At 34.9% G+C, this 47037-nt stretch carries 45 protein-coding genes; 24 read left to right on the forward strand and 21 right to left on the reverse strand.

What is annotated here, in order from left to right:
• Both GXZ72_06280 and GXZ72_06285 read left to right on the forward strand, forming a co-directional pair.
• Positions 1 to 638 (forward strand): hypothetical protein (locus GXZ72_06280; GenBank protein HHT19149.1); only part of this gene is annotated, 638 nt, incomplete at its 5' end.
• A gap of 159 nt (positions 639 to 797) precedes the next feature.
• On the forward strand, positions 798 to 1037 hold the full coding sequence (locus tag GXZ72_06285; protein ID HHT19150.1) for a pseudomurein-binding protein: 240 nt from the start codon (positions 798 to 800) through the stop codon (positions 1035 to 1037).
• A gap of 195 nt (positions 1038 to 1232) precedes the next feature.
• Here GXZ72_06285 and GXZ72_06290 read toward each other — a convergent pair whose 3' ends face one another.
• From GXZ72_06290 to GXZ72_06310, 5 genes are all read right to left on the reverse strand, one after another.
• Positions 1233 to 1856 carry a molybdenum cofactor guanylyltransferase gene (locus tag GXZ72_06290; GenBank protein ID HHT19151.1) on the reverse strand — a complete coding sequence of 208 codons (624 nt, stop codon included), beginning with the start codon at positions 1854 to 1856 and terminating at the stop codon, positions 1233 to 1235.
• Positions 1857 to 1884: 28 nt separating this feature from the next.
• Positions 1885 to 3372, reverse strand: a complete 1488-nt coding sequence (gene guaB, locus GXZ72_06295) for an IMP dehydrogenase (GenBank protein HHT19152.1) — start codon at positions 3370 to 3372, stop codon at positions 1885 to 1887.
• Between the two features lie 73 nt (positions 3373 to 3445).
• Positions 3446 to 4159 (reverse strand): (5-formylfuran-3-yl)methyl phosphate synthase, encoded by a 714-nt coding sequence (locus GXZ72_06300; protein HHT19153.1) that lies wholly within the window; start codon positions 4157 to 4159, stop codon positions 3446 to 3448.
• A 96-nt stretch (positions 4160 to 4255) separates the two neighbouring features.
• A complete protein-coding gene (locus GXZ72_06305) occupies positions 4256 to 5479 on the reverse strand; it encodes a lactate utilization protein (GenBank protein ID HHT19154.1) in 1224 nt (407 codons plus the stop codon).
• Positions 5472 to 6200 (reverse strand): (Fe-S)-binding protein, encoded by a 729-nt coding sequence (locus GXZ72_06310; protein ID HHT19155.1) that lies wholly within the window; start codon positions 6198 to 6200, stop codon positions 5472 to 5474. The genes GXZ72_06305 and GXZ72_06310 overlap by 8 nt, the downstream gene beginning before the upstream one ends.
• A gap of 266 nt (positions 6201 to 6466) precedes the next feature.
• Here GXZ72_06310 and GXZ72_06315 point away from each other — a divergent pair, with 266 nt between their 5' ends.
• Positions 6467 to 7465, forward strand: a complete 999-nt coding sequence (locus GXZ72_06315) for a glycosyltransferase (GenBank protein ID HHT19156.1) — start codon at positions 6467 to 6469, stop codon at positions 7463 to 7465.
• A 105-nt stretch (positions 7466 to 7570) separates the two neighbouring features.
• On the opposite strand, the gene GXZ72_06320 is transcribed toward GXZ72_06315, so the two are convergent.
• Positions 7571 to 8371, reverse strand: coding sequence for an FkbM family methyltransferase (locus GXZ72_06320; GenBank protein HHT19157.1), 801 nt, complete (start codon positions 8369 to 8371; stop codon positions 7571 to 7573).
• Between the two features lie 178 nt (positions 8372 to 8549).
• Between GXZ72_06320 and GXZ72_06325 the strand changes: the two genes are divergently transcribed.
• On the forward strand, positions 8550 to 9770 hold the full coding sequence (locus GXZ72_06325; GenBank protein ID HHT19158.1) for a glycosyltransferase: 1221 nt from the start codon (positions 8550 to 8552) through the stop codon (positions 9768 to 9770).
• A gap of 2 nt (positions 9771 to 9772) precedes the next feature.
• On the opposite strand, the gene pseI is transcribed toward GXZ72_06325, so the two are convergent.
• The 8 genes from pseI to pseB are packed head-to-tail and all read right to left on the reverse strand — an operon-like array spanning position 9773 to position 18186.
• Positions 9773 to 10825, reverse strand: coding sequence for a pseudaminic acid synthase (gene pseI / locus GXZ72_06330; GenBank protein HHT19159.1), 1053 nt, complete (start codon positions 10823 to 10825; stop codon positions 9773 to 9775).
• Complete coding sequence (pseG, locus tag GXZ72_06335; protein HHT19160.1) at positions 10821 to 12308, reverse strand: UDP-2,4-diacetamido-2,4,6-trideoxy-beta-L-altropyranose hydrolase; 1488 nt, start codon at positions 12306 to 12308, stop codon at positions 10821 to 10823. Before pseG ends, pseI begins: the two co-directional genes overlap by 5 nt.
• The gene (locus tag GXZ72_06340; protein ID HHT19161.1) at positions 12286 to 12825 is read right to left on the reverse strand and encodes a GNAT family N-acetyltransferase; all 540 of its coding nucleotides are present in this window, start codon (positions 12823 to 12825) and stop codon (positions 12286 to 12288) included. The genes pseG and GXZ72_06340 overlap by 23 nt, the downstream gene beginning before the upstream one ends.
• Positions 12826 to 12835: 10 nt before the next feature.
• Positions 12836 to 13822 (reverse strand): Gfo/Idh/MocA family oxidoreductase, encoded by a 987-nt coding sequence (locus GXZ72_06345; protein HHT19162.1) that lies wholly within the window; start codon positions 13820 to 13822, stop codon positions 12836 to 12838.
• Positions 13823 to 13832: 10 nt separating this feature from the next.
• Positions 13833 to 15143, reverse strand: a complete 1311-nt coding sequence (locus GXZ72_06350) for an aminotransferase class III-fold pyridoxal phosphate-dependent enzyme (GenBank protein HHT19163.1) — start codon at positions 15141 to 15143, stop codon at positions 13833 to 13835.
• Between the two features lie 26 nt (positions 15144 to 15169).
• Positions 15170 to 16003 (reverse strand): acylneuraminate cytidylyltransferase, encoded by an 834-nt coding sequence (locus GXZ72_06355; protein ID HHT19164.1) that lies wholly within the window; start codon positions 16001 to 16003, stop codon positions 15170 to 15172.
• A gap of 11 nt (positions 16004 to 16014) precedes the next feature.
• Positions 16015 to 17169 carry a UDP-4-amino-4,6-dideoxy-N-acetyl-beta-L-altrosamine transaminase gene (gene pseC, locus GXZ72_06360; protein ID HHT19165.1) on the reverse strand — a complete coding sequence of 385 codons (1155 nt, stop codon included), beginning with the start codon at positions 17167 to 17169 and terminating at the stop codon, positions 16015 to 16017.
• A 21-nt stretch (positions 17170 to 17190) separates the two neighbouring features.
• The gene (gene pseB / locus GXZ72_06365; protein HHT19166.1) at positions 17191 to 18186 is read right to left on the reverse strand and encodes a UDP-N-acetylglucosamine 4,6-dehydratase (inverting); all 996 of its coding nucleotides are present in this window, start codon (positions 18184 to 18186) and stop codon (positions 17191 to 17193) included.
• Positions 18187 to 18441: 255 nt separating this feature from the next.
• Between pseB and GXZ72_06370 the strand changes: the two genes are divergently transcribed.
• The 3 genes from GXZ72_06370 to GXZ72_06380 all read left to right on the forward strand — a co-directional run bounded on the left by GXZ72_06370 (position 18442) and on the right by GXZ72_06380 (position 22627).
• Positions 18442 to 19662 carry a hypothetical protein gene (locus GXZ72_06370; protein ID HHT19167.1) on the forward strand — a complete coding sequence of 407 codons (1221 nt, stop codon included), beginning with the start codon at positions 18442 to 18444 and terminating at the stop codon, positions 19660 to 19662.
• 157 nt (positions 19663 to 19819) lie between these two features.
• Complete coding sequence (locus tag GXZ72_06375; GenBank protein HHT19168.1) at positions 19820 to 21262, forward strand: oligosaccharide flippase family protein; 1443 nt, start codon at positions 19820 to 19822, stop codon at positions 21260 to 21262.
• A 141-nt stretch (positions 21263 to 21403) separates the two neighbouring features.
• A complete protein-coding gene (locus GXZ72_06380) occupies positions 21404 to 22627 on the forward strand; it encodes a hypothetical protein (protein HHT19169.1) in 1224 nt (407 codons plus the stop codon).
• A 30-nt stretch (positions 22628 to 22657) separates the two neighbouring features.
• Here GXZ72_06380 and GXZ72_06385 read toward each other — a convergent pair whose 3' ends face one another.
• From GXZ72_06385 to GXZ72_06395, 3 genes are all read right to left on the reverse strand, one after another.
• A complete protein-coding gene (locus GXZ72_06385; protein ID HHT19170.1) occupies positions 22658 to 23014 on the reverse strand; it encodes a DUF2304 family protein in 357 nt (118 codons plus the stop codon).
• Between the two features lie 20 nt (positions 23015 to 23034).
• Positions 23035 to 23694: a glycosyltransferase family 2 protein gene (locus GXZ72_06390; GenBank protein HHT19171.1), complete on the reverse strand. Its 660-nt coding sequence runs from the start codon at positions 23692 to 23694 to the stop codon at positions 23035 to 23037.
• A 153-nt stretch (positions 23695 to 23847) separates the two neighbouring features.
• A complete protein-coding gene (locus tag GXZ72_06395) occupies positions 23848 to 24423 on the reverse strand; it encodes a flavodoxin family protein (GenBank protein HHT19172.1) in 576 nt (191 codons plus the stop codon).
• A gap of 303 nt (positions 24424 to 24726) precedes the next feature.
• Here GXZ72_06395 and GXZ72_06400 point away from each other — a divergent pair, with 303 nt between their 5' ends.
• From GXZ72_06400 to rfbD, 9 genes are all read left to right on the forward strand, one after another.
• Positions 24727 to 25980 carry a hypothetical protein gene (locus tag GXZ72_06400; protein ID HHT19173.1) on the forward strand — a complete coding sequence of 418 codons (1254 nt, stop codon included), beginning with the start codon at positions 24727 to 24729 and terminating at the stop codon, positions 25978 to 25980.
• A 112-nt stretch (positions 25981 to 26092) separates the two neighbouring features.
• Positions 26093 to 28081: a tRNA guanosine(15) transglycosylase TgtA gene (gene tgtA / locus GXZ72_06405; protein HHT19174.1), complete on the forward strand. Its 1989-nt coding sequence runs from the start codon at positions 26093 to 26095 to the stop codon at positions 28079 to 28081.
• The gene (locus GXZ72_06410; GenBank protein HHT19175.1) at positions 28081 to 28434 is read left to right on the forward strand and encodes a nascent polypeptide-associated complex protein; all 354 of its coding nucleotides are present in this window, start codon (positions 28081 to 28083) and stop codon (positions 28432 to 28434) included. Before tgtA ends, GXZ72_06410 begins: the two co-directional genes overlap by 1 nt.
• A complete protein-coding gene (locus tag GXZ72_06415) occupies positions 28435 to 29178 on the forward strand; it encodes a metallophosphoesterase (GenBank protein HHT19176.1) in 744 nt (247 codons plus the stop codon).
• Between the two features lie 4 nt (positions 29179 to 29182).
• Positions 29183 to 30205, forward strand: a complete 1023-nt coding sequence (locus GXZ72_06420; protein ID HHT19177.1) for a Zc3h12a-like ribonuclease — start codon at positions 29183 to 29185, stop codon at positions 30203 to 30205.
• Positions 30206 to 31414 (forward strand): hypothetical protein, encoded by a 1209-nt coding sequence (locus tag GXZ72_06425; protein ID HHT19178.1) that lies wholly within the window; start codon positions 30206 to 30208, stop codon positions 31412 to 31414.
• A gap of 82 nt (positions 31415 to 31496) precedes the next feature.
• Positions 31497 to 31811, forward strand: a complete 315-nt coding sequence (locus GXZ72_06430) for a hypothetical protein (GenBank protein HHT19179.1) — start codon at positions 31497 to 31499, stop codon at positions 31809 to 31811.
• 166 nt (positions 31812 to 31977) lie between these two features.
• Positions 31978 to 33171, forward strand: a complete 1194-nt coding sequence (gene argJ, locus GXZ72_06435; GenBank protein ID HHT19180.1) for a bifunctional ornithine acetyltransferase/N-acetylglutamate synthase — start codon at positions 31978 to 31980, stop codon at positions 33169 to 33171.
• 132 nt (positions 33172 to 33303) lie between these two features.
• Complete coding sequence (gene rfbD / locus GXZ72_06440) at positions 33304 to 34143, forward strand: dTDP-4-dehydrorhamnose reductase (protein HHT19181.1); 840 nt, start codon at positions 33304 to 33306, stop codon at positions 34141 to 34143.
• A gap of 82 nt (positions 34144 to 34225) precedes the next feature.
• On the opposite strand, the gene GXZ72_06445 is transcribed toward rfbD, so the two are convergent.
• The gene (locus GXZ72_06445; protein ID HHT19182.1) at positions 34226 to 35461 is read right to left on the reverse strand and encodes an LL-diaminopimelate aminotransferase; all 1236 of its coding nucleotides are present in this window, start codon (positions 35459 to 35461) and stop codon (positions 34226 to 34228) included.
• 392 nt (positions 35462 to 35853) lie between these two features.
• On the opposite strand from GXZ72_06445, the gene GXZ72_06450 reads away from it, so the two are divergent.
• The 3 genes from GXZ72_06450 (at position 35854) to GXZ72_06460 (ending at position 39955) form a co-directional block, all read left to right on the forward strand.
• Positions 35854 to 36276: a response regulator gene (locus GXZ72_06450; protein HHT19183.1), complete on the forward strand. Its 423-nt coding sequence runs from the start codon at positions 35854 to 35856 to the stop codon at positions 36274 to 36276.
• Positions 36277 to 36580: 304 nt separating this feature from the next.
• Positions 36581 to 37987 (forward strand): UDP-N-acetylmuramoyl-L-alanine--D-glutamate ligase, encoded by a 1407-nt coding sequence (locus GXZ72_06455; GenBank protein ID HHT19184.1) that lies wholly within the window; start codon positions 36581 to 36583, stop codon positions 37985 to 37987.
• A 255-nt stretch (positions 37988 to 38242) separates the two neighbouring features.
• Positions 38243 to 39955 carry a hypothetical protein gene (locus GXZ72_06460; GenBank protein ID HHT19185.1) on the forward strand — a complete coding sequence of 571 codons (1713 nt, stop codon included), beginning with the start codon at positions 38243 to 38245 and terminating at the stop codon, positions 39953 to 39955.
• A gap of 58 nt (positions 39956 to 40013) precedes the next feature.
• Here GXZ72_06460 and GXZ72_06465 read toward each other — a convergent pair whose 3' ends face one another.
• Entirely contained in the window at positions 40014 to 41537 is a 1524-nt protein-coding gene (locus tag GXZ72_06465) for an MBL fold metallo-hydrolase (protein HHT19186.1), read from the reverse strand.
• A gap of 350 nt (positions 41538 to 41887) precedes the next feature.
• Here GXZ72_06465 and GXZ72_06470 point away from each other — a divergent pair, with 350 nt between their 5' ends.
• Together GXZ72_06470 and GXZ72_06475 are read left to right on the forward strand one after the other, a co-directional pair.
• On the forward strand, positions 41888 to 42847 hold the full coding sequence (locus tag GXZ72_06470; protein HHT19187.1) for an HD domain-containing protein: 960 nt from the start codon (positions 41888 to 41890) through the stop codon (positions 42845 to 42847).
• A 42-nt stretch (positions 42848 to 42889) separates the two neighbouring features.
• Positions 42890 to 43051, forward strand: coding sequence for a hypothetical protein (locus GXZ72_06475; GenBank protein HHT19188.1), 162 nt, complete (start codon positions 42890 to 42892; stop codon positions 43049 to 43051).
• Between the two features lie 67 nt (positions 43052 to 43118).
• Here GXZ72_06475 and GXZ72_06480 read toward each other — a convergent pair whose 3' ends face one another.
• Entirely contained in the window at positions 43119 to 43361 is a 243-nt protein-coding gene (locus GXZ72_06480) for a TIGR04165 family Cys-rich peptide (protein HHT19189.1), read from the reverse strand.
• Positions 43362 to 43444: 83 nt separating this feature from the next.
• Entirely contained in the window at positions 43445 to 43669 is a 225-nt protein-coding gene (locus tag GXZ72_06485; GenBank protein HHT19190.1) for a TIGR04165 family Cys-rich peptide, read from the reverse strand.
• An 830-nt stretch (positions 43670 to 44499) separates the two neighbouring features.
• Here GXZ72_06485 and GXZ72_06490 point away from each other — a divergent pair.
• The 3 genes from GXZ72_06490 (at position 44500) to GXZ72_06500 (ending at position 46394) form a co-directional block, all read left to right on the forward strand.
• The gene (locus GXZ72_06490; GenBank protein HHT19191.1) at positions 44500 to 45174 is read left to right on the forward strand and encodes a peptidoglycan-binding protein; all 675 of its coding nucleotides are present in this window, start codon (positions 44500 to 44502) and stop codon (positions 45172 to 45174) included.
• Positions 45175 to 45380: 206 nt separating this feature from the next.
• Positions 45381 to 45884 (forward strand): NUDIX domain-containing protein, encoded by a 504-nt coding sequence (locus GXZ72_06495; GenBank protein HHT19192.1) that lies wholly within the window; start codon positions 45381 to 45383, stop codon positions 45882 to 45884.
• Positions 45885 to 46115: 231 nt separating this feature from the next.
• Positions 46116 to 46394: a hypothetical protein gene (locus tag GXZ72_06500; protein HHT19193.1), complete on the forward strand. Its 279-nt coding sequence runs from the start codon at positions 46116 to 46118 to the stop codon at positions 46392 to 46394.
• Positions 46395 to 47037 lie beyond the last annotated feature (643 nt).

Consider the following 47037-nt stretch of genomic DNA (forward strand, 5'->3'; position numbering starts at 1 on the left):
CTGATATTGCTTTTTTACCCATCGAAGTGCTATTTGTGGTGTTGTTAGTTGAAAATGCCATCAGCAACAGAGAAAAAAAGTTGATGATGGAAAAACTAAACATGGTAATTGGGGTATTCTTCAGTGAAGTGGGAACAGAATTAATGGGTGCTATTGTGGAATTCGACCCCGATACTGTGGAAATACGCCATGAATTAATGGTCAAAACTTCATGGTCGCGTAAAAACTTCCAAAATGCAAAAGAAAAGGTTAAAACATTTGATTATACTTTACATATTAACAGTGAAAACCCAGAATCCATAAAATTTTTAGAACATACCAAAAAATTCTTAGTTAGTAGAAGAAAATTCTTATTGGCATTATTGGAGAACCCCAATTTACTGGAACACGAAACATTCACCGACTTGCTCTGGGCGGTTTTTCATCTGATGGAAGAACTTGAAAAGAGGGAAACAATTACAAACCTACCTATAACTGACTATCAACATTTAAATGGAGACACAGTACGGGTTTACAGTTTGCTCATTCAAGAATGGTTGCAGTATATGGAACATCTTGAAGAACATTACCCTTATCTATTCTCCTTAGCTGTAAGAACTAATCCATTTGATCCAGATTCACAAGTCATGATTAAATAATCAATGCAGATAGCTTTTGCTGATAAACTCTAATTATTTTTTTTTTTTAAATAAAATTTTTATCCTAAAATTGTTTTTTTTTAAAATTAAACTGCAATAATCCGTAACCTATTTATGCATGGCCACCAACATACTTATAAAATTAATGTGGTCGATGCAATGGAGAGTTTGACTCTCGAGCAGTATAGAAGAATGGTTGATAAGGTATTAGAATTTAAAAGATTGAATGGAGACCTACCAAAATATGCGATAATCGACGGGTGCCGCATAGAAAAAAGGGAATATATTGATATGATTGAACGGGTGAACAAATTCTTCCTGGAAATGGGAAGAAACCCAGGAACTGTGGATATCGCACCCATAGATGATATCTCAACAGTGGAAAAAATATCAATATAAAAAAGAATTACTCCCTATACGTCCTAGAACTCCTGGCAATCTCTTTAAACACAATTAAACTGTATAATCTCTCATTATCACATATCTTGGATTATCTAAGTTTTCTTTCTTAAAAATTAGTAGCAATTTGAATAATTTATAATAAATTTCAGAATCAATCCTTATTTTAGGATAACTAATAATTATTTTAGGGAATTAATAATATTTTAGATCTTCTGGACGGTTAAGATTTCGAAAACTGTTTTTTTCAGGATCAAGGATTTCAACACTAACATAATCAACATCAATATATTTGAGGAGTGATTTGACATCTCTCAATCCTTGATTTAATACATCTTCAATGTAAGGTAAGCATTCTTTAAGATAATATGAATGTAAAGGTTCTACCGAACCATCAGACCATTTAGGGACCAGTGCCATAACCTTTTTTTGAGGGTTATCTTCAACTATCTGGAATGTTTTTTTAATAAAATTATCAGATACAAATGGGGAGTCACAAGGCAAAACCAGACAACCTTCAGCTTTAATATGTGATAGGCCAGTTAATAATCCTAAAAGAGGGCCTTGATCCGTTTCAAGATCTATTACCAGTTTCAGAGGAGGGTAACCATCTTCCCTATCCACTATAAACTTTTCAATGAGATTTTGATAGAGTTGGACTTGTTTTTTATCCCTTAAAACCAGGATGATTTCGTCAACAAGTTGATCCATAGTTTCCAGCAAATGAATTAAGACTGGTTTTTCTTCCAAAATCATTAATCCCTTATCCTGACCCATACGCCGGCTTCTGCCACCACATAGTATAACACATGATCTCATAAAATTAAGAAATCCAAAATAGTCTTAATTACATCAAACGACTAGTAGGATAATTAGGGCTTTCATTGGTTATAAGCAAGTCGTGCGGGTGACTTTCTGTCATTCCACTAGGGGTGATACGGACAAAACGGGCCTTTTCCCACATTTCTCCAATATTAATAGCACCACAGTAACCCATGGAGGCTTTAAGACCACCCATAAGCTGGAATATGATTTCAGTAACTGGTCCTTTATAGGGTACAACACCTTCAACTCCTTCAGGCACCAGTTTGGCATGTTTCATTGGTCCTTTAACTTCTTGGAAGTAGCGGTCAGTGCCTGCTCCAGAACCACCAGTCATGGCTCCTAATGATCCCATTCCCCGGTATTGTTTAAATTTCCGGCCGTTCATTATAACCACGTCACCAGGAGATTCAGAAGTTCCAGCAAGTAAACTACCTACCATAACTGAGTCTGCCCCTACTGCGATGGCTTTAGCAATGTCTCCAGAGTACCGAAGCCCACCATCGCCTATCACTGGAATACCATGATCTCTTGCCACATCTGCAACATCAGATATGGCTGTTAACTGCGGTACTCCTACACCAGCGATTATCCTAGTTGTGCATATAGATCCTGGTCCAATTCCAACTTTAAGGCCATCCACATCCCCAGATATTAAGTCTTCAGCTGCTTGGCTGGTTGCGATGTTGCCCACAATTAAATCTGCATCTATGTTGTCCTTCATTTTCTTAGCAGATTTGATAATACTAGGTTTATGGGCGTGAGCCACATCCACTGCAATGATATCAACACCGGATTTATCCAGGGCTATGGCACGTTCATGATCAAAAGGTCCAGTAGCTGCTGCTACAATGAATCGTCCATCAGAATCACGAACTGCGTAGGGATGTTTTTTACGTTCTAATATATCTCTTATGGTAACTATGCCCACTATACGATTGTTTCGAACAATAGGTAATCTTTCCACCTTATTGTCATAGGCTATGTCTAATGCTTCTTCAGGAGTGGTTGATTCACTGATGGTAACCACCTCTTCAGTCATGAATTCACGAACCTTTTTTTGAGCATCAGAGTTAATAATTGGTTGAATATCACGCCGACTGATGATGCCGATCATTACTCCGTTTTCCACCACTGGCAGCCCACTAACGTCTTCCATATCCATAATGATATTAGCCTCATGTATGGAGCTTTCAGGAGAAGTAGTTATAACGTCTCTTATAGTGAGATCTTCGGAACGTTTGACTTTTTCAACTTCAGCTACTTGCTCTTTAATGGTCATGTTACGGTGAATAACTCCTAAACCACCTTCTTGAGCTAGTGCAATGGCCATCTCCGATTCAGTAACTGTGTCCATGGCAGAACTTATAATTGGTATGTTGAGACTGTAATTTCTGGAAACCCTGCTTTTAGTGCTCACATCTTTAGGTTCAATGTTTGACTGGGAAGGTAGCAGTAAAAAATCATCAAAAGTGAATCCTTCAGGGGCTTTGTTTAATTTATCTGAAAACATAACATTTTTCCTCCGTTCCACCATTTTTGGATAAATGAATTAAATTATAATTGGGAATTTTTTTAAGGCTTGATTAAAAGCTTTCCACCATCTGCTTTAGTCGGGCCACAGCCTCATGATGGATGCTTCCTGAATTACGATCTCCACCTATACATGCTGCTCCCCTGATTCCAGCAACATCACATCCTAACTCTGCCAGGAGAGGTAGTTGTTCTTGGGTTACAGATCCAGCTAGTGCTGATTTAAGACCATAGTCATGGGCTTGTCCTGTAAACTGGGAAATGGCGTCTTGATCCATGTAGTCAAATAATGTTTTACCATCCTTAACAGCGGTGTCTACCATTGCCAGATCCGAACCACTGTCTGCTGCTACTTTTGGAATTTCCATGGGATCAATGGCTCCCACTCGATGTGCATCAGCATAACCAGATGCTACTACTATAGCATCTGAATTATACAAATTAGCAGTTTTAACTACATTTTCCATAACTTCCAACGCCTCAGAATAGTTTTTAGTGCCGTATAATCCTACTTTGATGTAATCGGCACCGGAAACTACTGCACCGGCAGCTGCCAGGGATACTGTTCCAGGTTTATACGGTACATCCCCTAAAGTTGCACTGACTTGCATATTTTTGGGAGTTATTTCCCGGATATTTTTAATTACCCAGGGGAAATTAGCCCCTAGAGATCCTTCTTTAGGATTTTTAACGTCAATTATATCTGCACCGCCATTGATGGCTTCTCGTGCTTCTTGGGTGTTTATGGGACTGATCAAAAGAAGCAAATATGATTCCTCCTATTTATTATTAATCAAGTCTTCTAACTAATATTTAAAACCTATGATTCAAGCATAATAACTATTCATTAGGGGTTGATTTGGTTATTTTTTTATTTTAGGTTCTTTTTCAAATGGAGATCTAGTTTTTTTAATATTGTTTTTTATTTTTAAATGTTTCTGAGGATATAATCCTTTTTTAACAGATTTTCCTCGTAAATTTTCTAAGATTTTGTTGGTGGGAATTTCCACTGGACATTCATTGGTGCACTGGCCACATAAAGTGCATTTATACAAGCCCGAGTCAAAGCATACTTTGTCATTATCAATGTAATGACTTAAAACAATACCTCTACCACCTAAGTGACGTAGATATCCGAATTCAGGTCCAAGTGTGGTGTATACTGGGCAGTTTACAATACAGGCTCCGCATCCAATGCACCATAAGCACTCCTTACTTTCTTGAAGAGTTTTAGTTCTTCCGTTATCTAGGAGTATCAGTATCACCCGTTTAGCGCCATACATATCCTTCAATAATATCTGTTCAATATCAGCGGTCTTTGATGGGGAGGATACAACATTCATGTATGCGGGGACTGTTTTTCCTGTGGCGTAGATGGTTTCCAGCTTAACCACTGACACTGCATCTTCCAGTGTTGGAACTATTTTATCTATGCCTGCTAATATGATATGGGTGTCCATCATGGTGATAAGGCTGATGTTTCCTTCATTATGAACCATTAGAAGAGATCCATCTTCTGCAGCCACTGCATTGGCACCAGTGATGCCTACTTTTATGTTGGAGATTTTTTCTATTATATCCTTTTTAACAGAATCTAGAATAGCCCTAGGTTCTGCTTCAACATCTTTCTGGAGATTATTGGAGACTATTTCAGCTATCTTTTCCATGTTCAGATGGCAAGCAGGACCAATTGGATGGGTGGGGTGGCTTTCATCAAACTGAACAATTCGATCACCAAGATCTGTTTCCAGAACTTTCACATCCTTTGATTCCAAGTATTCGGTGAGTTTGATTTCTCCAGCAGTGTTAGACTTTGATTTTGCTATGGTATCCTCATCTTTTACCAACTGGTAAATTGCTTGTCTAGCTTCATTGGCATCTTTGGCCATGATAACTTCAATCCCATTATTTTGAAGGTTATCCTGAGCCTTTTCCAGTAAGGCAGATAGGTGATCCACTGCATTTGATCTGATCTTTTTAACCCTTTCTTTTAAATTGATGGTGCGTTCATCTTGAAGGAGGGCAGCTCTTCTTTTGTCTAAAATATTGAAGGATTTATTCATTATTTTGAGGGATGAGTCATTCATGGTTCGGCCTCTTTACTAAATCCAAAAGCAAAAATTGGGATAAATCTAGGATGTCAATATCATCATAATGCAGATCATCCATTATCCCAAAACTTTCCTGGGCAGTTTTTAGATTATGAATACAGAATGGACAGCAAGTCACCAGTTGTCTGGAACCGGTCTTCACTGCATCATCCAACCTCATCCTGGCAATTTCACCAGACAAATCAGGAAATGCAGATCTAACACCACCCCCAGCCCCACAACACCTGGAATTTTCCCGATTACTTTCCATTTCCAATATTTTTGCATAAGATTGGATAACTTGACGCGGAGTTTCATACTCTCCCATATGACGCCCCAAATGGCAGGGATCATGATAAGTCACTGGAGTAGTTTTCCAAGAAGCTTTGATCTTCCCTTCTTTTAATAAATCCAAGAACAAATGTGAAGTATGGATAACATCAACCTTTTTACCTAAAAGTTCAGGGTAATCTTCTTTAAATGTCAAGTAACATCCAGCACATGAAACTAGGATTTTTTCTCCTTTAACATCTTGATAAGTTTCTTGCATAACTTCTAGGGCATCCTCCACAAAACCAGTGCGAAGAAGCACAGAACCACAGCATCCTTCTTTTTCCAAGACTTCGTAATTAATATTGGCAATTTCTAACAATTTCTGGGTGGCTTGGGGGATTTCTTTTAACTTTTCCCGTGAAAGACAACCTCTAAAGTAAATCATAAATATTCTCCGTATTTTAATAGTCCAATGGAAACCTAACTAAAAAGTAACTTCATCTTTTTTAATAAATAAATTATAATCAGATATAATGATTGGATAATTAGACTATTGTTTAAACCCAGATTAATAGTGTTCTATTATTAAGAGGATTAAAATCTAGTTATAGAATGATAATAAAATATCATTATAAACAAATAACAGAAATTACAATCTTTTCATATCCATAAAAAATTATATTTTGTGTGCTATTAAAAATATGGTGATTTATGAGTCTTATAGATATTATTGTAGGGGTAAAAAACGAAGAAAAACACATTAAAAGATGTATTAATAGTTTACAAAATCAATCCATCTTTGACATTAATATCATAGTTGTTGACGGGGGTTCCGATGACCGAACACCAGGAATTGTAAGAAAAATCCAAAAAAAAGATAACCGAGTCCAACTCCTCCAAAACCCCGCTGAAATAATAAGTTCTGGGCGGAACATTGGTTTAAATGTTTCTAAAGCAGAATATGTGGCCTACCTGGATGGGCATTGCTATGTTGATGAAGATTGGCTGAAAATCTTATATAAAACATTCTTATACTGTCAAGAAAAGTATAATCTTGCTGGTGTTGGTTCAACCTACTCCTCACCACCTGATGATTCATCCTTTGGAAAATCTGTTGCTTACACTTTACAAACCTTCTTCGGAGGCTTTGGCACCGCTTTTACTGCTAGTGAAAATATTGTTAAAGTAGACACAGTTGCCTTTGCACTGTACAAAAAATCCATCCTGGAAGAAGAACACATCATCTATGATGAAAACATGACCCAGTGTGAAGACACTGATTTCAACCACCAACTCATAAAAAAGGACTACATTCTCTTGAAACATCCTCAAGCCATAGTATATCAGTACCGGAGAAAAAATCTCCTAGAATTTTCCAAACAAATGATTGATTATGGAAAAGGACGTTCCAAGCTTGCAAAAAAGTATAAAGAAACATTAAGCCCACATCATTTAATCCCAGTGGCACTATTTTTTTATTTACTCTTAATGGCAGTAACTTTAATCTTATTCTCATTTAACAAGATTAACTATGACACGATAATTTTAATATCCATACCCTTTTTCATTTATGTAATTCTTGATTTATTCTATGCATTTACTATCATTATTAGGCAGCAAAGTTTGAAACACATCTACACTATTTTCATATTCCCTGCAATTCATATTGGATATGGTGTTGGATTTTTAAAAGGTTTAATAATGGATTAAATTTATAATCAATCCCCAAGTAATCCTATTCCAATAAAAAAAAAGCAAGATTACAAGATTCAATGCAAAAAATAAATAAATGGCTGATATAACTTCGGCATATTACTATTTTTTAGCAGCATAGGTTGTTAGATGGTCCTTAAATTCAGTTGTAGCACTATAACCCATTTTTTTGAGAATTTCTTCCAAAGCTTTAGAAGTATTTTCACCATTTATTTGGTGATAAGAGGCAATGGCTAAATTAACATGGTTATTGAGTAATGTTTTTTCTGACCCTTTGATTAATTCAATTTCAGAACCTTCAACATCTGCTTTGATGAAATTGACTTTCTGCACTCCTAAATTATTCAATTCTTCATCTAAACTAACCACTGGAACTGTAATAAGAGATTCTCCTAAATCAGGAGTAGGGTTAACAATGAATGTTGAACCTTTACTGTCTTTTTTAAAATAAAGTTCGGTTGTACTGTTCCACAACCCTTTATTTAAGGTTATGGCATTTGAAACATTATTTATTTTTAAATTGTGCAACAATTTTTTGTAATTTTCAGGATCAGGTTCAAATGCAATGATTTTTCCATTCTTTCCAACTAGTTTTGATGCTAAAACTGTGAATGACCCTTGGTAAGCACCACAATCAATTACAGTATCACCTTTTTTAATTGATGCTTTTCTTAGGTATCCTTCTATAATTTCATAAAAATCACTAGATGGGTAATCACAGAATTTATAAACATTTCCATGGTAATTTAAATAAAAAACATTATTTTTGTAGGTTGTAGTGAAATCAAGATTCCTAAATAAGTATTTATTGGCAATAAAACATTTTATCCTATTTTTGAACTGGCCTTCAGGGAAATATGAGAAAAAAATATCGCCAAGAACAGTATTTAAACGTTTTTTCATTGTACACCGATATTTAAATTTATATACTTTGCATTTTTTTTTATCATCCAATTAAACGCGATATAATACATCTAATTAAGGTTAATTATAATTAAAAATTACTAATAAGCAAATCTTAACCATAATGCTATATAGTGATTTGTGTTAACCATTATTCATAACTTAATAGGTACTTTCAATGAAAATTTTAATTTTAGTAGAATCACTAAAAGTCGGGGGTGGATCAGAAAGATTCGCTGCAACCCTAGGATCCCGACTTCATGACCACGGTTACCATGTGTCCTATTTAACTTTGATGGATGAAAACCCAAAATATGACTGCAAAGGCCAGTATTACACTCTCAATATGGGTGATATATATGCAAATTATCAAAAACCCGGGTTTTATTTAAAACGTGGATTCAATCTTCTAAAATATTCACCTCAGGTCAAAAAATTCTGTGAAGACTTAAACATCGACACCATCATCTCAGTATCTGAGATCGCCAATTTTTATGCAGTTTTAAGTCGCTGGCTTTTTAAAAATAAGGTTCGCATAATCGCATCCCAACATATCAATCCCGAGATCTTTCTAGATAGCCCCATACACTACTGGTTGATGAAATTCTTTTATCATCGTGCTGATGAAGTGGTGTGCGTTTCTCGTGAAGTTGAAAGAATTCTCAACAAAGATTATGATCTTGAAAACACACAAACCATCTATAATATGATGGATACTGAAGAAAACATCAAATTATCAGAAGAAAATCTGCCAAGTAAATTTAGAAACTTATTCACAGAAAACAACTACTTTAATTTCATAAACATCGGCCGGTTAAATCGGCAGAAGGGGCAGTGGTTTTTGATTCGGAGTTTTCGGCGTGTGGTGGATGAATATGAAAATGCCAGACTATTCATCTTAGGTGACGGTCCTTTAAAAACAAAATTGGATGATTTAATCCATGATCTTGACTTAGCTAGAAATGTGTTCCTTTTAGGTGAGCAGGAAAATGTGTTTCCTTTTCTTAAAAAGAGTAATTGTTTTGTTTTCAGTTCACTATGGGAAGGATTGCCTCTGACTTTAATTGAAGCTCTTTCTATGAATCTGCCCATTATCTCCACAGATTGTAAAACTGGCCCTCGTGAGGTTTTATGTCCTGAACTTGATTTGGATGGAAATATAGACTATCCTTACTTGGGCAAATATGCTATTTTAACCAGAACATTCCCTAACAACCTACTATTTAAGAGTCTTGATGAAGTTCCATTGGATGATGATGAACAAATTCTCTCAGATATGATGATCAAGATGATTAAAGACACTGATATGAAAGAGAAATATTCTCATGGACGGCAGAGGTCAGAAACATTTTCTTATAAAAAAATAATCAACAAATGGGATGAAATTATTGGTAAATAGCTTCACATGACATGATCCCAACTTAAAGGGGTGCCTTTTTTCAGATTTTTTGTGAATTTCTTACCTGAAATATCTTTTAAATACTTGGGATGAAGTCCAAATCCGGGTCTTATGGGCCTGACGTTATCTTGACTGATATGTTCTCCTTTTTTAACATCCTTTACCACGAATAATGAACGAGAAAAATCGCAACTAGCCCTGGTTGCATCATCCAGTTCATAACTCACTTTGCCCATAGCTGTTTCTAGTGTCCTAACAGAATTAACCATTGAACTGAATTCCTCTGGTTCTAAAGAGAATTTAGAATCTGGGCCTCCCATTTTTCGGTCTAGAATAAAATGTTTTTCTATGATTTTAGCACCCAAAGCCACAGCACCGATGGGAATGACTGGTTCTAAACTATGATCTGATAAACCAACCACTGTTTTAAAATTTTCAGCCATGTGGGGGATTGTTTTCAAGTTAATGGAATCAATTGGGGCTGGATATGATGAAGTGCACTTTAAAAGAGCAATTTGGTCGTTTCCCTGTTTTTTGCAAGTTTCTATTGCCAGTTTGATATCATTAAATTCTGCAATTCCCGTTGAAATAATCACTGGCTTTCCACAAGAAGCCACAGTTTCAATGAGGGGGATATCGGTGATTTCGAATGATGCAATTTTGTAGGCTGGCACATCCATCTTTTCAAGGAAATCAACACTAGTTTTATCAAATGGTGAAGAAAATGCAATGAGCCCTAATTTTTCTGCTATCTTTTTTAGTTCTGGCTGCCATTCCCAGGGCATGTGTGCATCATCGTAAAGGTCATAGAAAGTGGAACCATCCCACACTGTATCCTGTCTAATTTTGAAATAATCATTATCACAATCTAGTGTCATGGTATCAGGAGTATATGTTTGCATTTTAACTGCATCAGCCCCTGATTCCTTCATAGCCTTGATAGTTTCAACTGCCAAGTTGAAATCTCCCAAATGGTTGGCTGATAACTCGGCAATTATAAAAACAGGATTATTTTCACCAACCTCTTTATGGCCAATTTTTAAATACATTTTAATCCCTTATTTTGTATATGTATTCGAAGGCATTGTTATTCTTGACAATAACATTTTTTTTAAAGTCAAAGCCCATTTTTTCAAATAATTTTAAAGATTTTTTATTATTTTCCTTTATGTATGCTTGAATTAATCTAATATTAGGGAAATTATTTTTTAGATATTTTATCGACTCTTCTAAGAATGAAATTCCTAAACCAAGTCCTCTGAACGATTTTTTTATACTTATACTGATGGTTGCAGAATCACCTTCAAAGTCAAACCGTACTTGTCCTGCAAAATCTCCCTGGATGGAAATCACAAGAAATAAGTTATCAGAATTTGTATAGATCTTGTTAAACCATTTTTCATGGTCTTCGAAGCTTATTTGCTCGGGTTGGAATGAATTTTTTCTAACTTCTTTTTCATTGGATAAATCGAAAATATTCATAATATCAGAAGGTTGTAATGGTCTTAAACTGATTTTTTCTCTATAATACTTGTTTATAGAATGTTTCGCTATTCTATTAGCTCCTGCACCATTGACTGATTTTCTTCCATTTTGGCACATTTCAGTTCTCATCTTCCTATTTTCTATAAGTTGGATTTTCTCTAGGATGTTGTGATTCAAATTTTCATCATCCCAAAAACCGGCCACCTCGACAAACCCAGCCTCACCCCAGTTTTCCAAGTTATGGGTCTGGTTATGAGCAACACCAATAGCTATTGTGGGCAAACCCACCCTGGCAAGTTCGTAAAGAGTTTGTCCGGCTGCAGATATGGCAAAGTCAGATTCAAACATCACTTCCATCATTTTTTCGGCATTAGGATAGTACACAAGTTCGGTTAGGTCATCTATCAATTGTTCGATTTTGGATATATTTCCGAATCCTTTGCCAATTATAACAGTTTTCTTTAGATGTGGAAAATGGGTGGTTAATATTTTTAAAGTGTCAGGTGTTAAATTTCTTAAATCATCCCCTCCAAAAGTTACCATAACTCTTTTAATGGTGGGATTGATCTTTTTTTTTCCAACTTCCCAAAAAGGGCTTCTTAAAGGTATGTATTGGCTTCCTAGCAAGTGTTCTATTTCATCTTTTTGGGGGTAATTTAGTTTCTCAGCATTAATGGAGCCATTAACCACGATCCCTTTCGGATAATTTATGCGTTGATTATCATCGATATAAACAGCTAAAGAAACAAATTCAGATATCTTGAGGTATAATTCTTCAGTAGCAAGATAAGAATCTATGATTACGATATCAGTCCCTTGCAGTGATTGGAAAAGTTTAAGATGATCTGTTAACCAGTTGAAAATTTCATGTTCTGTCTGTTCAAGAAGGGATTTGATTGTAAGATCACCATTCACAATGAATTTAACAGAACAGCCTTTTTCTTCGAAGGCCTGATAAAGTGACAGACACCGAGTAAGATGTCCAAAACCTATCTTTCCACTGCCTTCAGTGATTATACTAACTCTTATCTTATTTTTCGGCTTCTTTTTCATTGTTTAACTTCTCAACAATTATCTGATCAACAAATGTGCCCTGGTATTGGTGGTGTTTTTTTAGTCTTCCTACTTCGTTAAATCCTGCTTTTAAAAAAGCCTTATATGACCCAATATTATTGCTGTATATTCCGGCAAATAACTTATGCAGTTTGAGCTGATTAAAGGCATAATTAGTTGCTAATTTGATGGATTCAGTTCCATATCCTTTATTCCAATGGTCTTTTCCAATTAAAAACCCTAAATCTCCATATCCATGAAAATGGTTGATATTTCCTATTTTGATATTTCCGATATGGGTGTTGTTTTCTTTTAGAAATATGCCAAAGAGGAAATTATCAGAACTATCATTTGTTTTTTTAACATACTCTTTTAATTTTTTAACAGAATATTCATCCCATCTGCTCTCTAAAAATTTAGTCACTTCCTTATCTTGCATCCATGTCAAATATTTTTCCCCAACATCATCAGGACTCAATATTTTCAAGAATATTTTGTTCCCAATTACTTTTTTCATTTTAACCCCTTTACTTATTGCATATATTGATTATTGTCGGATCTAAAAGTATTTCCAGAACGTTTTTGCCGATTGTTATGCCGAGATCATGGTTTTGACTATTTGTTTCAACCATTTTAAAAAAATACATTAGTTCCTTAAGGTACCGATAATTATCATCAAATTCATACTCTATAATCAAATTATCATTTTTTTTACAAATCTCAATATAGTGCTTGTTGAAGTCAGCTTTAATATGACCTTTTTCGCCGGTTATTATCATAGAATGTTGGGGGCATTGTTGGAGAAAATCAAAGCTAGTGTTGATGATTATATTTCTATTTGTTTTTAATAATAAAAAAACAGAATCCTCTACATCTATTTCAAGATCGCTTAGAGTGTCTTTCCACCCATTTATAGTAGTGATATCACCGAAAAGCCATTGGACAATATCAATTGTATGACTCATTGTAGTAAGCAGAACTCCGCCACCTAAATTTTTTTTAGCTGAATATTCAGTTCGATAGTCCCTAGTGGGATGCCAATCAGGTAAATATTGGCCTCCATAATAGTTGACATGGAAAATTTTTCCAATAACATTATCGTTCAAAATCTCTTTCAATTTAAGGAAACCTTCGTGAAACCGGTAACTTTGCCCGATCATTGCTGTTAATTTTTTAGTTTTGACTGTTTCCACCAACTCTTCAACACCTTTCAAGTCAGTTGCCAGAGGTTTTTCTATGAAAAGATTGATACCTTTGTTTGCAAGGTATGTGGAATTTTCTAGATGTAAAGAAGAAGGTGTGCATATCATTGCAGCGTCAATATCCGAATTTTCACTGAAAATATCTTCAAATGAATTGTAAAACCGATCAGTGTTAATTTCATTGGCAAACTGCTCAACACGTTTAAGATCAATATCAAATAATAAGATATTTTCAACACCCAACTTTTTCGCGTTTCGTGCGTGTCTTTGCCCTATTGATCCGCATCCTATGATTAATAGCTTTTTTAACAAATTTGAACCCCTAATTAAGTCGTTTAAATCCTTTAGAAATAACTGGACCATGTAACAAGTCATTATATTTATCTTGTTCTTGAGCACAAGCTACTATTTTAAATACATCTGCAACCGCTTCAAGATATTCGTCAATCACCTGATCTGTATGATGCGAACAAGTGTAGACATGATTACTAGCTAAATAACCTCTATACAACATTTCTTGGTTAAACAGGGTTTGCATTTTCAAAGAGTTATCATCATCAAATTGAAATGTTGTTAAAGGAGGAATGCCCATGGTTTGCAGAGAAAGATCATGTTCATCTGCGATGGATTCCCATCCCCTTGTAATTTGTTTCCCTGCGCTAATGAGATGTTTTGGATTGTCTGTGATTTCCATTTTATTTATAGTGGCAAGTCCAGCTGCAAATCCCACTCTTTCTGTCCAAAAGGTGCTACTGATGAATGTTTCTTGGGCGGTTTCCATTATCTCTTCTTTTCCTAATATAGCACCAATTGGATGGCCATTACCCATTGCTTTACCAAATATAATTATATCTGGATCAACTCCGTAAATTGAGTGGGCACCACCAACTCGCAGTCTCCAACCGGATGTGATTTCATCAAAGATTAGAACAGCCCCTATTTCATCGGCTATTTTTCTAACCTTTTTCAGGAAAGACGAATCAGGATCAAAGTTTCTAACAGGTTCCATAATAATTGCGCCAATATCATCTTCCTTAGTGATAATCTCTTCAAGATCATTTATATTATTATAATTAAAAGGTAAGGCTGTGTTTTCTAAACATTTTGGAACCCCTAAAGGGTTCAGTCCGGGTAGAAGGTGGTCTGTGAGATTTTCATTACTAGTTAGGTTTGATGATAAATACCAATCTTGCCACCCATGATATCCACAAAAAGCAATTTTATCTTTATTAGTAGCAGCTCGAGCTATCCTAATGGCTATACTGGTTGATTCACCACCAGTACGTGCATATCTAACCATTCCGCCCCATTTTTCGATTTTTAATAGTTTCTCGGCTAATTCAACCTCTTCGTAACAATTAAGGGTGCACATTGAACCGTTTTCAATGGCATCTTCAACTGCTTCGTTGACATCTTCATCTGCATAGCCAAGTGTACATGCACCAATACCCATTATAGACATATCAACATATCGATTGTTGTCCATATCCCATACATTAATTCCTTTTGCCTTCTGGTAATATGATGGCCATTGATCAGGTAAAAATTGGTCACTTCTTTTTGATAATAGTTGATTACCTCCAGGTATTATCTTTTTAGCTTTATTCCAAAGTTTTACTCCGTTGTTAACCATCTTTTTCACCGTTCAAGTTTTAATCTTTAATCAATCTTTTTTTCTAAATAGTTTACAACTCTATCCAAATCTTGTAATTTTAGAAATTTTATCGCTTCTTCCATTTCTTCTTCAAATGTTTCAAATGACTTTTTTCCAACGATTTTTGCATTAATAAGTTTTAACCATGGTTTTTGATTTAATAAATCTATAACATCAATGGAACTGAAAAATTCATTTTCAGGATATAAATAATCAAAAATTGCACATAACAATGCATAATCTTCAATGGTGTCAAGTGTTATTCTAATATCCTTTGCATCAAATTCAGAAACAAAATTACTTGTTTTAAATGATTCTTTACCAGTTGTATAAATGTAAGATGTGACGTGTTCTTTTTCTCGTGCACTGTTTCCATTTTCATATGCTTCATTAAGAGCTTTAAAATTAAAAACTTCAACATCTAAGCCATCAGGATATGTTCTTATCAATGTATTGGAAGTGTAATCAGATTTGGAATTGACATGTTCATTTATAATACTATCAACTATTGTGGTATCGATACAGGGACAATCACTGGTTATTCTGACTATAACATCTAAGTCGTTTTCTTTGGCTGCCAAATAATATCTTTCCAGCACATTTTCTTTACTTCCCCTGAAAAACTGCACATTCTCTTTTTTTGCAATACTGATTATCTTGTCATCAGCATCATCGGTGGTAGTAGCAATTATGATCTGGTTAATTTTTTCAGACGCCTTAAGTCTTCTTATGACTTGTTGGAGGACAGTAATGCCACTTCCATAGGGTAGTTCCAGTAGTACTTTTTCTGGCAATCGGGTTGATGATGTTCTGGCTTGAACAATAGCTCCTATTTTCATCTAAACACCAATTAATCTTGATCAAAAGTTTTCATAGATTTGTAAATCTTTTCTATTGCATATTTCAGGTCGTTATCTGTCATTGATGGATACATGGGAATACTGATCTCTTTCTGGTAAAAGTCTTCAGAAACTGGGCATAAGCCTTTCTGGAAACCAAGATTTTTATAGAAAGGCTGTAAATACACTGGGATATAATGAACTTGCACTCCTAAACCTTCTTTCCTCAATTTTGTAAATATTTCTCTTTTTTTGTCCTTCAATTTATCTTTAAGTAGAATGGGAAAAAGATGATAAGAGGATTGACACCTTTTTTTTTCGCTAATAGTGTCAAAATATGGATTATTTTCAAAAGCTTCATTGTATGTTCTGGCTATTTCTCTTCTTCTTTTAACAAACCGGTCCAATTTGTTTAGTTGTGATAGGCCTAATACTGCTTGTAAATCAGTGATGCGGTAATTGTGTCCTAAATAATGCATTTCATAGTACCAGTCACCGTCGGGTTGGTTGATATAATTATTTTTGGTTATGCCATGGGAGCGGAACATTAATAGTCTTTCATAGTACTCTTGCTCATTGGTTAAAACTGCACCGCCTTCTCCAGTGGTTATGTGTTTAACTGGGTGGAAGCTGAAAATAGTCATCTCAGAGTATCTTGAATTTCCTATTTTTTCCCCATTGTATTTTGCTCCAATGGCATGGGCTGCATCTTCGATTATCTTAACCCCTTTGTCCTCTGCAATTTCAGATAATTCTTTTAGATCCACTGGGTTTCCACTGTAATGCACCGGGACTATGAGTTTGGTTTTCTCAGTAATTTTTTCTGAAACCTTAGAAACATCCAAGTTACCGGTTTTGCTTTCAACATCTACAAAAACAGGTTTAGCATTTAGGTATAAAGCTGCATTGGATGTTGCCACGAAAGTATTGGGAGAGGTAATGATTTCATCATTTTTTCCCAGGCCCATGGCAAAATATGCCCCATGAAGGGCGGAAGTGCCTGAATTAAAAGCAACTGCATATTTGGAGCCACAATATTTTGCTAGATTTTCTTCAAATTCGCCTATTTTAGGTCCCTGGGTGATAAAATCTGATTTTAATACATTAACAACTTTCTGGATGTCATCTTCACCTATATCTTGTTTTCCGTATGGTAAAAATTTAATAACAATCACCTTGAACTGGCTTTAATAAACGATGTCGATTGTTTTTAACATTTCCCGAATTTCTTCCACAGAAAGCCACTGTTTATTGTTGTCTGATGAGTATCTGAACCGGTCTTCCACTTTTTTCCCACCAGACTTGTTGTTCAAGTTTTCCCACCAATCAAAATCAGGGTAAATAATGTAATGATCATCATATTCATAGGTTGTTCTGGAGTCTTCCTCAGTGACCATTACTTCATGAAGCTTTTCTCCAGGCCTGATACCAACATCTTCAAATTCACAGTCTTCCTTCATTGCTTTGGCTAAATCTGTAACCTTAAATGAGGGACATTTACGAACATAAAGCTCCCCACCTTTAGCTTCTTGTATGGCTTTTATTACAAGATCAACTGCCTCGTCAAGAGTTATCCAGAACCTGGTCATCCTACTGTCAGTGATGGGAATAACAGTTTCATTTGAATCTATTAAAGACTTGAAAAATGGAATGACCGAGCCACGGCTCCCTGAAACATTACCATACCTTACTACGCTGAAAAGAGTGTCTTTATCACCCACATAAGCGTTTCCAGAAATGAATAATTTATCAGAAACAAGTTTAGTGGCTCCGTAAAGATTTACTGGGTTCACTGCTTTATCTGTGGATAATGCAATTACTTTTTGGACTCCTTTATCTATGGCTGCATTGATAATATTTTCAGCACCATGGATATTTGTTTTAACAGCTTCAATTGGGTTATATTCTGCAGCTGGAACTTGTTTTAATGCTGCTGCATGTATAACAACATCCACACCATCAAAAGCCCTGTATAAACGTTTTTCATCCCGGACATCGCCAATAAAATATCGGAGCTTTTTGTAATGTTCCCGGAATTTGCCTTGCATTAAGAATTGTTTGTATTCATCTCGGGAGTATATGATAATTTTTTTAGGATTGTATTCCTCCAAAACCCTGCTTGTAAATTTCTTACCGAAGGATCCAGTTCCCCCAGTAATTAGGATTGTTTTATTGTTAAGCATTTCTATTACCTCACGATCTTAGATATAAAATTAATTAATAATATTTTTAATTTATAATTAATCTAAATTTTCTTTTGACTTTTTAATGTAGGTTCGGTGTATTTTTCGAGGGATGAAACAGGTGTAATTCTAATTTTTAAGAAATGATTCTTAATCATTCAAGTTCAACATGTTTAAATAATTACAATTTTCAGAATATAAAGTACACCCTATGAATTTTTCCTAGATTATTGGATTGTAAAAATATTTGATAATATGATTCCAAAAGAAGATTTAAGATGGTATCTTTTTGAAGAGAATATAGATTTACACCTAAAAAATGGTCTTATAAATTATGAAGAAAGAGTTATAAGCCATATGAATAAATTCATGACCTATTATCCTTATTTGCGATTATTTGGAATAAAATCCCACTTTTTTTATAATCTTGCTAAATCCAGTGGTAAAGATAAAAAAACAATTCTTGTCCATGATTATTTGTGGAAATATCCTCATATTATCAATGAACTCAAATTAAATTATAACCTAATCTTTTTCGGTTTAAATGTAAGGCCATTCCTGTTTTCTTCTGGTAAAAATGTTCATTACCCTTTGTATGAAATTTATAAAAGCGTATATGCCGGTATAATGAACTCAGATTCTTTTTTATTGGAAGAAGGTTATCTAAACTTAAAAAAGGTACTTAGAAAGATTGACCCCCAATTGATTGTTTTAGATTTTGATTTTTTCCCAGAAACTAGATTGATCTTGTTAGTTGCCAAAGAATTGAAAATACCAACTGTTGAAATACAACATGGTGTTTACTCTGGAGAAAAACAATTAGTTTCTGGCCTATATGCTGACTATGTTTTTGTATGGGGAGAATATTTTAAGAATTTATATTTAAAGTCAAAAATTAAAGAAAAAGAGCAAATACGCATACTTGGGTATCCTTATCCTCTTAATAAACTAGAAAATGTTCAATTTCAAAAAAAAATTATGTACATTGGGCAACCTATGGAATTGTATGGTGATCAATTTTTAAGCTCAAAGATAAATATTATAAATGAAGTTGATGGTTTGTGTAGAGATAACAGATTCCAGTTCACTTACAAACCACATCGGATGGAAGATCTGGATTTATTAAAAAAAGAATTACCTCATGTTAAATTCTATCCAAAAACAGCCAAAATTGAAGACACTATTCGAGAAAATGATATTTTTGTGTCATTTAATTCTACAGCCCTTATTGAGTCTGCTTTGAAATCTAAAATTTGTGTTCAGCTTAAAGTTTTCAACATACCTACTGATGATTTTGAAAAATTGGATATTTGTCGAAGTTTCACTAGCTTATCTGAATTTGATCAGTTTTTAAAAGATTTGGACAGTGCTGATGATCCTGAACGGTTTTATTCCCAAGTTAGCTCAGATTACATTGAGATACCTTCTATCAATCCTGGAAATAAATTCATAGAATTAATAAAGGATATAATTTAATAACATTATTAATCTTAAAAACTGTCTACCTTTATTAACTATTTAACCTTAAATCTAATGATCTTCATCAACTATTATATCCTCTAAAAAAAATATGTTCTATAATTTTACTACGATGTGAGGTATCATTTCTTAAAACTTTCTATACGGTGAAAATTTGAATGAATACAAAATCTTTGTGCAAAGGATTGGATTGGTGGGGATAGCAAATCTCCTGGTTGCATTAAGCTCATTAATCTTATTACCAATATTAACAAAAAACTTTTCAATTGATGATTACGGTATTTGGGTGCAAATAAACACCACCATAGCATTATTACCTAACCTAACCACCCTGGGACTTCCTTACACCATGGTCAGATTTTTATCAGCAGAAACAGATAAAAAAATAATACAGGAAGGTTTTTATTCAATCTTAAGTATGGTTTTAATTTCTACAGTCATCGTAGCTTTATTGTTATTAGTGTTTTCTAAACAAATTGCCTTGGCAATCTTTAATGGTAATGTTAATGTGGCCATCATATTATCGGCAATAGTTTTCCTTGCTTGTTTGAATGCATTGCTACTAAATTACTTCAGAACTTTTCAGGAAATGAAAAAGTATTCCTTCTTTTTATTGATGCAAACATATCTAGGGGTGGTAATAGTATCTTATTTAGCACTGGAGGGCTATAGTATTTATATGGTTGCATTAGGGCTTCTCCTTGCAAATCTTATCACTTTTTTGGCCATGTTTGCTCTGATAATATGGAGTATCGGGTTTAAGATTCCTAAGTTTACCCATATTCGTGAATATTTGTCTTTCGGAGTTCCTACTATTCCCGGGAATTTGTCTTCATGGATAGTTAACTCCAGTGATCGATATGTTATTGGAATATTTTTAAGTGCAGCCTTTGTGGGTTATTACTCTCCCGGTTACACTCTTGGATACAGCATTTCAATGCTTATGGCCCCATTTTCTCTGTTACTGCCCTCAGTCCTACCCCAGTACTATGATAAAAACAATATTGAAAAAGTTTCATCATTTTTAAATTATTCAACGAAGTATTTCCTTTTAATTGCAATTCCATCTGCCTTTGGATTGTCAGTACTCTCAAAACCTTTGTTAAGTGTTTTAACCACACCAGAAATTGCGTTGAATGGATATTTAATTACACCTTTAACTGCTTTAAGCACCCTTATTTTTGGTGTTTATGCCATTATCAGTAACGTGTTAGTATTGGAGAAGAAAACCAAGGTAATAGGATCAATATGGATCATCGCTGCAACATTAAATTTAGTTTTAAACATAGTCTTAGTACCCTACTTTGGAATTATAGCTGCTGCAACCACTACATTATTAGCCTATGTAGTCGCATTTATCCTTACTTTAAGGTATTCTACTAAATTCTTTAATTTTGATTACAAATTTATCCTAAAGAGCATTACCGCATCTACTATAATGTCAGCATTTATTATTTTCATTAATCCCCAGAACCTTATTAATATCATAATTACAATTATTATATCTACAATTATTTACTTTGGTCTAATTTTAGTCCTTAAAGGAATAAAAAAAGAGGAATTTAACTTATTCAAAGCAATGTTTGGAAAGAATTAGATACCTAGTTTTAAGGTAGATTTAGTTATTTGAGGCGGATAAATTAATAAATGGCGGACTAGTCTTAAAAAACCATGGAAAATCATTAGTACTATTTATCAATGATGGATTGTCACCATTAGAAATTAACGATTGATTCACATGATTCCTAAAGAAGAATTAAGATGGTATCTTTTCGAAGAAACCATTGAGATGTTTTCCAAAAACGGTCGCACCCATTATGAAGAACATCGCTATAAAGATCTAAATAGGTTCCTTTCAGATTACTATATTATAAGATCGGTTGGATTAGCAGCTAAAATTTGTTACAAAACTTCTAAGGCTTTTAATAAGCAAAAAAATGATATCTTGGTTCATGATTTGCTCTGCAGATATCCGAGCATTATCAGTGCATTGGAACGCCATTACAATCCCATCTTATTTGGCATAAACATAAAACCTTTTTATAAGTCCTTACCGAGGAAAATCGATTATTACCCTCTTTATGACATATATAAAGTTCTGTATAGAGGGGTATTGGATTATGATAATGATTTAATAATTAAAAGTTACCACCAATTGGAATCAGTCGTTAAAAAGATTAACCCCAAGTTAATTTTATTTAATCATGATTTCACTACTGATGTGAAGCTCATGACTCTGGTTGCCAGCGAACTGGGAGTGCCTACGGTTGAAATCCAACATGGCATGTATTCGGGGAAGGATCGAGTACTTTCTGGTAACAATGTGGACTATGTTTTTGTTTGGGGGAAATACTTCCAAGATTTCTATCTAAATTCTCCCCGAGTAAAAGATAGGAAAATAAAAGTATTAGGATATCCTTACTCTGTTATACCGGAAAGCCATGCTGATTATCATAAAAAAGTCGTATATTTAGGTCAGCCTATGGAAATATATGATAATTCTTATTTAAACAAGAAAAAAGAGATTATTATTAAACTTAATGATATCTGTGAAGATCTGGGTTTTGAATTAGTTTACCGCAAACATTTAAATGAGGATTTGGCTTGGCTAAAAAAGAATTTACCCGGGGTTAAATTCACAACTGAAGGTGAAACACTGACAGAAACTATTAAAAATAATGATATTTTTATTTCTTTTAATTCCACAGCCCTAATTGAGTCAGCTTTAAATAATAAAATCAGCATCCAACTAATTAATTATGACATACCCACCGATGACTTTGAAGAATTAGGCATATGTCGAAGTTTCACCAGTTTAATCAAATTAAAAGAATTTTTAAAAGAACTAAAATCCCATGATGATGTGAAAAGACTTTATAATCCTGTTAATCCGGACTACATAGAAATACCATCACCTAACCCTGGAGCGAAATTCGTTGAACTAGTCGAAGATATTGTATAAGCAAACTAGTTCGTTAGGTATAGTACTTTTTTAGGGTTCATCATCAGATTTTTCACCAAGATTATCTTTGGAGTTTAAGGCTATTTCCCGGGTTAATTGGGTGATTTCTTCTTCTATAGTTTCAATCATGCCATAAATTTTGAAAATCAAATAAAAACAACCTATTAATCCAAATATGAGGATGATGTCCAATCCTCTCCCTATACCGGTTATATTAGACAATATTGAGGTAGTGGTAGGATAAACTGAGAATAATATCAACAGCACCCAAATGGCACCCCACACTAGGAGCATGTTCAGGGACATTTTACCCTCCCTAAATCGCAATAATGATATTATTATGCCAATTATTCCAATAATCCCTCCGATTAATTGATATATTAACACACAAGAACCCCCATTTGTTTTTATTTGAAAATGTTTTTAATTAATTTTGCAAGAATTTTAAGCCCAATTTTAGTGTCAGTACCCTTGGAAAGAGAATAATCAGTGTATATTGTTTCGATTGGAACTTCTATCAGTTTCAACTCTTTTTTTTTTATTTCTCCAATTATTTCAGAGGATACTCCGTAATCTCTAGAGTGTAATTCAATTTTTCCAGCTGCATTAAGGGAAAATGCTCTAAGACCAGACTGTGAATCACCAACATCTATCTGGTAAAAAATTCGGGTGATAATATTCATAACATGGTTACCAAATTTTTTCCGCAATGGCATTTCATGGAAATTCCTAGTCCCAATCACCACATCTGCATCTTTCTTAATTATGGGCTCAACCACTGGAACCAGGTCATCAATATGATGTTGGCCATCAGCATCAAAGGTGACAATCACCATGGGCTTTTCACGAAGAGATGCCTCCAAACCAGTTAGAATTGCAGCACCCAATCCCCGGTTGATAGGATGCCGGTATAGATGTACTTGTTTAGGATATTTTTCCTGAACATGCTTAACAATGGAGGAAGTCTTATCATGAGAACCATCATCAACTACTATTAATTTCAGCCCTTTTGGTAGTAACTCTTCCATCACCTTTCTAATTGTTTGGGCTTCATTGAATGCAGGCATGACTATGAAAATATCTTTCCCATACTTTTCTAAAAAGAGTCCATTGGCACTGGTCAACTAGTTTCTCCTCCGCCCAATGATTTCCATATTCTAATGGTTTGTCTTAAGAAATTTATTTCATATTATTTTATTTAATTATGATATTAATTTCTATTATTTTTTGGAAATTTGGAGTGCCAGTTCAGCCACGTTTTGCCCTAAATTTCGTGAAGTTTCCAATCCAACTTCATCTCCTGCAGCTGAATTTATAGTAGATCCTACACCGGTTCCACCATAATGGGCAAGGGGTGCTCCATCACCAACAATGATCATGTCATGAATTAGCATAAATTGGTGTATTGATGATATAGTGGTTTCCTGACCACCATTACGGGAGCCACCAACACTAATAGCTCCACCAATCTTGTTTTTCAGCTTGAAATCCATGCGAAGAGGTCGTGAACGGTCTATTAACATCTTTAGTTGGCTGGTCACGTTACCAAAATAGACTGGGCTACCCATGATCACACCTTGTGAATCAACTAGTTTACCGAGTAAACTGGGCACGTCATCAAATATTGCGCACTCACCAGTTGATTTGCAAATATCACAAGCAATACATGGTTCAATTTCAATATCTCCCAGATTTATGAGTTCAGTCTCAACTCCCAAATTACTGGCTGCCTTAAGGGCCTCTTTAACTAGGTAATTAGTGTTACCTTCCTTTCGGGGGCTTCCCACAACTCCCATGATTTTAACCAAAAAAATCACTCCTATACATTTTTCTAACCTTTCATGATTTGAATCATTTTGATATTTAAATAAATCATCTATAACATCCTTAATTTTAAGTAGTTGTATGTTTAAACTATATTTTACATTTATAGTTCAACTAACTCTATTTATATTTCAAGACCTTATTTATCATACTAATCTGACTATGAAAATCAGAACAATAATCTAAAAATCAATTATAATTATCTTTCCATTAAAAATCTACTGTATTTAACCCTAAAATGTGGATTAAATAATATAAAATTAGAGTTCATTTTTATGAAAAATTCTGTTGGTAGTCCCTTATATAATCCTCTCACTCCTGAAAAGAGGGTTATTTCATTAGTAAGGGAGTGGTCTGACTCTGAAAAAATGGGTGATTTTAATGCAAGACAATATGCAGCTAATGAAATGAAAAAGTATATGGTGAAAACCGAAGATGGGTCTTTTACTATCCGCTCGGAAGGACCAGATCAAGATTCTGAAACAATGCACACTAGTCACGGTGCTGTGGCTGAGGCTCAAATCAAATATGTTAATCCATTAAGGATAGATGGTAAAAAAGACCTTAAAATACTTGATATTTGCACAGGACTGGGTATCAATGCAGCAGCTGCACTGGAAAAATTCATTGATTATCAGGGTAAATTCCAATTGAAACACATAAAGATAGATTTGGTTGAAGTATCATGGGAAACCTTAGCAACAGCTTTGCTAATTCCCATCCCTTTAAAATCACATGACTACATTAAAAAAGCATTCGAAGACTATCTTATCCAAGAAAATCATCTTACATTTCGAAATGAGGAAAAAAACATTCCCAGTCATGTAGATCTACATGTGCACTGTCAAGATGCTCGGAAGATTACTAAGGGAATTTCTCCATCTAATGAATATGATGCCATCTTTTTGGATCCATTTAGTCCTGCAAAATCTCCTGAACTTTATAGTCAGGAGTTTTTCCAGAAAATCGGTGAATTACTAAAAGAAGATGGTATGATATTAACTTACACTTCATCGGCACCAGTCAGACACGCCCTCATAAATGCGGGTTTAGAAGTGGGAGAAGGACCAGCAATGGGGCGTAGGGGAGGTACAATTGCATCTCCAAGTATTGAAAACATATCAAAACCTTTAAGTTGTGATGATGAACGTATGATCGCCCTATCTGATGCTGGGATACCCTTCCGAGACCCTGGATTAAACAATTTGCCAGAAAAGATTCGAACAAAACGTCAAACAGAACGCAGCCAAGCTAGAGGTAATTATAAACTAGCCTCTACTGTTAAAACACCGGTTTATTTGTTTAAAGAAGTTGATGATGAGGGGTTACAAAAAAGAGTATTAAAGCACTTAAGAAATCTTGGGATAAAAAATCTTAATTCTGATGAGTCACGCTATTTGGTGTGTCCTCAGTTTAAAGAATGCATATGCCACTGCAAACAGAAAAGATTGCCAACATCCAGTGCCCGGATCAAAGAAATGGAGAACCGATTAAAAAGAATCATAACTAATAAAAAGACTGTTAAATAATAGTTGCTCTCTAAATAATAAGAATTCAGCTTGATTTAATTTGCCAAGTGTAGTCAATCAGAATTTTAGTTAGTATATTTTTGTCATATCAAACATTACTATAGGTGAAATATTGAACTTTGAAATAAAATATAAAGATGCCAGGGGACGTTTAGGTATTCTAAAAACTCCTCATGGGAATATCACAACACCCGCACTCATGCCTGTCATACACCCTCGAAAACAGACAATCCAAGTCCAGGATCACGGTGCGCAATTGGTTATTACCAATGCTTATCTTATCTATAAAAATGAGGATTTACGGAAAACAGCCATAAAAAAAGGAGTGCATGAACTTATTAATTTTTCCGGACCAGTTGTCACTGATTCCGGTTCATTCCAACTATCGGAATACGGAGATCTGCAAGTTTCCAATGAGGAAATCGTAAAATTCCAGGAAAAAATAGGTACAGATATTGGCACATCACTGGATATTCCAACCCCACCTGGTGTTAAAAAAGAACATGCCCAAAAAGATTTAGAAATAACCTTCCAAAGGGCAAGGGAGGCACTTGAAGTTAGGAATGAGTTGATGTTGAACTCCGTGGTTCAAGGTTCAACCTACACTGACCTGCGCAGTAAATGTGCAGAAGTTTTAGGAAAAATGGACTTCCAAGTACATCCAATCGGTGCAGTAGTACCTCTCATGGAATCCTACCGTTATAAAGAGTTAGTTGAAGTGGTAATGGCATCAGTGACCCACCTACCAGATTCAAGGCCACGTCATCTTATGGGTGCCGGTCATCCTATGATATTTGCCTTGGCAGTAGCCATGGGTTGCGATCTTTTTGATTCTGCTGCTTATATTCTGTATGCTGAAGATGATAGATTATTGATGCCCAACGGAACCATCAAACTAGAAAATTTGCACGAAATGCCTTGCAGCTGTGAAGTGTGCACTAACTACACGCCAGAACAGTTGCGTCAGATGGAAAAAGCAGAAAGGGTCCAACAAATTGCCAAACACAACTTATTGATTAGTTTTGCTGAGATCAGGCAGATTCGCCAAGCAATTGTTCAGGGTAATTTATGGGAACTTGTAGAGCAACGTTGCCGTAGTCATCCTTTCTTACTGGAAGCACTGCGCACACTCTATAACTACTCTGAAGATCTGGAAAAATATGATCCTCCCTACAAAAAATCAGCATTTTTCTATTCAGGGCCAGAATCACTAAAACGCCCAGAGGTATATCGGCACTTAAAGAAGTTGGATGGGATTTCCCAAAAAAAGAGTGTTTTACTCCTTCCTAGAACTAGAAAACCCTATTCTGAACATTTATATGGTATTCCTCTGCCTTGTTATCAGATTAAAGGTGATGAAAAACTTCAGAATATTCCATTTGACGATTTACAAGTAGCTATCGTTGATGTGCCCTTTGGGGTGATACCCCTGGAACTTGACCAAGTGTATCCACTGGCACAAAATGAGTCACCTGCTAGTTTTGATGAAAATTCACTGCAAATGGTAAATAATGTAGTGCAAAAATATTTGAAAGATTTCAAGACTGCTTTTATCAGTGCCGATGTGGTGGAAACATTCCAACTTCAAAAGAATTACCAGCTTAAAGAGGTACATGAAATACCAGAACCCCTGAAACCAGGGGTTGACGATTATCAAAGGATTAAAATGATAGCTGATTATCAGTTTGGAACTGGTAGTGGAGAAGCCCTTTTTAACCGGGATGTTGACATTGTGAAAAGCAGGAAGACCGGGAAGATTCGCCATGTCTATGATGACCAAGAGCTTATTGCAACTTTACGGGCTAGTGATGGTGTTTTTGTACTGGCTCGTGAGGGTGCTCGTCGCTTGCACAGTTTCCTCCCATACCCCAAAAAAAGGGTAGTTGTTAATCAGGATGCTGAACCATTTGCTCGGGAAGGAAAAAGTATATTTGCTAAATTCGTTATAAATTGTGATATAGATATCCATGCAATGGAAGAAGTATTGATAACCAATGATGAAGACCAATTATTGGCCTTCGGAAAGTCAGTTTTAAATGGAAAGGAGATATTAAATTTCAACACTGGTCAAGCAGTAAAAACTAGAAAAGGAGGCTTTTAATGATACCAAGTGCAGGTATGAATCCAAAACAGCTTAAACAGATGCAAAGGGCCATGAAACAAATGGGCATGGACATGAAAGATGTTAAAGGTGTAAATGAAGTAATAATCAAATTTAAAAACAAAGAAGTAGTAATTAGCAATCCCAAGGTAAATCTGATGAATTTCATGGGCCAAGACACCTATCAGATATCTGGAAAATCAAAGGAAAGAAAAATTGAGGTTGAACTGGTAATTCCTGACGATGATATTGAATTAGTGGCTGCTCAGACCGGAGTAACTACCCAAAAGGCTAAAAAAACACTGGAAGAAACCAATGGGGACCTGGCTGAGGCTATACTGAGGTTAAGTTAAATGGTTTTTGTGGTCCATATTTCTGACTTTCATGTAGGTTCAATATCCTTCCAAGAAGATTTACTCCTACAGTCTGTGGACATTATTAACGATATGGCTCCTGATGCCACTATCATAACCGGAGACCTCACTGAAAATGGTTATTACATTGAAATGGAACAGGCAGCCGATTATATAGAAATGATAAAATCACCCCTTATGGTTGTTCCTGGGAATCATGATGCCCGGCACGTGGGAGACCAGGGTTTCCGTGAACTGATCCGGAACCGTTATGGATGTCACTTGGAAATTGGTGGAATAAAAATTATAGGATTAGACAGTAGTGAACCCGATCTTAATTATGGAAAAGTGGGAAGAGCTCAACAAGCATGGATGGAAAATCAACTTGATGATGCATCTTCCAATGATATGCAAACCATTATTGCCTTACACCACCATATAATACCGGTTCCTCGAACTGGAAGAGAAAGAAATGTTTTAAGTGATGCCGGAGATATTCTCAATTCACTAATAGAAAAAGATGCAGACCTAGTGTTGTCTGGACATAAACATGTACCCCATGTATGGATGGTCCAGAACACAGCATTTGCAACTGCAGGAACAGTATCTTCACTGAAATTGCGGGGAAAGGATCCAGCATCTTTCAACACAGTTAATATAGATGATGATAATATAGAAATCCTCTTAAACACATCCCATGGAAAAAGCAGTTGTCTGGCCAAGTATGAAAATTTATGTAGGTGATTTATTGCAAGTAATTGTTGATGCATCGAATATAGCTCACTTTGGAAAAAAGGATGGGAAACCCAGCCTGAGCAACTTACTTGCTGCAGATGAGGCCCTTCAAAAGTTAGGCTATCATCCAATTCTCATCGCAGATGCATCCCTAAGACATGAAATTGATGAGAAACAAGAATTCAACAAACTCTTAGACGAGGAAAAGGTGCACCAAGTTCCTTCTGGCACCAATGCTGATCACTATATTCTGAAACTAGCTGAAGAAGAAGATGCAAAAATATTATCAAACGATGCATTCAGAGAGTTTTATGATGAATTCAGGGATATTAACAGCCGCAGAATTCCATATAAATTCACCAATGGTAAAATCACCATAGGTAGCTCTGCTAAACCTAAAAAAATAAGGAACATCCTCCAAAAAATTTGTAACCAGACTTTGTCCGAATTTGAGAAAAAAGGATATGATTCTTATAAATTGAAAAAAAACAAGAAGCTGTCTGGTATTGCTGTGGCAAAAGAGGCAATTGACCGAATATCCAAAAGCAAAGATGAAGGAATCGACACTAAACTAGAAGGCATGTTCATGAAGATACCGCTATTTGATAAAGTTATGAAAATGGTGGAAGATGCTGAAAGAACCAGTGATTTTATAATCTTTGTTTTAGTCAGCCCCCGAGACTATCGGGAAGCAGTTCGAAATGCAGGGAATATTGCAGTAACTGTGGGGGACCGTTTAAAATTGGATCACGCTCCACTGGTTGCTGTTCGAAATGATTTGTTCACCAAACCAGGAACCTTTGAACTTAACATTATCTATTCTGATGAAATATTGGAGGAATCCCCCTTCGATGTGAATATAACCATAAATGATCACGATTATTCCTTTGTTAAGAAAAACTCCCGAAATATAGCCAGCACAGTCGCTGCCAGGTTAGGCACTTGGAAATTTCCCATCGTATCAGTAAAATCAAGCATGCTGATGGAAAAACCAGGCCACTATGACATTAACTTGGATAAGGGAGGAGACAATTAAATGGCTGGCAATTACCTTTTGAAAACACTTTTCGGGTTTCTTTTAAATCATCCGGTTTTAAGTATAGGCACCAAATACTATCCAACCAATGAAAAAGAACAAGAATACGTGGAAATGGTTAATTACACCCGTACCATGTTATTGGAGATAGACAAAGCCCATATTACAACTGAAAACATTTTCCAAAACTTATTAAAAGAAGTAGGCACAGGAAACATCCCTGAGAATCGCCGGTTTGTGGAAATAAAACCAGCTGAAAATGATGTTAACGAATACGCTCTCCTAAGCAATATAATAATGGGCAGTGACCGTTATCTCTATGTGGAAGTTTTCAGTGGTTACAAGGGAATAATCGACCAGTTCGTGCAATTGATCAAAAAAGAAAATGGTGTGATTGTAGAAAGAAGCAACACTGAAATTGTATCCCGACTACTGTCTAAAAATGATGCAATACGTGTAGGTATTGAGTTAATTAAAATTGGTATGGAAAAAGAAATTGATGTAAGATCCGCTGTTGGAATGACTGGTGCCGCAGCCATTGAAAGATCCATTAACCTCAACAAACAAATAGGAGAAACATCAGGTGTAGGTTTCACCAAACTAGGTGGTGAATTTGCTATTGTATTTTCAAGCAAACTCACTAAACTCGAAGGAACACCAGCAGTTTACGATAACTATCTTTTCATTGATGTTTTTGACTCAACACAGTTCATAGACGATCAAGGTCGAGATAGACTGGTCGAAATCATGAATGAAATCAAAGACTTCATAGAAAAAGAGTGCAAAGGCAAAATCGAAGGTTACCGTGAAGGTGGGGATGACCTCATAGCCAACCTACCCACCAAAGACGCAGCCCTCCGCGCAGGAATCGATTCATCATGGCATGCTCTTAACAATGGTGCTATGCTCAGAGTAGGGATTGGTAAAAGCCGACGCGAAGCCGGGGAAAGAGCTCAAATGGCTGATGAAATAAAAATTTGGAATAATTCCCCAGTCATGGTTTTCGATCTGGCCGATGGAATTTATGCCTATTACGTCCCATCAGAATTCAGCCGTACAATTGTTGAATTTCTACAAGAAAAACAAGGCAGAGCAGTCCTGATATTTGTCTTTGTTTTCATAGTTACTCTAATAGGATGGAACATTGGACACTGGGAATTTGGCCTGGTTGCCATAGGATTGGCTTTACTTTACGCAATAACCGCCTAAAATTTAGAGGGATAGTACATAATTTAAACAAATTGAATTATTACTATTACAAGTTATATTTAAAAAAATGAAGGAACCATAGATGAAAGAAAATATTAAAGCAAAAGCCACCGTAGCTCTAATTATCTCATTCATTGCATTTGGGTTCGGAACAGGTGCCAGCCTATTCTCTGGATTATATCTTAAAGATGGGAATAATTCCTATTTCACTAATAACTCTACTGGCGAGTTTCCCATAATCTACAATGTAAAAAACATTAGTGATAATGAAACCAACACTCCCAAAATTACACAGAACCCTTCCAATACCAATCCTGATGATGCTAATAATGGAAACACCCAACCCAACAACCCGGTTCAACCACCAATCAACAGTTCAACCAATAAAACCCCTTAACTCCATAATTAGGGGTGATTTGCCAATTTCCATTATAATAGCATTCATTTAGTGCCAATTCTTAAAATAAGGTACCAATTCTTAAAAAAAGAATTTCTTCTAATATAAAATTACCTCTATTATATAATTACCAATAAACTATCTAATTGTCAAGGTGGAGGAGAAAATGAAAAGAATTGAAGGTGGCTTGTGTGCAGTGAAAAATGTTAAAACTGCCGGGGCCTGTGAAGAAAATTATGGAGTGGCAATAATCCACTATCCAAACTGCAATGTATCAGGAGTTTTCACCACTAACAAAGTTCAAGCTGCACCCATCATGGTAACTAAAAAAGCAGTTAAAAATGGCAAACTATCGGCAATTGTGGCTAATAGTGGCAATGCGAACTGTTTTACCGGTAGGGAGGGAATTGAAAATGCGGAGCATATGGCCTCCCAAGTAGCTAAAAATCTCAACATCCCCCAAGAAGATGTAGCAGTTGCATCAACTGGAATCATTGGCAGACAACTTCCTTTACCTGAAATTAGCAATTTAATCGATGATGCACTGCGAAGACTAGATAATTCCAGAGAAGCTTCCCGAAGTGCAGCTGAAGCCATCATGACCACTGACACCTATCCCAAAGAATATGCTGTTAAAACACATCTAAAAAATGGTCAAAAAATATGTATAGGTGGCATTGCCAAGGGATCGGGAATGATCGCCCCTAACATGGCTACAATGCTCTCGTTTATAACTACTGATATAGAAGCAAGCCCTGAAGAATTGGAAAAATCTCTCCTGAAAGCGGTTGACAAAACCTTTAACATGGTAGTAGTGGATGGAGATCAAAGCACTAATGACACAGTCCTGATCATGTCTAGACCTGGACAGGGAAAAATCGATGAGAATTTTCAGGAAGCATTAGAACACCTCTGTGCTAAACTGGCTAAAATGATGGCTCATGATGGTGAAGGGGCAACCAAATTCATGGAAGTCAAAGTGAAGGGTGCTCAAACATCAGATGATGCAAAAAAGGCTGCTAAATCCGTAGTCACATCTCCCCTCGTGAAAACTGCATTGTTCGGTGCTGATCCTAACTGGGGACGAATCATTGCAGCAGTAGGATACTCGGGAGCAAAAATTGATGAAAATACTATTAGTGTTCGCTTGGAAGACATGGAACGATTGGTTGATGTAGTTTCTCATGGGAAAATATTAGCCATTGAAGGCACTGAAAAACTGGAACTGGCAGAAAGCATTATGGAACGAGAAGAAATAAAGATCACCATTGATTTAGCCCTTGGAAAATATGAAGCAACTGCCTATGGCTGTGATCTTAGTTATGATTATGTGCGCATCAATTCTGAGTACTCAACTTAGAACTAAAAATCAGAATAAATACCTAATAGTCCATTGGATTTAAGATATAATCACTGCTTTGAATAATAATTAGTATTTGTTTGATTTAGTATTTTATCAACCAAGTAAAAATGTAATTAGGAATATGATATAATGAAAGTTTTAATCATCGGTGCAGAAGGAATGTTAGGCCATGATTTAGTGGAGGTTATGTCCAAAAACCATGAGGTTAGTACCACCACCATCGACACCATGGACATCACAGACATCAATAAAACTATTGAAACAGTTAAAAAGAAGAATCCAGACGTGGTAATCCATGCTGCTGCTTTCACTGATGTTGATGGAAGTGAATCTCAGGCAGATCTTGCTTACAAAGTAAATAGTTTAGGAACCCGGAATGTGGCAGTTGCTTGCAAAGAAACAGACAGTGCACTGGTTTACATATGCACTGATTATGTTTTCGATGGCACTAAAGGCAGTCCTTACTATGAATTCGATCAAACAAACCCGTTAAGTGTATATGGGAAAACTAAACTACAAGGCGAAGCATACATCCGTGACTTACTCAACAAGTTTTACATAGTACGAACATCATGGTTATATGGTTATCATGGTCCCAATTTTGTAACCACCATGCTAAAACTGGCCCAAACACATGACCAGATATCTGTTGTTGGTGACCAGATAGGATCCCCGACCTACACTGTAGATCTTTCCAAAGCCATAGCAAAACTCATAGAAAAACCAGTCTATGGTATTTATCACATTACTAACAGCCAGCATTGTACTTGGTATGAATATGCACAGCTAATCTTCGACATAGCCGGTAAAAAGGTTAACTTGAAATCGGTTACCACCGAAGAATTCGGCAGTGCAGCTAAAAGACCTAAATATTCAGTTCTCGAAAACTATAACTGGAAAATGGAAGGATTTCCTAAAATAAGAAGTTTTAAAGAGGCATTGAAGGAGTATATGGATTTATTATTGTGATATTACTTCCCAAAAATGTTTTCCTCACCAAAAAAGAAGAATAAAAAAATAAAATAGTAATTTATGGGGAAATGAATTCTTTCTATATTGACAGCTTAGACAATCTTTCCATGGCTTCTTTTGTATTTTCAAGGGTGTTAAAAGCGGTTAATCTAAGATAACCCTCACCACTTGGTCCGAAACCAACACCAGGTGTGCCTGCTATATGGGCTTCATTTAATAACAAGTCAAAAAATTGCCAGGAATCCATATCCTCTGGTGTTTTAATCCAGATGTAGGGTGAGTTAACTCCGCCAAAAACTTTCAACCCTAACTTGCTTAAACTATCCCGTATAATGGACGCATTTTTCATGTAATAATCAATTGATTCTTGAATTTCTGCTTGCCCTTCAGGTGTATAGACTGCACTAGCAGCAACCTGTATTGGATAGGAAACTCCATTAAATTTAGTTGCTTGTCTGCGGTTCCACAATTCATTCACTGAGTGTGGATTTCCTTTTGCATCAAAACCTAACAATTCCTTAGGAACCACAGTATAGGCACAACGTGTACCAGTGAAACCAGCATTTTTGGAAAAACTCCTAAACTCAATGGCAACTTCACGAGCACCACTAATCTCATAAATGCTGTGTGGAATGTCCTTTTCACTAATGTAAGCTTCATAAGCAGCGTCGAAGAGAATTATTGAATTATTTTCTCTAGCATAATCCACCCATACAGTGAGCTGTTTTTTGTTTAGTACAGTGCCAGTGGGATTGTTAGGAAAACATAAATAAATCAAATCAACAGGTGTTTCTGGAAGTTCTGGAACAAATTCATTCTCTTCAGTGCAGGGAATGTAAACCAAGTTATGATAACGACCATCATCTCCCATAGGCCCTGTCCGTCCAGCCATAACATTACTATCCACATAAACTGGATAAACTGGATCAGTAACTGCTACAATGTTTTCCAGGCCGAAAATTTCCTGAATATTACCAGTATCACATTTAGCCCCATCGCTGATGAAAACTTCCTCTTTAGATAATGTGATTCCACGCGGTTCATAGTCATTTTTGATGATTTCCTCAATCAAAAAATCATAACCTTGTTCAGGACCGTAACCATGAAAAGTGTCTTTTTTGCTCATTTCGTCAACTGCTTTTTTGAATTTCTTAATCACTGCTTGAGGTAAAGGTCGGGTTACATCACCAATACCCATGCTAATTACGTCAACATCAGGGTTTTCTTTCTGATACTTCTCAACTCTTTGGGTAATTTCAGAAAAAATGTAATTGCTTTCTAGCAACAAATAGTTTTCATTGATTTTAACTGACATTTTCCTACACCTCTATTTTTTTTTAATTTTGTTACAAGGAATCTTAGTTCATATAGATTACAATTAACTGGCCAATTTTAACTGGTTTTGTTACATGTTCAAATTTTAAGTTTGTATATCTTTATTATTGTTTTTATTAATGATGAAAAAAGCTGCTTATCCTAAACAGTTTATTCTACCATACCGATTGGTTGTATATTTTTTTATGTTCACATAAGAAACTGGAATTTTGATACAAGGCCATGACTATTCCATTAAATGTATGGGTTCTCATTAAATCATTTTATCGTATTTATTTATTGTGATTAGTTTTTTTTAGAATAATTTATTAATGGATTTAAAATAATACTAAATTAATTTAAAGGAAATACATCAATTTAGGGGATTCTATTGTGAATTATAGGCCCATCAAGGTTCTTTTGATTGAAGACGACCCGAATCATGCCAGAGCATTAGAGGCAATGTTGGAACGGGTAAAAGAATTTGATTATGTTTTGGTTCATTGTTACAAACTTCATGATGGACTTGAAGAGTTGAAAAACACCAAATTTGATGTGATATTATTGGATCTGCGTCTGCCAGATAGTGAAGGTATATCCACATTTAGAGCAGTTCATAGTAACTTTCCAGAGATACCCATTGTAATCTTCACTGCCTTGTTCAATCATGAAATAGCACTGCAATCATTAAAAGAAGGTGCCCAGGAATACCTTTTCAAGGGTGAATTCGATGGACAGGATTTATCCACCGCAATTATGCATTCCATGGCTCGTGTTCAACATCTATTATCCTTAAAAACCGTTTATTCTACATAATATAAGTTTGTAAGCTATTTGAGAAAAATAACATAAAAGATTATATTAGAAGATGCACTATTTTATATCATAACTATTCTGATCCATTAAAATTATTATTACCCTTAAAAATAGTGACAATCGAACCATGATCAGCCTTATAGTCATCTAAATAGTAATATAAATCTTTATTAAGATTTTTATGAAAAAAAAATTAGTCTGAAGTAACAACCTTCAGATCTAAGACAGAATATCAATTTAATAATACATTGGATATTAAAGTATATCTATCTGAAAGTAGTATGTATTTGTGGAGATAGTGCCTATGAAGTGTGTTGTTATCGGTGCTGGTAATGCTGGACGACCAGCGGCAAGAATACTAAATTATGCTGGCCATCAAGTTCAGATTACTGATCAAAAGAAATTGGACCAATTCCCAGAGGGTGTTCAAAATACTCTCCAGAAAATGGAACAAGAAGGTGTGAATCTTCAATTGGGATGGGATGATCCAACCAACATTGAAGATGTTGATGCAGTTTACATATCTCCAAACATACCAAAAGATTCCAAAATAAGACATTATCTGGTTGACAACGAACTGAAACTACTTATTAACCAAGATATAGCTAAAATTTTAGAAAATTCCATAAATATCGATGTTATCGGTGTTACTGGAACCCTTGGGAAGACCAGCACCACCCACATTATTTCAGAAATCTTTCACAATGCTGGCTATAAAGTTTGGACTTGTTCATCCCAATCTGGAAATCTTCTCAGCGAAGTCATCGTCGACGGAATAATCAATGGAGATCATATTAAAAGTGATATTGCTGTTCTTGAATTGCCACATGGGACTATAAGACTCCTTTCTGAGTTAAAACTAAAAATTGGGGTAATAACCAATATATATTCTGATCATTTATCTGAATTTGAGGGGTCTCTCCAAAAATATGCCGAAAGAAAACTGATGATCACTAATTCCACAGAAATGATAATTGCCAACAAACAATGTAAGGACCTCTTAAACTCTTCTTTAAACACTATTTTTTACTGTACTGGTCAGGATTTATGTGATGTTTCTGGTGTTCTTGAAAATGGAAAAATAAGAATAAAATATAAAGTTAAATCACGGGAAGGTGAATTTGACACAGGATTCAATCTTCGTGGATACTACTTCGAAAACTCCATTGCTGCTGCAGCAGTGGCTCTCAGCTATGGCTTAAAAGTAGACAGTATCAAAGATGGGTTGAGCAAGTTTAATGGAATTCCTGGACATCTAGAATATATAGGAAACTATTCTCGTCGTGAAGTTCATTTTGATGCAGCATTTGTACCCGAAGGCATCGTATCCACACTTGAAGAGTTCCCTGTAAAAGGTGATTCAAAATTAGTTATTATAATTGATAATCCGGACAGTACCAATCCACGGGACAAGTTCCAGATCGGAAAGATACTGGGTCAATATGCACAAGTGATAATTGCCAGCGGATATAATGAAACTACTGATGTTCTGGACATGGAATCTGCTAATCAAGTATTAGAAGGTGCTAAAGATTCAAACTCTCTGAAAATAGCTGTTGAAGATGTTTACAAAGCTGGTGAACTATCCATAAAACATTCAAAACCCGGCGACGTTATTTTACACATAGGCCCCGGTGCCATAACCAATTATCAAGATCTGAAATACAAAATGATTAAAGGAATAGAATCCGGATGTAATAAGTATCCATGAATCATTTTTCTAAACTGAATTATAACTTGTTCCACTGCTTGAATCTCCTATTTTCAAACACTTTATTCAATTTTAATACCCTAAATTTCTCTATTTTTTCCGTCAATATAAAGTGTTTTCATACCTTGCACATACAGAGAAATTTATTTAAATTTAAAGGTGTAAAATAATAATAATTATATAATATTTTTTTAAAAAAAATTAAATATAAAAACTTATTTTTTATAGGAAAAATGGATTATTTCGGTGTAAACTATGGGTTATTTAGTATGTCAAAATTGTGGAGGTTATTACAAGCTTAAGAAGGATGAATCTGCTGAAGATTTTGTCGCCTGTCAATGTTACGGTCAGTTAGTATATGTTGAATCATTAGAATATCTTCGAAAAGAAGATGCCAAAGATAAACATTCAAAAACACTTTACTGCCCTTCAAAAAATAATGTTCTTAATGGATCTGAATGCATTGTAGTTGATGAGGATTTTAAACCAGAACCACAGTCTGAAACTAAAACTGGTGAAAATATAGAAATTAAAAAAGATTCAGACCAAGAAATGAAAGAACCTGGCATCAAAAACCGGGCATACTACCGGAGATATGATTATTATTCTGAGCCTGATATAAATTATCTTAAAAATCTTAAAGACGTAACTGGCCTTATTAATGCACTTTATTATGATGATGTGAATATTCAACTGGAAGCATTACAAGCATTAGCTGCTGTAGGGGATGATAGAGCCCTAAACCATTTGAACAAACTCATACAAAAAGGAGAAGGATCCCTAAAATTATATGCTGAAATAGCAATAAAACAGATTCAATCCAGGAAACATGGCTACAAATCACTCAATCGAGAAAACTTTAGGCAAATCCCATCAGAATCTCTCCAATCTCATCTGCCTCATAAAACAATCCATGATGATCCTCTAAATGCAGTTCCTAAGGAACAGGTTAATCTAGATGATGATAGTCTAAGTGTGGTTTCTAAGGATGATGTGAGAATCGATGATGTTGATCCAGATGTCTTGGAAATTCATGATAAAACAGAGCACACCGTTGTTGATGAAATAGATTTATCCCAACACAGCCCTGAAAGTGATGTGAATCAAGCTCGTGAAGAAATCATTCATCAAGAAGAAATTAAAAAAAGTACCCCAGCAGCATCCGTAACCAAGGAAACATTCACTGAAAAAATCCATGAACAATCCACTCTTGATGAACATAAAACTCTTGATGAACATAAAACTATTTTAAAGGATGAAACCGATTCTTCAACGCCTGAAAATTTATCAACCAAGTCCATGGGATCGGGAGATATTGAGGTTTCGTCCCTTGTTGAAGCATCAAGAATAAAAAAATCCGAAACCCAATTAACTGATCTTGGAAGTCCTGAACCAGAAATTTCACCTGTGGAACATGTGGAATATATCAAGATTTCTGAAATCGAAAATTTTGAAGATCTCAAACCTTCCTCTCCGGATAATTCAATCGAAAAACCTGTTAAAACAAATAAGCTATCTGAAAAAGTATCTCCAGAAACTGAACTAATTTCTGATAGTAATGCCTCCTTTAAAGATCTTTCCAAAGGCTTGTCAGATAACACTATTCCTGTTACTATGAAAACAGTCGATGACACATTACTTTCCCCAGAAAGCTCTGAAAATAAGTCAACAGCCAATTCTAACGGTCAGAGCATGCTAAGTAGTGTAACTCGATTATTTAAAAAGTCTAGTACTCCAGTTTCTTTTTCTTCTGATAGCCAGGGTTTAAAAAGACCTTCTCCAGTTCCAATACCTACTACTGTTGATTTTAAATCAACAGATAGTGTCAACAAAAATGAAAAAGATGATTATAGGGTGAGCTGGTTTGGTCTAAATAATAGTGATAAACAGATAATAATTTTTATCATCTTGTTTGCTATTATTCTAGTTATGGGAGTTGTTCTTACCATGACTCAGATGAAAATATAGTTAGCTACAGTTTTTTTATTACTTAAATAGCTACACTCTCTTTTAAGAGTGTAATCAATTAATAAAAAGATTTTCTTATGGATTTGTAATTGTTTGTCAATGATTTAGTGGGATGAATAACTTTAATTCTATCATCATTGAGTATATCGAACTTATTTTTGTAAATAGTGTGGACTGGGTAGACTTTCTCAGGATTAATGTCCCTTATCATGTCTAGTATCTCCTGGCCATTAGCATGACCAGATGCATGGAAGCCTTCATTAAGTAAGGGTAACTTGAATAACTTCAACCAATTTTGAACCTTTGTTTGATTTATTTCCATCTGCTCATCAAATGGTTCGGTACTGGACTGGATATATATACCATTTTCCGGTTTGATATCAATTAATTCCTTTAATTCAAAAAAATCGCAACGGAAGATATAATCGAGTGGATGGACCTGGAGATCTTTGTAAGTTAAAACATTATCTGCATCTAAAAATTCTCTCTCCCATTTTTTATAGTCCCGAAGGGATTCTGCCGGATCCATATTATCGGCACACAACCATTCATTTTCAACACAAGCAAAACTATCATCACCCACCATACCCCAGCCCTTGCGTGGTTTGTATATCATAACATCTGAAAGTTTAGGATAAGCACTGTTATTTTCCTGAAACAGACTCAAAATATAGGCTTGTTTAAGACTGATCACTAGCTTTCGGTCAGTGTCCTGTGCTACTTTAAAAAAGGTGACCAGCCGATCCAGATCCCGAATAGGGTAGTTTACCACCACTAAACCTCGACAACTTGCAATTTCATTAACTGCACGTTTTTCTATGTCTTCTTCACTAACATTACTAGTATTATCAATTCGTGTACCTTCACTGATCATAATGGTAGGATTAGCTTTCCTTGCCTTTTCAACGAATTTATGGGTCAGTTCCGGGTTACGGCCGTGAAAACGAAGATCTCCAGTATATACAATTGTTTCATCATCACTTTCACTAATAAAGGCAGAAGCCCCTGGTAATGAATGATCAACTGGAGCCGTTTTTATTTTAAATTCACCAATTTCAAATTTTTTATAAGGTTCCACAATCCTTATGTCACGTTCCACTTTGGGACTGCTCCTTTTATATCCTTCACCCTTTTTTTTAGGAAGATAATGAAATGTTTTCTTCAAATGGAGGTATTCGGAGAATGACGATGTACCTGTATCTTCTAAAGCTTTTAAGATTAGATAAGACTCATTCGATAGATAAACTGGGATATCTTCCCTTAAATGGTGCACGTAGGCCACGTGATCCACATGGGAGTGGCTGATAAGGACACCATCTATGGAAGGCTTTTCAGGGTGGGAAAGTCCCACATGACGCAAGTAGTCCTCTCGATAAATTCCCTTAATGCAAGGTAAAAGGCCGAGCTGGACAAAATCTAGGATTCCATTAGCTTTACGTGGCTGTAAAAACTCAGATAAATACTCATTAGCCTTTGAAAAAGCCATTCCAAAGTCAAAGAAAAATGATTCTTCTTTTCCTCTGACTCTGATTTTATTGCCACCGATTTCATCCACACCACCGAAAAAATCAATATTGGTCAAAGTTATTTCTCCTAATCAAATCATATGCTTACATGCAACTGACAACTGTCTATTATACTATTTCACAAATAATTCAAATTAAATATATTTTTAATAATCCCCTTTATCAGTCTAATAATTTATAATAAACCAAGTAGAGCTACTGATACTAAGGTAATTATTTATGTTATTATATAAATTGGAGCATGCATTTATTTTTTTTAATAGTTTTATCTTGTTCTATGTAGAGATGTTTTAGCTATCTTCACTTTTGAAAAAATATACTAAATCTCATAAATACTAATAGACATATTAAGAAAAGTATCTATTAGTATAATTGTTAATTGGGGATTGTATTAAAGGAGATTTTTATGGTTAAAAAAGAAGAGGATTTCATTGGAAATCTTAATAATGTTAGAGAAAAAATTGAAACTTCATTTTTAATTTCCAGTGTAAGTGTAAAAAAAGCCAGGACTGGAAATGAATACTTAGAATTTACTTTAACTGATAAAACTGGTGAAATCATAGCTAGAATGTTTGGAGGCATTCTAAAAGATGAAAATGGCAACATTATCGCCAGGATATCAAATGGAAAAGCTAATCCGCTTTACGAAAGTATTGATAAAGGTGCTATTTATTCTATAACTGGTTCTGTTGATGTGTTTCCACCTCAATCAAACAATTACAACATAAAAATTAACAGTATAAAACGGATAACTGAGGATTCCTATGATCTTGATGATTACATCCGAAAATCACCTAAAAATCAGAATGAATTGATTGATGAAATCACTCAAACTATAGCGGAAATGAAGAATCCCGATTTAAAGAATCTTTTAAAATCATTTTTCGACGATGAAAAGTTCACCAATGAATTTATGAAGGCACCCTCTGCCAAAATTCACCACCATAATTATTTGGGTGGATTGTTGGAGCACACAGTGGGAGTGCTATTGATATGTAAAAAAGTTTGTGAAATTTTCCCCCAACTTGACACTGACTTGTTGTATGCAGGGGCAATATTACATGATATTGGCAAATTAAAGGCATATGACTATGATATATTAAGTATTGACATATCCAATCAGGGTAAGCTTCTTGATCATCTTTTCATATCCTGTGACATGGTAAAAGAAAGAATAAGGATTAATGAAATTGAAATACCCGAAGATCTGCAAACTGATTTGTTACATATATTGTTGAGTCATCATGGTGATGTCCATAATGGTTGGGGATCACCAGTCAGCCCTAAAACACCGGAAGCAGTTGCTCTTCATCATGCTGATAATTTGGATGCTAAAGTTCAAGGAATGATTCAAAACACAAGATAATGGTGATTATAATTTGCAATTAATTATAGTTGGGGGATGAATTTGGGTTTAGATGATCTTGAGAAAAAATTAGATGACTATGGGGAAAAAATCAGCAAAGAAAGAGAAAAAACAGCCCGCATTAACAAGATTCTTTTTTTAATTCTCGTTTTGGTTGTGATCATTTTCTTATTAGCTTCATGGCGTTATTACTCAATTCATTAGTTGGTAAAATAGAAAATGAGCATTTTATGGGTGTACTAATTATAAAATGCTCTTAACTTTAGATGAATTATATTATTTTACAAAAAACTTGGTTACAATCTAATTTTTTGACTTCTTGTTTGAGTTTCTGGTCTTTGCAGTACTCAAATATGTGGCCGCATTTAGTGCAGCGTATTATTCCAACAACCCCACTCGGTATGTGAGGAATGTAGCACATATCTACAAAAGTTTCTTTTATCAAAGTTTGTGATACAGTTTTGTCTTGACAACCGCATTTTGGACATTTTTGATTAAGTTCTTCTGTTTTCATTTTTTTCCACTTTTGGCATCTTTTATCATGATTTGAAATTTCGTATGCGATTCATTTCATGATTATTATTTACATATAAGAGTTTATAATTGGATTTTTTTGACTTCATGTTTGAGTTTCTGGTCTTTGCAGTACTCAAATATGTGGCCGCATTCAGAGCATCGTATGACTCCAACAACACCTACATCAAAATGAGGTACCGGGTTATGAGATTGGGTTACGTGCTGGGCATTTTTTTTGGTTTGAGAAACATTTTTATCTTTACAACCACATTTAGGGCATTTTTGTTTTAATTTTTCGGTTTTCATAGTAAACCTCTTCTATTTTTTTTAAACAGTTTAGGATGAATAGTTAGTGTCTCTGGAAATTGTTTTTTGAACCATTTTAAATACCAACAAAAAGTATAGTTCGTCAACCTCCGAACGTAAGGTATGTTACAAACTAATATTTATAGTTATCTTTTTTCCAATTTTTGAGCACCTCCCAATCATAGGACACAAGATTTATACTGTTTGTTTAATACAACAACAAAAGTATAGATTTCAAATATAAGTTACATAAATAATTTAAACATATTTTAGCATGTTAATGACTATTTTGTTGTACCAGTTAAACAACATTTTTTTTTGATTGAATCATTTAAATAGCTTATACTCATTAAAAAAATGTTTAAAAAAAAATGAGATCCTAAACTCTTAACTGGAAAAATTTATCAAAAAACTCTGAAAATATTCAAAAATCTTTTTTATTCGTTGATTATCACTAAACAATCTATTTAACTGATTATATGGCAGTATACATCCACTTATCTTCTTCAGGATCTATTAGAAAAAATAATAAAACTAAGCAGTCAAGGATATAAAAGAAAAATATGAATCATAAACTGGTTTTAGCCTAAATTAACAGAGGTTTTGTTAATTTAACCTTCAAAATACTGGTTCCTGTAATCGCTAATATTAAAACCTCTAAACGCTCTTAATTTAAAAAAATAAGCTTAAATAGGGCTTAAAAAAAGAAAATAAACCGAAAAATATATATAACATGACACATCAAGTGACTCTGTTAAACTGTCCCAAACCGTTTTTTTAAAGGTTTAGGACATGGAGGCGATAAAATTAGGCGAAAAATCAGACATGCAATGGTATTTACATTGTGTGCACTTTTCTTAAGCATACCCGCAGTGGCAGCTACGGAAAGTAAAAATACTGAAAACACGGTGTTTGCTAAAGCAACCACAGACCAAAACTTAAAAATCGGTATGGAAGGAGATAATGTCATTGAACTACAAAAATGGCTGACAAACCAGGGATTTTACACTGGAAAAATCGATGGCAAATTTGGTAACTACACTGAACAAGCAGTGATAAACTTCCAGATCTACACTGGAATAAAACCTGATGGTATAGTAGGAATGGTTACCATGAAGCACATGCACTACTTGGTCAATGGAAACACAAATCCAAACTACAACAGTGACACCTCCCCTACTGGCAGTGGCTACAGTACTGTCGAAGCAGCATACGGAACCAGAAACTATTACCCCAGTGCTTATTCATCAGGCAGCCGATGGAGTAGTGGAAGAGGAACCGGAGACTGTTGGCAGAACAGTTACGCACTGTACAACCAGCTTACTGCATCAGGTACAAAATCTAGGATAGTCCAGTATGCAAATGGTTACTCACCAAACCACCGTTCAGTTGAGGTTTGGAATGGTAACAAGTGGGTTGACTACGACTACCGAAGGAATGGTTACTCAAATCGATACTATCCCACAAAACATGGTTCCTCGGCAAAGGTAATTAAAAGTAGTTAACCAATATCTAATCTATCTACACCCAGCAGTTGAACGCCAGAACTGCTATTATTTTTTTTTTTAAAAAATTCATTCATTTTCCCCTAAAACTGAGTCTAAGGAAATAAGATTAATGGGAAAAAGGAAAGAGATTTATATTAAACTACTATTATGATAATAAGGTAATAAAGATTCCATATAAGTATGATTGATATAGGAAGATTATAATGATTGATTATGTTTTCGGCCTGTCTGTGCGGGCTTTGCTCACTGATGATGAAGGGAAAATTCTTATTTTGAAAAGATCAACTAATTCCAGAACTAACCCCGGAAAATGGGAATTTCCAGGGGGAAAGGTCGATCAAGGAGAATCTTTTGATCATGCTTTAGTTAGAGAGGTACACGAAGAAACTCAACTAAATATATCCTTAGAACATGTAGTGGGAGTTTCTGAACAAAATTTACATGTTATAAGAGCTGTTCATATTATAATGTCTGGTGAAATTATGGGAGGAACTCTTAAACTCAGTTCTGAACATGAAGGATACGCTTGGGTATTCTTTGAAAATCTACCAGAATATGATTTGGCAGACTGGCTCCAAGACTTTGTAAATAACCAAAACATAGCCCCATATCCAGAAGAAAATGATGATGAGAAAACTGTTGTAAACAATGTAAAACCATGGTTAAAGTCTATACAAAGCTCGATGAATAAAATCATAAAAAGATAAATTTAAAAGAATCAATAACAAGCAAAGATGTAGATATAAGTCATCGAAAATAGTCAAAGGATATCACACATTAAATCCAATGTAAATTAAAACATAAAAACATTTAAACCAGTGCATAATATGATAATGTCGTATACAGAATCAAAACCTAATATTTATGCTAATTGGAATATTGTGATTCTGTATGGATTATGATGAGGGATTAACACCAGTATTTGGGGTGAAATTCACGTGAACATGGAAGAACTGATAAATGAGCGGAATTATATTTTAGGTGAAATTAGAGCATATGAAGACCTCCAACTAGCACTCGAGCAAATTAAAAGGTTTAATATGGAAAATTTCACAGAAACCACCTTAAAAGTTTATGATGCCAGTGCCAACTCTGAAATGGAAGAAATAACAGAATCAGTAGTGGCTATTAAAATAGATGAATTAACAGACTATTTATTAAAAATTTCTGAAAATATCAACCGATTGAAAAACGATGATGGTTCTGAAATCCCATGATTCATTGTAACTATTAAAAACGAATCATATTAAGGCAATCTTTTATTCTAGGTTAGAGATTTATATCCTAACTAACTCTATCTTTTTTTTATAATCTCATTTTTAATTCATGTGAACTAACTTAAACTAGAATTGTTTGGTATTATAAAAATCAATTAAAATAACTAAGATAATCTTCAAATATACAAAATTATTGAGAATCAAAGCTCAATTTAAAAATTAAGCCTTACAACTCTAGGAACATTAAATAGTAAAATAAAAATAAGTTTGAACCAAAAAACTTGTTTTTAAGTAATTTATAATAAAAATGAATGATTCAAGAGATTTTAGATGTTATAAGACATAAGATGCTAATACAATAAAAGAATTTGATATGCCTCTTTTCCGGAAATAAACTATAAAAAAAGCTCCTTTATTAAAAATACCATTGAAACAGAAGGATTCAATATCTTTATGATCAAAAACCTTAAATAAGGCGTTATTTTAAAAACAAAGCTCAAAAAGCGCTTTTATAGCAGTTTTTTTTCGAAAGCTTTATAAGTGATGTTGTTTTAATGTTTTGTTGAAGTAGGAAAAGTCTTGTTGTGAGGCTTTTTTATTTAAGTCGGAGGCGGTATAATTAAGCGTGTGAAGCATAGTTCTA

The sequence above is a fragment of the Methanobacterium sp. genome (assembly GCA_012838205.1).
Classification (GTDB): domain Archaea; phylum Methanobacteriota; class Methanobacteria; order Methanobacteriales; family Methanobacteriaceae; genus Methanobacterium.

Bases quoted from the DNA above. Each gene is read 5' to 3' on its own strand.
- GXZ72_06285 (HHT19150.1), top strand. From the start codon at position 798: ATGGAGAGTTTGACTCTCGAGCAGTATAGAAGAATGGTTGATAAGGTA.
- GXZ72_06290 (HHT19151.1), bottom strand. From the start codon at position 1,856: ATGAGATCATGTGTTATACTATGTGGTGGCAGAAGCCGGCGTATGGGT.
- guaB (HHT19152.1), bottom strand. From the start codon at position 3,372: ATGTTTTCAGATAAATTAAACAAAGCCCCTGAAGGATTCACTTTTGAT.
- GXZ72_06305 (HHT19154.1), bottom strand. From the start codon at position 5,479: ATGAATGACTCATCCCTCAAAATAATGAATAAATCCTTCAATATTTTA.
- GXZ72_06310 (HHT19155.1), bottom strand. From the start codon at position 6,200: ATGATTTACTTTAGAGGTTGTCTTTCACGGGAAAAGTTAAAAGAAATC.
- GXZ72_06315 (HHT19156.1), top strand. From the start codon at position 6,467: ATGAGTCTTATAGATATTATTGTAGGGGTAAAAAACGAAGAAAAACAC.
- GXZ72_06320 (HHT19157.1), bottom strand. From the start codon at position 8,371: ATGAAAAAACGTTTAAATACTGTTCTTGGCGATATTTTTTTCTCATAT.
- GXZ72_06325 (HHT19158.1), top strand. From the start codon at position 8,550: ATGAAAATTTTAATTTTAGTAGAATCACTAAAAGTCGGGGGTGGATCA.
- pseG (HHT19160.1), bottom strand. From the start codon at position 12,308: ATGAAAAAGAAGCCGAAAAATAAGATAAGAGTTAGTATAATCACTGAA.
- GXZ72_06340 (HHT19161.1), bottom strand. From the start codon at position 12,825: ATGAAAAAAGTAATTGGGAACAAAATATTCTTGAAAATATTGAGTCCT.
- GXZ72_06350 (HHT19163.1), bottom strand. From the start codon at position 15,143: ATGGTTAACAACGGAGTAAAACTTTGGAATAAAGCTAAAAAGATAATA.
- GXZ72_06355 (HHT19164.1), bottom strand. From the start codon at position 16,003: ATGAAAATAGGAGCTATTGTTCAAGCCAGAACATCATCAACCCGATTG.
- pseB (HHT19166.1), bottom strand. From the start codon at position 18,186: ATGCTTAACAATAAAACAATCCTAATTACTGGGGGAACTGGATCCTTC.
- GXZ72_06370 (HHT19167.1), top strand. From the start codon at position 18,442: ATGATTCCAAAAGAAGATTTAAGATGGTATCTTTTTGAAGAGAATATA.
- GXZ72_06380 (HHT19169.1), top strand. From the start codon at position 21,404: ATGATTCCTAAAGAAGAATTAAGATGGTATCTTTTCGAAGAAACCATT.
- GXZ72_06390 (HHT19171.1), bottom strand. From the start codon at position 23,694: ATGCCTGCATTCAATGAAGCCCAAACAATTAGAAAGGTGATGGAAGAG.
- GXZ72_06395 (HHT19172.1), bottom strand. From the start codon at position 24,423: ATGGGAGTTGTGGGAAGCCCCCGAAAGGAAGGTAACACTAATTACCTA.
- GXZ72_06400 (HHT19173.1), top strand. From the start codon at position 24,727: ATGAAAAATTCTGTTGGTAGTCCCTTATATAATCCTCTCACTCCTGAA.
- GXZ72_06410 (HHT19175.1), top strand. From the start codon at position 28,081: ATGATACCAAGTGCAGGTATGAATCCAAAACAGCTTAAACAGATGCAA.
- GXZ72_06415 (HHT19176.1), top strand. From the start codon at position 28,435: ATGGTTTTTGTGGTCCATATTTCTGACTTTCATGTAGGTTCAATATCC.
- GXZ72_06425 (HHT19178.1), top strand. From the start codon at position 30,206: ATGGCTGGCAATTACCTTTTGAAAACACTTTTCGGGTTTCTTTTAAAT.
- GXZ72_06430 (HHT19179.1), top strand. From the start codon at position 31,497: ATGAAAGAAAATATTAAAGCAAAAGCCACCGTAGCTCTAATTATCTCA.
- argJ (HHT19180.1), top strand. From the start codon at position 31,978: ATGAAAAGAATTGAAGGTGGCTTGTGTGCAGTGAAAAATGTTAAAACT.
- rfbD (HHT19181.1), top strand. From the start codon at position 33,304: ATGAAAGTTTTAATCATCGGTGCAGAAGGAATGTTAGGCCATGATTTA.
- GXZ72_06445 (HHT19182.1), bottom strand. From the start codon at position 35,461: ATGTCAGTTAAAATCAATGAAAACTATTTGTTGCTAGAAAGCAATTAC.
- GXZ72_06455 (HHT19184.1), top strand. From the start codon at position 36,581: ATGAAGTGTGTTGTTATCGGTGCTGGTAATGCTGGACGACCAGCGGCA.
- GXZ72_06460 (HHT19185.1), top strand. From the start codon at position 38,243: ATGGGTTATTTAGTATGTCAAAATTGTGGAGGTTATTACAAGCTTAAG.
- GXZ72_06470 (HHT19187.1), top strand. From the start codon at position 41,888: ATGGTTAAAAAAGAAGAGGATTTCATTGGAAATCTTAATAATGTTAGA.
- GXZ72_06480 (HHT19189.1), bottom strand. From the start codon at position 43,361: ATGAAAACAGAAGAACTTAATCAAAAATGTCCAAAATGCGGTTGTCAA.
- GXZ72_06485 (HHT19190.1), bottom strand. From the start codon at position 43,669: ATGAAAACCGAAAAATTAAAACAAAAATGCCCTAAATGTGGTTGTAAA.
- GXZ72_06490 (HHT19191.1), top strand. From the start codon at position 44,500: ATGGTATTTACATTGTGTGCACTTTTCTTAAGCATACCCGCAGTGGCA.
- GXZ72_06495 (HHT19192.1), top strand. From the start codon at position 45,381: ATGATTGATTATGTTTTCGGCCTGTCTGTGCGGGCTTTGCTCACTGAT.